The organism is uncultured Paraglaciecola sp. (genome assembly GCF_913020055.1).
In the GTDB taxonomy this organism is placed as follows: domain Bacteria; phylum Pseudomonadota; class Gammaproteobacteria; order Enterobacterales; family Alteromonadaceae; genus Paraglaciecola.
Map to the genome: position 1 here is coordinate 1 of NZ_CAJWCF010000020.1, position 47914 is coordinate 47914.

Sequence of the window (47914 nt, forward strand, 5' to 3'; positions counted from 1 at the left end):
TAGGTTTACATATTGCACAACAAAAATGTGTATTAGATGACGAACTCAACTCTGATTATTTACTTAATCGATTGAATTACCCTACTCCAAGACTATTGGTTGGCACTAGCCTAAGGCGAATAGCGAGTGCGTGTATTGATATTTCAGATGGATTGGTATCTGATATAAAACATATTCTTAAGGCCTCGCAATGTGGTGCAACAATACATGTTGATAAGTTGCCAATGTCACAAGCTTTAAAAGAATCAGTTAGTAACAGTCAAGCGATTGGTTATGCCTTGAGTGCAGGTGATGATTACGAGTTATTATTCACTGTAAGCGAAGAACAAAAAGGCTCTCTAGAGACGGCGTTAGCCAGTGCGAATGTTCATGCTACCTACATTGGTCAATTGAACGGTGCTGTAGGTAAGTTAGAATTGCGTCAAGACGAAAAACCTTACGAATATACTATAAATGGTTACCAACACTTCTAAATATTCTCAGTTGGGATGAATACGATCAAAAGGGCAAATTGTGGATAAGCAAATACGTAGTCGACTTAGCTTACTTAACCCTGTGCATTTTTTGGCTCTAGGGTTTGGCAGTGGTTTAGCTGCAAAAATGCCGGGTACATTTGGTACTTTGGCCGCTTTGCCTTTAGTGGTGCTGTTGTCGCATTTTTGCTAGTTTTTCTGTTTATTTAATTGTCACAATATTGGTTAGCTTGGTGGGCATATGGATCTGTGGCAAAACAGCTGAAGACATGGGCGTACATGACGACTCATCAATCGTTTGGGATGAGGTGGCTGGTATGCTTATAACTATGCTCGCAGTGCCGTTAAGCTGGCAAACCTTACTAATGGGTTTTGTGTTATTTCGTTTTTTTGATATTCTGAAACCTTGGCCAATTAGTTATCTAGACAAGCATGTGCATGGTGGCTTTGGCATTATGATTGATGATGTGTTGGCTGGGCTATTCGCTTTATTCATAATACATTTAGGATTAGCCTTAATTTAGTTTTGTATTACTGTCCTTTTATTGCTATCCCGTTTTACCCTTTAATTATCTAATGTTGTATGCTGGCATTGATAGAAAACTTTTCGTAGAAAGGGAAATCGATGTTGGATAAATTTCAAATTTTTATTTTGGTTATAGCATTTGTAGGCTGTAGCGATGGGGTGAGTGAAAAACAAAAACTCGCTGCAATTGAACAAGACAAAACTATTTTAGCTTTTTCTTGTGAAGGTTATGGAAGTCGCAGTACTCCATATGGTGATTTACAAAACAATATTTGGAATGCCCATTCAGCAGAAGATTTTAAATGGACCCAGTGTTTAGCCATGCGAACACTTGATGCCAAAACTCAGTATGGTTGGTACTAGCAATGGCCAAAAGAGGGCAGCAAAGTTTATGCGCAGCCACAAATCTCCCTAGGCAATAGCCCTTGGTTACAGCACAATCAGATTAAGACGGGTTATCCTATTTCTGTTAATCAATTAGCAAGGTTAGACATTGACTAAAGTGTGGATATCTTGACTGATGGCGAACTAAACCTTGCGACAACTTTATGGTTAACCCAGTCCGATACTATTCAGACACAGATCAATAAATCCAGTATTGCCGCCGAAGTCATGATTTGGACTTATGCCAGCGACGATTTTTATGCCGATCCAGCGGGTGAAAATGTAGGTGAGATTGTAATAAATGGCATCGAATGGGAAGTGTGGTTAGATCAAAACTGGCAGGATACCTCAGGTAAGAATGACAACAACTGGGTCTATTTGGCGTTTCGTACAAACCAACCACTGATGCTAATTAAATTTGATGCTGCACAAATGTTACGCCACGGCATTGCACAAAAGTTTATTCCATCCGATCTCTATATCGCTGATATTCAGCTAGGAACAGAAATCATGAGCGGTACAGGTCAAGTGTGGCTGAATCATTATAGTGTGGATGTGATTTCGGTTAACGATAGTTTATAGGTTACTAAGAGCATGCGCTGACGCTTACCGACTTCCGTAGCAGTTTTCACACAGAATCCTTTCTGTGCGACTTAGTCTTTGCCTACAGCAAAAAAAGTAAGCAAAATATGCCGCTCGCTCCTAAAGTTTTTAACCGCAAAAATGATTTTTTTTTGGGGCGTTTCGAATGTATCACTTCAAGCTCCACTCAAATGGCGTCCTTGCCATTTGGCCCAAGAATAAGCTACTTTTAGCTGAAACTTTAAAGTCGAAAGAGCAGTGGCGAAGCCACCAAAGGGGTATCGGCGATGCCGATGTTTTTGCTTTACCTCTCGCATGGATGTTGGAAGGTAGAATAACGCAGGAGCAATTATCGAGAGGGCACTTAGCGCAGCGCATGCTTTAACCTGCTGTAATATATCAAAAGCACACTTTGTGCCAATGGACTACACCGCTCTCGCGGTAGGGCTTCCCCTTTGATCTCGTAAATCTCCCCATCATTTGAGACCCACTTCTATGCTGAGTAAAGGGCATTTTCGTCCTTAATTCACTTGGGAGTATTATTATGACTCAGGTTAATGAAACCGTTAATCCATTACGTCAACGCATGATAGACGATATGAACATGCGTAAACTCAGCCCTAAAACCCAGATTGGCTATATTCGTGCGGTGGCAAGATTTGCCAAGTACCTCAAATACTCGCCTGCACAGGCTGCATCAGAAGAGTTGCGGCAATTTCAGATAGCATTAGCCGAGCAAGGTACGTCGAAAATCACCATTAATGCCACATTATCAGGATTGCAGTTTCTGTACTGTAAAACCCTCAATCGCCCCGATATTGTTGATAAATTAAGTGCGGTCCCTACGCCGCGTAAATTACCGCAGATATTGAGCTTGGAAGAAGTGGAACGTCCTGTGCGGAGCCGTATGCGGGGTGTTGTGGGGCTGGAGGTTAGAGACATCCGGCTACCCGATTAAGAGGCCCCCTCTGCCCCCTTATAGAAAAGGGACTCGGCCGGACCACGAACTAGCTAAACAAAACCAGCCCACCAAAACAGTGTAGCACGTGACGAAAACCCGCGACGGCGCATGATAATATAGAAATTGGGTAAACCAATGTGTTACGAAAGAACCATCGTAGACGTTTTTTCTTGCCTTCGTTCGTATATTCATTTCTCAGATCGCAAGCGGGCAAATAACGCCAAACCAAGAATGCAAAACGACAACTCCAATTCCGGCTAGATGCGCAATACGAAACCAAGGATTTCTCACCCACTGCCAGGATAGAAGCAAACCCACTTAAACAATTATCAATCCGACTACGACGAAGGCTACGCACAATACATGCGTCACAAGTATTGCATCAGCGGCAAGAGAATACTGCTCACTGGAGTCGATAGTGCCTCCTAGACATAACGCCTAAAGCAGCGGATTATCCGCTGCCTTTGTTTGTTAAGTTAACCAGCAACATAGTGGTTCCGGAATTTTTTATGTCACTACTATATATGGGTGATTAAGAGGAAATTCACAATAGTTCCAAGTATATCCACGTAATTACGCGAATAACTAAAGATTCCTTCATTGTATGGAACAGTAATTTTTACCACCAAGTTAAGCATGTTATACGGTAACTAACGTTCTTTTTTAGTCTGTCCGCTTGGGGTATTTGCAAATTGCAATGCATAAAGCAAATCACAATCTAAACAGCAAAAAAGGGGGATGCTTAAGTACTTGATAAGTCAGGGTTTTATTTATTCTTACATGTTGGCGCAAATATTGATGTGTATCATTGGAGTAAATCTTTTTTTTGTAATTAGGAGTTATTATGAATGTGAAACGAATCTTATGCGGTAGCCTTTTTTTGCCAATGGCATTAAACGTAAACGCTGGGCTTATTGATTTTGAGACAACAGCATCAGGTGGTGTACCTACAGATAATGGAACAATAGAATTTACGGATGCTTTTATCGCTGATGGAGTAACCGTACGTTTTGGTTTTGATAGTAATTTCGATGGCGTTTTAGACACTAAAGCTGTTTTTGAGGGCGCTGGGAATAGTGATGCTGGCAATGATACTGGTTTCTGGGGCGCTGGTGCCGCTAAGGATACTGCAGCTCCTGGTTATACTTCGTTGTTAGGTGATTTTTTCCTAAGGCAAAGTACTCCTTACGAACCTTTTGGTGTCTTTACCATTTTATATGAAGCAGATAACCCTGTTACTGCAGCGTCTGGTGAGATTTGGGACATTGATGGAGGTAGGGCAACTGAGAGATTCTTAGTTCAAGCCTTCAATGGGTCTAACTTGCTTGACTCAATTCAATCACCACTGGGCATCGACCACACTTTAGATGGTTCGCCATGGGCGTTCGGTTTTAATGGCCTAAGCGATATCACACAAATTAATATCACGTTTACTGGTAGTAAAACAGAAGGTATAGGCCTTGCTTTTAACAACTTTTCTCCCGTGGAAGACATCAGCCCACCAGTAAGTGTGCCGGAACCCTCTTCACTTGCCATTCTTGCCTTGGGAATGATTTGTTTAGCATCAGGTCGATTAAATTTGTAAATGAATTACTATTTTTACGATTACCAATCAAAAAGTGATGAAAGGTAATCATTTTGGAAATAAAATAAACTGAAATATTTAAAACTATCTTTAGTTAGCATATTCTTTACTGTCAACTGCATTATTAATGTAGCAAGTGCGGGGTTAATTTCAGTAGAAGATTCCACTAGTACAGTAGATAGCAATGGTTTTACCCAAGTAGCATTTAATGGTAATGGTGGTAAGGGACTCGGCGGAAATATCCAAGGTGATTATGGCGTTTCATTCGAACTAACTAATAATTTCAACTTCAGTGGTGGAGGGCTAATGATGGTTATTGGAGCTTGCGTAGGTAATGAGCTTAGTTTCCGTCTTGCTCCCGAGTATTAATATGTCGCAAAAACCGCACAAGGAAATAGTGTTGGCCAAAAGATAGCTGATTCAACTTTAGGAGAAGGTAAGTACCGGTCTGGATTTACTCCGAATCCTTTTGAGGTGAGTAATTTCGCGATTCAATTGGAGCAACCCGATACTCTGAGCTGCAGATAAGTGAATATCAATCACGAATCGGCAAAACTATTCCGAAGCTTTATTGAAAACTGAGTTAGCACTCCCTAAGCAAACTTTATTTCAGGTATCGATGCAGAGGCGTTAAAAGGTTCTCAAATTTATTCAATTGACACTACCAATGGCAATTCAAAACTAAAGCAACTGCCCTTACCTAACTTGCTGTTTACTGTCAAATTAGAATCTATGAGGGCCAGTAACTTTTGACTGATAGACAGCCCAAGACCAACATGCACGCCATTCTAATGTTCAGGCTTAGTAGCTTTGGGCGGCGTCCTTTTGTTGTAGACTACTGCAATAACTCAGAGAAGTTTGAATTAACTACTTAATGTCAAATAATAAGCTTCTACTTATCCTAGTATCAGGGGCATCACAATTTTATACTGTAAACCTTGTCCTGATTTACTTTTAACTGAAACATTACCTTTCAACGCTGCAGTAACAAGATTAAAGATGAGATGTGCGCCCAGTCCGCTGCCACCATTGTTACGTTTAGTCGTATAGAAAGGCTCGAATAACTTACTCAATTGATCTTCAGACATACCAGCTCCATCATCGGAATAGGTCAAAATCAACGTATCTTTAACTTCAATTTCCAGATACATATTACCCGGCGCAACATCCGAAAAAGCATGCAGTAATGAGTTGTGTATCAAATTGGTGATAATTTGCGAAAGTGCGCCTGGGTTAGATGTCATTTTTATGTTTTGTGGGCACACAACATTCAGTTTATGAATTGATTTTTTAAGCATCGGTGCAAGTGATAGGCAGACTTCATCTAAGTAGCCTTTTACGTCAAATTCCCGCACTGCATCTGAGCTTTGATCTACTGCGATTTGCTTAAAACTATTGATGAGTTCTGCTGCTTTATGCGTATTGGATTCAATGATTTGACAGGCATCCCCCACATCTTCTAGCAAGTTTTCCAAATCCCGTTTTTTGACATTATCGCTCTCCATTTTGCGTACGAAGGATTTATATTCATGTGCCAGACTAGTGATCCCTGTGACACAGATGCCAATCGGCGTATTGATTTCGTGAGCTATACCTGCCACAAGGCCTCCCAATGAAGCCATCTTCTCTTTTTGAACTAATTCGTTTTGAGCATTATCCAAGTCATCCATCGCTTTTTTGAGATCATTATGTTGCCTTTTGATAGTAGCTAAACTCATTTCTAATTCACTCTGAGACAGGCGCTGGGTAATAACGGTAGAAATCTGGGTCGCAACAAAACAAAGAATATCCAAATCTTTGTCTTCATATTCATAGTCTTTACTGTATTGTTGGATAATAACCAAGCCAGTAACTTCGCCAGCGTGAAACAATGGTGCCCCCATCCAACTTTCAGGAAGTGTTCCTTTAATAGCGGATATTTCACCCTTCTCGTGGAGTTGTATAATTTCATCACTTGACAACAAACATGGCTTTTTCTGTTTAATCACATAAGATGATATTCCCTGTCCAAGGGGCATTGTCTTGTTTTGAAGAAAACTACCATCCTTTTCATCAACAAAATAATCAAAAGTAATAGTTTGCATATCGGAGTCATACAAAAAAATGGCGACGTTTTCCGCGAATAAAATATCACGCATAATATCGTGTATTTTTGGATACAACTTTGCGAGTTTGGTGGAAGACGTTACCAACGAAGAAAGCGCTAACAGCGCGTGAATGACATTTTCTGCATGAGCTATATTTCGCATTAGATTATCGCTTTTTGTTACTAAAGTTCATCAGGCAATGTTAAGGCGCTATTTATGTCAATAAATTGATCAAGATTATTGATTAAAATATCAACTAACGTCGGATCGAAATGTTTGCCTTTTTCACTTTCAATGAGACTAATTACATCGTCTATTGGCCAAGCGCCTTTGTAGCAGCGTCTATGTAAAAGTGCGTCAAAAACATCAGCCAATGCAACAATTCTCGCGTATACATGAATCTCTTCACCAACCATTTTCCTCGGGTAACCCGACCCGTCATATTTCTCGTGGTGTTGTTGAGAAATAATAGCCGCCGCTTTCAATATCGGCCTCTCTGATCCTTTCAGAATGTCATACCCAATTTGTGTGTGCTGGCGCATGATTTCCATTTCTTGGTCCGTCAATTTCCCTGGCTTAAGCAGTATTTGGTCTGGCGTGGCAATTTTTCCAACGTCATGCATTGGTGATGCTTGTTTTAGAACTTCACATTCGACTTCATCTAATCCAAATTTCTTCGCAAGTAATTCGCTAAACTCAGCAATTCTACGAATATGATTGCCAGACTCTTTTGAACGAGACTCAACAGCATCCCCTAATCGAGAAATCAATTCTTCCTGAGTTTGAATAATCTCTCTGTTCAACAATAGATTGTCAAACGCAATTCCGATGCTATTGGAAAACACATTGAGCAGCTGAATATTGATATCTGTTAACGATTTAACGCCTTTTAAGTAAAGTAAACTGTCTTCTTTACTCTCGGAGGGAAAATATGCGATGTATGTATCTTGCTCGAATAAGCTTTTTCTCTCTCTCCTCGCTCTGTCTAGCAGTTTTAAGATATGTTCATCGATACTCCCTTCTCCAACACCACCATAGTGAGCAATGATTTTGTAATCATCTTTACTACATATTGTACCTGCACCTTTGTAAGCGCGAACAAATAACCCTTCTTCCTGGATATGCATTAGAGAAACAACTTGCTGCAGTATCCCATCAAAAAACTGTTTCAGGGTTTTCTTTTCCATGATGTCTGCAGTGGACCTGATCACCGATTGCAACCCTGTTCGATAGAGTTTTTCGTATTTATGTGAATCTTCTATTTTTACCAAGTCACGGTAGGCTCGCAATGCCGTAACTACGCTCGTAAACAGTTTTGTGCGGTCTAATTCTGTTTTTTGTTTATAGTCGTTAATGTCATAGCGCATTATTACTTCTTCTTCGGGTGCCTGACCCGGCTGCCCAGTGCGCAAGACAATGCGTACAAATTGATTATCAAGCTCATTACGTATCCAGTGAGCCAAGTTTAAGCCGGCATCGTCGGTTTCCATGACTACATCCAAAAACACAAGGGCAATGTCTTCAGTTTCGGATAATATGTTTTTAGCTTCTTGTGAGTTATATGCATTAAAGAAGACGAGCCGTCGGCCTTCTAATTCAAATCGTTTGAGGGCCATCTTTGTTATGGTATGAATATCCTCCTCATCATCAACTATCAATACCTTCCATGGCTTTAGCTCTTCATTGACGGACTGCGTTTTTAAAAGCGAAAATGGCATAGTGCGTTACCTCTCAGATACATTCCGAGACTATACGTAACGCCAACACTTATTAAAATTATCAATAAGTCTAATATTAGTAGTGAATAAAAAAACAAAGAAGAGACAGGGTTTAGTGTATAAGAAAAACAAACCGATCTAAGGGGTCACGATCTAACGATCTAAGGGGTCAGGTTCGTTGAAAGAATTTGACCCGCGGATCTTGATGGCTAAGGCCCCTTTCTCTAAACCGTAAATACTCTACAAATGCTAGGTTGATGAGGATCCCAGACCAAATTAGCAAACCTATGACCCTATCCGTAACCACCTCTTCACCAAAAATCACAACTACCGGGATAATAATCAGCCGTTGTGTGGCTGGACCTAATGCTGCAGCCATAGCGCGCATCATCCACAATCGGTGGTTTTGAATGTCTTTACGCATGACATATTTAATCGCTAAAAATAACGAGCCCAGTAAAACAATGCAGTAAGCAATAATGCCTGTGTATTTTAAGGTGCCACCGTAACTAGGAAAATATTGATTCATCCATAAGGCGCTAAAAACCACCGGTATTGCCGAAACAACCAATAATCGGCCTGAATATCGGTGAAACTTAGGGTAATTTGTACGAATGCTTGGCGCAAATTGAAAGGGGGACAATAAATTAAATATGATCCCAAAAACGATATGCACTACCACGGGCAATGGCATGGTTGAGTAGCTGCCTTGGGCATTTCCTTGGCTAATTTCACTCAATTGAAGGCTGCCTAAAGCGATGGATATCATGCCTAATAACAATAACAATAACAAAATACATGTTCGCCATGCTCTTAAGGTTGAAATCTTATTCATCTGCTTTCCTTTGTGTTGCAATTAATGCTAAATAAACCAAGAGTTTTTTAGGTTCGTCATTCTCTGAGCAAATATTGCATTATCTTTAGGTTGTATGTCGTCCATGCCTACGTTCTAGGACGAAAATTATTTTTTTAAGCTTTATAATCAGATGGTAGTAAACGAATAATAAAGAAAGTTATGAGTTGAGTATTCAACAAACGCACACCATAAGAGAGCGGCATGTCACCCATCACTGAGTCATTTAACCTTGTCACCTTTGCTTTGCTGATTGCGGCGCTGGGTCAAATAGTGTTTGTGTTATCCATGTTATTAACGCGGTTAAAAGTCGCGGCGGTTTATACGCCTTTAGTGATCTTTTTTATCGCCAGTGGTTGTTCTTATACCTTGCCAGCTCTGAATAACATTTGGCCTGAATTTACCATTTACGCCATATTTATTTCTTTACCCTGCTTTTCATTGCAGCCCGTTGCACTTTGGCTGTATGTGGTAGGTTTAACCTCACCCACCCGCTGGCAATTTTCATGGCGATATTGGCGACACTTTATTCCTGCATTTTTAGGCTTGTTGTTGTCTCTTTTTATTGTTGTTTTACCCGAATCAATCATAAAACCCATTTTCATTGATGGCCAAGATCCAACCAGCTCTATGGGCATATTTGTGGTCGTCGCTTTTTTTGTTTTATTACTCTTATTCTTAGTTCAGTCATCACTCTATTTGGTGTTTGTGGTTAAACGCTTACTGCGTTATCAACAGCAACTTAAATTGCTGTTTTCTTCTAACGAACAACGAGAATTATTCTGGGTGTTATGGTTAGTTTTGATTATTGCTGGCACATGGATAACCACCTTAGCCTATATCTTGCCAGTTATGATTAACGAGCATGCCCTATTTGGTGATGAAGTTATCGCAGCCTGTTACTTAGCTTTGGTATGGACGATTGGCCTATGGGGATTGCGCCAAAAACCTGGTTTTCATGGCCGCTATTTAACCGCAGATAATAATCAGCAACTTGAGCAATCTCTTGAAGAAGTTTTATTGCCCAGCAAGAAAAAATATCAAAAATCAGCGTTAGATTTAGCCCAGTCTGAACGAATAGCCAAAAAGTTAGAAGCGGCTATGCAAAACCAACAATTGTATTTACAGCCCGATTTATCTCTACCGTCACTTGCAAAGCAAATTCAGGTACCCGCTAATTATTTATCCCAAACATTAAATGAAAATCTCAAAGTGTCGTTTTTTGATTATGTTAATCACTGGCGAGTGGAACATGCAAAGGGGATATTAATGCAAGGAACACAGACTATTTTAGATATTGCCATGGACTCCGGCTTTAATGCTAAATCGTCATTTTATAAGGCGTTTAAACAAATGACTGGGCAAACACCTGGGCAATATGGAAAATAATTGATTAACCTTATGCGTCTTTCCCTGCTTTAAACGTTAGTCGTTTATTCCTTATCTACCTCTACCAAACATGCTAGAACAGCACTGCAATTATGCTTGTTTAAATAAAAAAAAGCAGCCACCTTCAGAGAGTGGTTGCATTAGAGGTGTATACCGACTACTCAATAAAACACAACAAAAGTGATAAAGCGCCTGACATTACTAATGCTATTAATTTAACTATGGAAAATATTTTTCACATAGTTTTTAATAAAAAGCATAAAGTCATATTCGTAGTATCGAAAAGGTTAATAAGATGAAAGAAAAACAATTTGATAAATGGCAAAAAATGAGAATGAAAGGAAAAAGGAGATTCATTTTAATCAATGGGCTTCTTTCATGGGGTGTACCAATGTTTGTGGTAATGACTTTTGTAGTAAATATGCCTAAAAATGGGGATCTGACATTTGGGCTGATTGCTATAAATGCACTTATTTGGACTTTGGGTGGTTTAGCTTTTGGGTATTTAACATGGACACTATCAGAGAAGAATTACCAAAAAGAACTAAAAAAAAGAGAAAGTGCATAACAAAGTTATCAACATCACCTCGTCAGCTACAGTAGTTAGTTACTTGCATTTTGAAGTGGAACCGCGCACTACCAACTCAGGTGTAAAGTTTTCATGTCTGGGTTCGTTGGTTTGAGTACGTAGTCGATTTTGAGTGATGTTACTAATCAGTAAGGCTGCAGCCGATGACCCGATTTGTTGGGTGGGTTGCGCGGCCGTGGTTAATTGCGGAATTGTTTGCCGAGAGAATGGGCTATCTTCAAAGCCTACAATTGATAGCTGATTAGGCACATCAAAACCTGCTAAGCGAGCACTTAAAAATACACCTGCAGCAATTTCATCATTACAGGCAAAAATGGCAGTGGGTTTATTTTCTAAGCCTAATAATTTTTCTGCACCACTTACACCAGAATCAAATGAATACCGACCCTCAACAATCCACTCTTTGTTGATTTCAAGTCCATGTAATTGCATTGCTTGAACATATCCTTCTTGGCGTTCAAGAGTAGATTTATGGTCTTTCTCACCACTGATAAAAGCTATTTTTTTATGCCCAAGAGAAATCAGATACTCAACGATAGAATGGGCGGCCTCGCGGTCATGTATGAATACACAAGACGTATTCTCAATTTGACTGTTATCTCCCGATACCAAACGCACAAATTGAATATCTAATCTGGCCAATTCTTCGATAAAAGTAGGGTTTTCAGAAAGAGGTGGGCTGACAATTAATCCGGATAACTGTGTGCGTTTCACCATATCTTGAATTTTAGTAATAATATCAAACTGATCTGACTCACATGGGTGAATTATGAGTTCATACCCCTTTCGACCGCACTCTTCTAAAATCCCTCTTTGCATATCAATAACGTAATAGGCGTTAGGGTTATCGTAAATAAAACCCAAGGCGAAAGATTTTGAACCGGCAAGGTTTCTGGCTGCGGTATTTGGCTGATAGTTTAACTCTGCAATTGCAGTATTTACTTTTTCTAATGTGTCAGGTTTAACAGTACCTTCGTGATTAATTACTCGGGAAACAGTTTTGAATGATACGCCTGCGTGTATAGCAACGTCTTTAATGGTGACTTTCATATCCCTGACTTTTTCCTTTTGTAAAAAAATAAATATTCAATCCGTTGGTATTATATACGAATAATTTTCAGACTAGGCAGAATATTGCTGAACACCAATAAAATAGCGCACTTAATCAATTGAAATGAATTTTAGGCCAAGCTCAAAAGCGCGCTTATTTGTTAAACCTTTGTGAATCTCACTTGCTTACAAGCAAATTGTATAGTAATTTTAACCAAACTGACAACGCTGTCATTGAGATTAAAAACAAAATAAAACAGCGTTATCACCAGAACATTTAGGTTACTAAACTGGATTAACGAACAAACAAGAAACTTGTGCCAACAAATCAATATTTACGCCGAGTTTATAAAAATAGGGCACAACCATGAAAAGTAGTCGCATAACTGCACTAACAAATAACATCTTTACACGAAGGTCTCTTGCTAGTTTGGCCTTATCCGCTGGCATGTTGATGGTTGGTTGTGATCAAATTACTGATGCTCCCTCAGCAACTGAATCCAACCTTTCAGTAGACAGCGCGGCAGAGCAAATTCAGATTAGTGTAGGCATTGAGAATAACTATGCAACTGAAGCATGCCCTAACGAAGCAGGTAGTTGTTATGTGGCCAACATAACCTTAACATTTCCTGAGCGTATGCCTAAAAATTGGCGCATTATGTTCAGTAATCTATCGCCTATAAACCAAGCCATAAGCAATGAACTTAGCCTTACGCACGTTAACGGTGATATGCATGAAATCAAACCCAAAATATCTAAACTTGATGCTAACACCCCGTATGAAATAAAGTTTTACGGCAATACGCCTTTGGTGTCTGAATCAGTTTTTTTCCCCAATTATTTACTGGTTACCGGTAACGGTGAAAATAGCGTCATTGCCTCAACAACTGAACGCCTAACAAAGGGCCATCAATTACCTAGGCCTCAGCACATAAAACCTTTCACAACCCCTGAACAAATGCTCAGAAGTGCGAATGATAAGGTTGCCATTGCAGATGTTTATGAACGTTACACTCGCTTTTCGTCAAGAATTCCACATTACTCACCAGCGGCTAAGTTGCGTATTATTCCCAAATTACATTCTGCCAACTGGTCGAAAAATCGCATTGAGTTAACCCAAGGTGTTCGACTTCCAGAATTAGCTGACTCACTCGATGGCGTGAACGCGGCTTTAATAAATGCAATAACCAAACGGTTTAGTCAAAATTCACTGCTAATAGACGCTCAAGGGTTAGCGATAGAAGTCAGTCTCCAGTCAAACTTGCCTGCTGAAGGTTATACTTTATTAATAAATAGCCAAGATATACAAATCACTTATGCTGACTCAGCAGGTTTGTATTATGCGATGATGTCAATTGCTCAACTGTACGATGCGAAAAGCAACTCATTGCCACAAGGCTTAGTGCAAGATCAACCGAGCATGAGCTTTCGTGGGTTACACATCGATGTATCGAGAAACTTTCGCAGTAAAGAATTTATTCTACAAACCTTAGATCAAATGTCGTATTACAAACTTAACAAACTACATTTGCATTTAGCCGATGATGAAGGCTGGCGCCTACAAATTGCATCGTTGCCTGAGTTAACCGACGTAGGTGCATTTAGGTGCTTCGATGAGTCTGAAAAAAACTGCCTGTTACCTCAACTTGCTGGCGGTGATGGTAAGTTAGCAGCCACACAACAAAACAGCGGCTTTTATAGCGTAGATGACTACATCGAAATATTGCATTATGCCCATGCTCGACAAATCGAAGTATTACCATCGTTAGATATGCCTGGGCACTCACGTGCTGCAATTGTGTCAATGAATGCAAGATATCAACGCCTAATGCTTGAGGAAAACCCAACAGCAGCAGAAAAATACTTCTTAACCGAGTCAGAAGATACAAGCGAGTACCGTTCAATACAGCATTATAACGACAACACTTTAAATCCTTGTTTAGACTCCACTTATACATTTGTAACAGAAGTGCTTAAACAGTTAAAAGAGATGCATATTGCAGCTGGCGTTCCACTTAAGCGATACCACATTGGTGGTGATGAAACCGCTGGCGCATGGACTAATTCACCAGCCTGTGAAACGCTTATTGCAGCCAACGACGAATTGACAGAAGCGAAACAACTAGGTTCTTATTTTATTGAAAAGGTTGCACATCAGGTCAGTGACTTAGGCATTATTCCAGCCAGCTGGAGTGATGGGTTGTCGCACGCAAATTTAGCTAACTTGCCTGCTAAGGTACAAGCAAACGCTTGGGAAACCCTGTATTCTGGTGGGCATAACAAAGTACATCAAATGATCAACGATAATTGGGATGTTGTTTTGTCGACTCCCGATGTGCTGTATTTTGATTTTCCCTATGAAGCAGATCCAATAGAGCCCGGGTATTACTGGGGTTCAAGAAATACCGATAGCTATCAAGTATTTCAATTTATGCCAAACAACTTACCGGTACATGCAGAAATTTGGACCGATAATTTTGGCAATAATTATGCAGCCACCGCCACTATCAATATTCAAAATGAACAACAAGTGCTGGGCATTCAAGCACAATTATGGGGTGAAACTGTACGTTCTGATGCTCAGGCAAATTATATGCTTTTCCCCCGTTTATTAGCTGTAGCTGAGCGTGCTTGGCACACACCAACATGGGCAGAGGATTACAAAACGGGTGTCAGTTACTCTGCCGAAACTGAGCATTTTGATAAAACACAAACCAAGGCAATGCATATTGATTGGCTTAACTTCAGCCATCTATTAAGCACAAAAGCTATGCCGCAATTGATAGCAGATGGAATAGTTCCAAGAGTGCCATTACCAGGCGCAATGGTGGAAGGAGGCAAGTTATTTATGCACACAACATTTAGTGGGTTACAGTTAGAATTTCAAATAAATGGTCAAGATTGGCAAGTGTTTACTACGCCAGTAAAGCTGCCAGAAGAGGCGATTACTCGTGTCAGGGCAACCGTTCCAAATGCATCAGTAAGCAGTCGCGATCAACCCGTAATCATGAGAGGACAATAGTTTGGAAAAAACCTACTTTTTAGGTATCGATGGCGGCGGAAGCAAATGCAAAGCGCGACTAGAAGATGCAGATGGAAATTTTTTAGGCGAATACGTTAGTGGCCCCGCTAATCCCATGCGTGATTACGAACTTGCTATGACATCTTTAAAAGACGTTATCGCGGGCGTTTTTGCTACGGCTAATTTAAATATCGATAATGCCGCAAACACTCATGCTGTGATGGGCCTAGCAGGCTTAAATATTCCCTGCTGTTTAACTAAGATGAGTCAGTGGCAACATCCATTTGCTACATTACAACTCACCACCGACTTACATATTGCTTGTGTGGGTGCCCATGAACGCACTTCTGGTGCAATTGTTATTATTGGAACCGGCTCATCTGGACTTGTGTGCGAAGAAGGTAGGCAACTGGAATATGGCGGACATGGCTTTTCGCTCGGTGACAAAGGCAGTGGTGCTTGGTTTGGCGCAGAGTCTATACGTTATGCACTTGAAACCATCGACAAGCTGCAGCCATCGAGTAGATTCACTGTCAAATTAATTGAATCCTTAGACTGCCAATCGGCACAAAATATTGTAGAGGTGTTTGCTCAAGCAAGCCCCGCTCAGTTTGCGCAATATGCACCGTTATTATTTGATTATGCAGATTTAAAAGATCCGGTTGCGGTGAAAATTGTAAAAGAAGGCTCTTTATACATTAATCAACTTTGCCAACAACTGTTACAGAAAAAGCCACAGGGTCTGAGTCTTATTGGTGGTTTATCTGACAAGGTAGCGCCTTGGTTAACGCCAGAGATACAAGCACAAATCACCCCAGCGTTAAATTCACCAGAAGTCGGCGCTGTATTAATTGCCCGTCAGCAACAAGCATTAGAAAAAAACAATCAGCACTCACACTTAAATAGCCAGCAGAAAACAGGCACCCCCATTCCGGATAATAAATAAGGCAACTTTATGCAAACGACAGCAGCAGGAAACAAGCAAAACAGTAGCTTTTTGCCGATGATGATCATTGGCGGATTGTTTTTTATTTTTGGTTTTATTACATGGCTAAACGGTGCGCTTGTTCCTTTTTTGCAAATTGTATGTGATCTAAACGAAATTCAGGCGATTTTAATTGCCTCAACCTTTTATTTTGCTTACGTAGTGATGGCTTTACCCATGGCCAAAGTAGTAGATGTAATAGGTTATCGAAAATCAATGTCGGTGGGGCTTGGCTTTATCTCATTGGGCTGTTTAGTGTATATCCCTGCTGCCCAAGCACAGTCTTTTGCTTTGTTTCTTGTGGCACAGTTCATTTTAGGTACAGGGTTAACTCTGCTACAAACCGCCTCTAATCCTTATATTGTTAAAATTGGCCCTGAAGAAACGGCAGCCGTTAGAATTTCAATTATGGGCATTCTTAATAAATTAGCGGGCGTGGTAGCGCCGATGATTTTTACTGCACTTGTATTAGGTGACTTTGGAGACGTTACGGCTAAATCTATCGCTGATTTAGCCGAAGCAGAGCGTGTTCTAAAAATCACCGCATTGGCTGATGGCCTGATTTACCCATACTTGTTTATGGCGTTAGCCCTAGCTATTCTTGCAGCGGCCATTTTGAAGTCGGGTTTGCCTGAGCTGAATTTAAACCAAGTAGACCAAAACAATGACCCGCAAGCAACATCTCAAAAGTCACTTATGGCCTTTCCGCATCTAATATTGGGCGCTGCGACTTTATTTGTCTATGTAGGTGTAGAGGTCATTGCCGGAGATACCATTGGTTTATTTGGCTCAAACTTAGGCGTTGCCAATGCCACTACCCTAACGTCTTTCACCATGGCATTTATGGTGATTGGTTATGTATTAGGGCTGATATTAATTCCAAGAGTGATGACTGAACGACATGCTTTGTTAGGTTCAGCCGTGCTTGGCATGATGTTATCTATAGCCGTGGTATTTTCATCTAGTACCGATACCTTCTTTTCTGAAATTTTATGGGGCTGGACAGGATTAGGGCTTGTACCCAATACCATCACCTTCATTGCCTTGTTAGGCTTTGCTAATGCCATTGTATGGCCAGCTATTTGGCCATTAGCATTAAAAGGTTTAGGCGAGCTTACAGCTAAAGGTTCTGCGTTGTTAATAATGGGTATAGCAGGTGGCGCGATTTTACCCCTGGTTTACGGTGCTTTATCTACCACCTTTGGAAGCCAGTCTGCTTATTGGATGATGTCGCCATGTTATTTGTTTATTCTTTATTACGCGCTTTTTGGTTGCAAAATCCCACCCAGATTAAACAACTAAGGAGTAGCCATTATGCAACAAGCAGCTCAACCACGAATAGATGCCATTGATATTTTACGAGGCTTGGCCTTGGCTTTGATGTTATTGGTAAATAACCCCGGCTCTTGGTCAGCGGTATATGCGCCTTTTTTACATGCCAGTTGGCATGGATTAACACCTACCGATTTGGTTTTTCCGTTCTTTTTATTCGTGGTGGGTGCTTCTATGGCCTGCTCACTCAAAGGCCAAATACAAAATTCAGGCATGCCATGGCTTTCGGTTTTCAAACGTGGGGCTTTATTATTTTTGATCGGTTTTGTGTTACAAATAGCTCCCTTCGACCAAGCCCCTGACACTTGGAGAATCATGGGCGTACTGCAGCGTATAGGCCTTTGTTTTGTGCTGGTTGCGACTATCATCGCAATAGTCAAAGAACGCTATTTGTTGCTTACCTGTGCACTAGTGTTACTCGCTTACTGGTTGTTATTTGCCACATCAGGAGAGCTACCCTACTCCATTGAAAATACTGTTGTTCGTCACTTTGATATGGCCATGCTCGGCAGTAACCATATGTGGCATGTTAGTGGACTACCTTTCGACCCTGAGGGTTTACTCAGCACCATTGGGGCAAGTGTAACGGTGTTAAGTGGTTATTTGATTTGCTCAAGTACATTACAAAATAAAAGTCATAAAAAACAAATAATAGACCTTATTTTGATTGGCTGTGCCTTGTTGGGGTTAGGTTTGCTTTGGTCAATTTGGCAGCCAATTAACAAAAGCTTATGGACTGGATCATTTGTATTGGTTTGCAGCGCAGCAGCTTGTTTATGCCTAGCGATAATCATCTGGTTATGGTCTGTATTACAAATAAAAACGGGGCTAAATGCCCTAAAGATATATGGCAGTAATCCTATTGTTATTTATGTGGCAGCTTGGTTATTTGCAGTATTTTTGCGTAGAGTTAACCTCACTTTTAACGAGCAGTCGAACTCAATTCAAGGTTGGGTATACGCCAGTTTTCAAACTGTGATGCCCGATAAACTTGCCTCGCTTGTGTATGCGTTGATATTTACTCTGATCTTCTATTTTATTGCTTTGATACTGTATAAAAAGCGCATATTTATTAAGCTTTAATAAACGACGAGGACTGATTTGCAACACATACAAACGATGGCGTCGACTAAGTTTGACGCCATTTTATTCGATAAAGACGGCACTATTTTTGATAGCGAACAAGTGTGTTGTGATGCATGGGTAACTACTGCAAAAGTTTTTGATGTCGATTTTACTGCCGATATGTTTAAAAAATTTATTGGTATCCCTACCCACGAATGTATAAAAATAGCCCATCAAAATTTTGGCTCTGCATTCCCCATGGAAACGTTCACCCAAGAAATAAGTCGTTACATAAGCGCACAAAAGAAACAAGGGTTACCTATCAAAAAAGGATTTGATCGTTTCTTTCGTTATATTCTTAAAAAAAACATACCTGTTGGCGTGGTGACATCTTCTGGTTATGACTCTGTTATTGAAAGCTTTCAGCAAACAAATTACATGCAATCCCTTGATGTATTGGTGACTTTTGACGACATCATTCATCCCAAACCGGCGCCAGATTGTTACTTGTTAGCGTGCCAAAAACTGTCGGTAGCACCAGAACGCGTGCTCGTATTTGAAGACTCTAACGCTGGCATCAAAGCCTCATTAGCGGCTGGCTGCCAAACAGTTGCCATTCCAGACATTGTCGATATTGAAACTGAATTGTTAGCGCGTTGCCATTACACTTTTTCCAGTTTTGATGAGGCATACCCAATACTTGGATAAATTCACTTTCTAATTAACTTCAATTCTGGTCAATAATGAAATCGCTATCTGTCGATTTGGTATTGCTCTCAAAAGTAGGCTATTGCCAACTAAACATACTAGAAACGTTCAATATCAAGTTCCTGAAAATATCCGCATTGACGCACTGTGTTAGTAACGTGTAAATTCAAGCATGAGCCAACACGAGCTCTACTGTCGACACACAGATTATAAAAATGGAGTGTATAAATTATTACTGATACTTCCTCTTCATTGAGACAGCGTTCCCAGCGCGATGCGCTTAACTTACTTTACGGTAATAATTCCGGCAGCCTTGTTGTTACCTTAAGCATTTGTTTAGCTTTAGTGTTTGGCTTTTCTGACAATCCAAATCAAACCCTTAAAATTTATTGGTTTATTTTCATGTGTGCGCTTTTTGCTTGGCGCTTTTGGGATATGCGGCATTGGCAAAAAAGTCTCAATGGGCATAAATATGATGCCGCTAGACCAATGTTGCGTTTTACCATTACTAGGTATTTAACCGCTATTGCATTGAGTGCTTATTCGGTAATGTTTTTTGATTCCATGGATGTAATTGAACTGGCCTGCACCATTGTAATTATGTCGTCTATGGCCGGCGGAGCTGCAACTGTGTTGGCGGCCGATAAGGGGCTTTCTCTTAGTTATGCATTTATTTTACTCACTCCAATATCCGTACTTTGTTTAATTTCGGATGTGGATTATCAAATTATTTTTGGTGTATTGGGGCTTATTTTTGTAGCTGTAATGTTTTCTTCCGCCAAACGTTCTTCTGAGTTTACTGCAGAATCTATATTGATAAAAAACCAACATGCGGATCTGTTAGAGCAAATGAAACTAAAAAATCTAGAAGTTTCAGAAGTAAATGCAAACCTTGAAGCAAAAGTAAAAAAACGAACCGAGCAAATACTTGAACTATCTAGTATCGACCCTCTGACTAAACTGTTTAATCGCAATGCGTTTTCTGAAAACCTTAAATTATTGATTGATTCGAGCAAACTGCGGGATACCAAATTGGCAGTGTTGTTTATTGATCTTGACGGCTTCAAAAGTATCAATGATTCCCATGGTCATGCCATAGGAGACAAAGTATTAGTAGAAACGGCAAAAAGGTTAAGTTCTCAAGCCGAAAAGCAGCACTGTTTATGCCGTTGGGGAGGGGATGAGTTTTTAATTGCCCTACAAGATAGTGAAGTTGAAAGTGCGCGAGAGTTTGCTAAGCAACTCATTATGGTGCTGTCTCAACCCATAGAGATTGAGCATCATATGCTGACAGTTGGTGCGACAATAGGTATTGCTATGTACCCCGAACATGGCACCAATGAAGTACAGCTGATCACTCTTGCCGATACCGCTATGTATGTACAAAAACAAACGACTAAGTCTGATGTATGTGTATTTACCGAGCAAATGCGCGATACATTACACAGACAAATAAAGTTAAAGGAAGGATTAGCCCAAGCTCTCAAGAATGAAGAGTTCTATATGGTGTTTCAACCTGTCATTGATAGTAAATCCGCTGAGGTGGGGTTTTGCGAGGCACTGTTGCGCTGGGATCTAAATGGCGAACCCATTTCACCCACTGAGTTTATCCCTGTTGCAGAACAACACGGTCTCATTCACTCAATTGGCGCATGGGTATTACACCAATCATGCCAGCTAGCAGCGAATTGGTCTTTTGACAAAACAGTTGATTTATCAGTCAATGTATCCGTTGCACAATTGATGCATGGTGATTTAGTTTCAGTGGTAGAAAGTGCATTACACAGCTCTGGTTTCGCTGCTAAAAATTTACATATTGAGATCACAGAGTCGATTTTCGCTGAAGATATCGACTATGTACTTGAACAAATGAATGCCTTACAAGAACTGGATATTAAAGTATCTGTTGACGATTTTGGCACAGGTTTTTCTTCTCTCGCCTTGTTGCAATCACTATCTGCGGATGTCGTGAAAATTGATAGAAGCTTTATTCACACTATCGATAAAGGTGGAAAAGCGATTATTCAGGCAACCCAATATATGGCCAACGAATTGGGCTACAGCGTGGTGGCAGAAGGAGTAGAAACCAAAGTACAAGCAGATACGTTATCTGCAATGGGGATTGAAAGCTTACAGGGTTTCTATTTTAGCAAACCCATGAAGGTTGATGAATTGGCCGCTTGGCATAAGGCATTTAAAAATAAGGAGATATCCCCTAAGGACGACCTCGCGGCAGATTAACTAGCAAATGTAGCTTGAGCAGTTAGTTTCTTCTTAATAGACACTGAAAATACTAGATATGTGAACTAGTGATAAAGATTTCAGTTGTTTGTAGCGTAAGATCAGCTTTTAGATTAATAAGGGATTTATTGTGAGCTGGGTTTTCTTTACGCTGGGTGCTGTGGTGATGCAAACGTTTCGTAACGCTTTGCAGAGTAAGTTAAGTGCACATATGAGCACTTCTGGTGTGACCTTATCGCGCTTTTTATTTGCGCCTCCTATTGCATTGATATACCTATTGTTGCTTTACACTTTTTCAAACCAGGTTATTCCGGAGTTCTCTTCTCAATTTATATTCTATGTTTTGCTCGCCTCTGTGATGCAAATTTTTGCGACTTCGTTAATGGTGATTTTGTTTAAACAAAAGAACTTTGCAATAGGCGCAGGACTGGCTAAAAGTGAAGCATTAGTAGCGGGCGTGTTAGGGACTTTATTCTTTGGGAGCCAACTTAATCTATTTGGTTGGGTAGGTATTTTGATTGGTGCAGCGGCGATATTTGTGTTGTCCGGTGGCGGCAGAAAAGGGCAACTTAGTCTTACAACGGTGATTATAGGTTTGGCCTGTGGCAGCTGTTTTGCGCTTACGTCTTTATACGTAAGAGAGGCGAGTCACTTGCTGAATGTGCCTTTTCCGCACAGTGCAGCTTGGGTATTGCTTTGGGTGTTGTGTATTCAAACAAGCTTACTGGTGAGTTATATCGCGGTAAAAGACAGAAGTACTTTTACCTCACTTAAAAACAACGCAAAGATGACCTTTGCAACCAGTGCAACCAGTTGTTTCGGTTCTATTTGTTGGTTTAGTGCAATGGCTTTACAGCATGTTGCTTATGTCAAAACGTTAGGCCAAATAGAGGTATTGTTTACCATATTAATCGCTACTTTCTGGCTTAAAAATAAGGTCAAACAACACGAAATCATTGGCCTACTACTTATCGCCGCTGCGGCTATTTTGGTGATGTGGGCATAATGGTCAAAGCCAAATGAGTACCGCAAGTTATCAAGTGCCTGCTCAGGCACATCAAGTAGAGTTAGAAATTAAACGCAGCAAATTTTTAACTTTTGCTGCACCAGCGGTTAATCGGCAAGAGGCAGACGATTTTATCCGCTCTTTGCGCGGGCAACACCCTCAAGCGAATCATGTATGTTGTGCCTATATTGCTGGCGCGCCTAATACTACCATTCGTTCAATGAGTGACGACGGAGAGCCCAGCGGAACCGCAGGTATGCCGATGTTAAAAGTACTCGAATATAGTGGGTATGGTGACATAGTGGTGGCAGTAGTGCGCTACTTTGGTGGCACTAAGCTTGGCACAGGCGGATTACAACGCGCATATTCAGATGCCGTGTCTTTGGTGCTCACAGATTTACCAATCAAGCTTAAAGTGGCACGCACCACCTTACAATTAACCTACGACTATTCCTATGACGGCAGTATTTCACGATTGTTAGAACGTTATGATGTTGAGGGAATAGTCCCGAATTATGCTCAGCAAGTCACTCTGATGCTTGCAATAGCGAGTAACGAACTGAGCACATTTAAGACTGAAGCCACCAATATTACTGCGGGTAATATTCAGGTTTTATTACCAGACGCAGATTGATTTTTTTACATTTCGACAATTAATCCGGCTTCAGGATCCACCTTGCCTTCGCACACATCTTGATAAACGTCGGCCAACCCATTCAGCCCGTTAAGCTGGGTCAACCTCAACCAGCTAGCACTTCTTTGGATTGTAGATTGCATAAACGCAGTGGTTTTTTGCTCAAATACTTCAGGCCCCCAATCTTTAAGACGTTTTTGAATATGGCTAGGCGCAAAAAACATTTCGCTTCGCTGCTGAATAAAGTCAGGACCCATACCGCCTTCTTCCCAGTTAGTAAAACCCACATTTGAACAAAACTTCATGTTGTCGCCAAGGTGTTTATGTAGTCGACCTAACACATCACCATTGCCTGACATATCCACTATAACCGTTGGCTTAGATGCGTCGATTTCTGTCAGGTTGTCATAGGTCACTGTACTGTTGTATACACCTAACCTGTTGACCATTTCTAGATTTCGGCTCGATGTCACACCTATACTTGTAGGTGCATTTTTGTCATCCGCCAAAGCGTAAGCTAGACCAATACTGGTTTTACTTGATGCACTGATCACCACAACTTGCTCAGCGCCAAACCAGTTTCTGTCTTGCAAGTTGTCATACAAACAATAGGAAGTAAGGTGTAACGGAAACAACAACATCCGAAAATCGTCCATGGCCTTATTGTAATGTGGCTCTGCCAAAACTCTACGATAGGCGTTATACCCTGAAGGCAAAGGGGCGCGATGCTCAGCGCCATCAATCCAGCGTAATGTATTGATATGAGTAGGGGTCATTTTAAGATAGCTAGCTGGCGAAAAATAACCAAATAACCGCTCGCCTACCAGCACGCCTTCGGCATTAGACGCCACCACATCGGCAAAACCCCATACGGGTAACACCCCCCAATTATTAACGTCATCACCTGTGGGCGGAAAAAACTGCCAGTAACCAAACTGATCACCCACCACTGCATAAGTAATGTTGTTAGCGGTAAACGCAAACCTGTCAATTTTAACTAATACTTCGCCTTCAGCAATGTCACTCTCAGATAAACTGGTTGCCACTACACGATTGGTTAGGTAGTTGTCTTTACGGATTTGAAATTCGCTCATCATCTTCTCCTTACTTGGCAGTGGCTTGTGTTTGCGCTAAATATTGCTGAAGTTTGTCCATGGCTGGTTGCGCATTTGCCCGTAAGCGTTTCACTATGGCTTGTTTTTCGGCGTCGTCTTCTTTAACACTGCGCATCAACTGGCTAAATCCATCTAGCCTATTGTCTAATAGCCATTTACGTAGATTTTCATCTTGCGACCAAATATATTGGTTCATCATAAAAGCCGCAGTTAAACGTAACCAATCAATTAACGTGTTGGGTAAAGGCACCACGTTACATATTTGATTTTTAGCGGCTTCTGGGTAAGCCAATTCAATATGCGCGATAAAGGCAGCGCTGAAAACAGGTTGATATGAACGTACAGTTTGTGGCGTGATGATATCGCCTTCAAACACAGGTTTAATCGTTAAGTTGGTTAATGCACTGGCTGAACAGTCAATATGTAAGTGTCCGGTACTGGTAGGGATAGAACCTTGCTCTAATACAATTTGATGACTCTCAATGTTGGTGACTCGACCCATTCTCACGATATTTTTTACTTTGCGTAATTCAGTCAACTCCATTTGGCTAATGGTTGCCCCATGAAACATTGTTGGTTGAACATCAGTATCAATTCTTAAGAACACTCCGGCTTTTTCTAACCGGTCAAACATGTCTTCAATTGATTCAGAGTCGGCTATGGCTTCCATTTGTGAAGCTTGAGCACCAATTGCATCTACAAAAAATTCTTCTGTCGGTTGGGTGTTTTTACGATCAATTAACCACGCATCTCGGGGCATAATCCATTGAATGTCGTCAGGGTTTACATTGTTTTCCAGTAACCACAAAATGGCATCGATGCCGGTTTTTCCTCCGCCTACAATCACATAACCAGCAGGCGGTTTTGTCACTTTAGGCAGATCATTTAGCGGCATAAATTGAATATCAGTAGCAACAGTAAAATTTGGTGTATGGGTAGAAGGCACATTGGTATTTAAATAGGTAGCATCAACGGTTTTTTTGTTCACTTTGACTTGATGAGACTCACCCGTAAGAGACGAAACAAACTTTCCATCACCTTTGTAATCACACATTGGAAAGTATTTCACTCGCCCGCTAGGTAAAAATTGTTCGTGCATCACATCGTCAAAATAGGCGCTAACTTCAGCACCCGAAGCCAATTCATTCAGCCCTTTATTTAAACCAACCTGATCGATACTGCCTTTACTTAACTCACGAGAACTCACACCATAAAAAGAAGAGGGTTGATGAAGTGTGACAAAAGGATAAGCCACATTCCAATGCCCACCAGGCTTATGAAAACGGTCAACAATAACAATATTCGCGTCACTTTCTGTTAATAAAATATCGGCAAATGCCATACCCACTGCACCGCTACCAACAATTAAATAATCTGTTTCATGAGTATGTGTCGTCATTTTTTTAATCCTCGTTATGAATGAATTGTTATGCCGTACAAACGAAAAACGAAAAAGCACGTTGAACATAACAGCGTTATAGTTAATCATAACACTGTTATGCTGGTCAACTATTAATCCTTAAGCATTGGTTAAATAATCATCATTATGAACGACGCTAAAAGTAAGATTTTACAAGCTGCATCTGAATTATTCCTCGAAGGAGGCACGCCAGCGCTTAGCGTTAGAGCGATATCCAAACGTGCTGGTGTATCGACTATTGGCATATACAGTCATTTCAACGGCAAACAAGGCATTTTAGACGAACTCTATATAGAGGGGTTTGAGAAAGTGTTTAGTGAAATAGATATTATTGATACTAAACACTCTCCTCGCGAAGTCATTTTGCAAGGTGTAAAAGGTTACTTAAAAGTGGCAGATCAATATGAAGCACATTACAGGCTAATTTTTGGTGAAAGTGACTCGGGTTATGCTCCTTCTGAGGAAGCGCGTGTCATGGCTGAAAAGGCCTTTTCAAAGCTGGTTGATATCAGCTCTCTTATTCTTCCGGTAGAAACAGAAGCTGCGAAAAAACAACGTTTTGCATTAGAAATATGGGCGTTAGTGCATGGTTATGTCAGTTTAAAACATCACGCCATAGCCACTTTAATCAATCCTTTGGAATGGAACGAATTAGCATTAAGCGCGGTAGCAACACATATTGATGCCGTCATTTCCAAGTACGCTTTATCCATTCCCAGATAAACCTTTAGCTGGCGTCAAAGTCATTGAGTAAAATGTGTTACTTAGGCAATACTGTTAATCGGTTTACTGTAAAAAGAGTGGGTCTAATATAGAGAACAGTTAGGCTAGGCGCAATGCCGGTAAAAGAAGTGTCTGATGTTGCGGTTGAAAACGGGGACTAGACACATAAACGGTGAGCAAAGCTGATATCTCTATCAAGCTTAGCTCACGCTGTTTAGTTATCTGCATATTGCTGGCCTATAACCTAACCAATAATTCCTGATAATTAACGTTACTTTTTGCCGCCATGTATTGCGCTGTTTTTTCTGCATCATTGGCCAGAGCAAAATTCACTGGATTTTGACCATTACAAACTAAACTATTGGCTATTTTTTTAATACCGATGCCGCTGTCTTTTACTGCGTCATTCACTTTAGATAAGTTGTCACTTTTTATCGCTTCACATACTTCTACCAATTTACTTTCTACAACTGGGTCTATATTGCTTGCTTGTGCGCTGCCAGCTAAAAGAATGCCTGCTGTTAAGATAGTGCTAATAATTACTTTTTTCATGATAAGTCTCTCTATGTTTGTTCGTTGCGTTTAAATTTGAGTACACCCATAGAGTAGGGATAAAAGTGGATATTGAAGGGACGAAACCGGTAAATCACGGTGAAACTAGATGAAGCGTTGAAACAGATAATTAGCGCGATAGTCCGGCGCTAAACATCTGCTTTTCGTCGTATTTTGTGATTTTTTGTTACATTTACCGTAAATGCATAGACTAAAAAACATTCCTCCGACATTCAAAATCACCAAGATATTGAGTTCGCCAGTGGTAAAGTTGTTACTGGCGAACTGTGTTTTTGCCTTTACTCTTGCATATAATCTTGAGGAAGCTCTTTAATCGCAGCCACCCCAGAATCTATGGCTGCTTGGGCCACTGCCCTTGCCACACGCTTTAAAAGTCGTGGGTCCATGGGTTTAGGAATAATGTAATCTTTACCAAATTTAAGACTAGCAATATTACTCGCCGCTAAGACCTCTTTAGAAACAGGCTCTTTAGCGATACTGCGAATCGCATCAACCGCCGCTATTTTCATTTCATCGTTAATCTTTGAGGCACGAACATCCAAAGCGCCGCGAAAGATAAAGGGGAAACACAACACGTTATTAACTTGGTTAGGATAATCAGACCGCCCTGTAGCCATAATTAAATCATCACGTACTTTATGGGCTAACTCAGGTTTAATTTCTGGTTCAGGGTTTGAACAAGCAAAAACCACCGGATTGGGCGCCATTAATTTCAGCGCTTCTGGTGGTAATAAATTGGGTCCAGATACCCCAACAAATACATCGGCACAATCTAGAGCATCTTCTAAGGTGCGTTTGTCAGTGTTATTAGCAAATAACTTTTTGTGGATAGTAAGATCTTCACGGCGTGTATGGATCACGCCCTTTCTATCAAGCATGTAGATACGTTCACGTTTAGCGCCACATTTAACTAATAGCTCCATACAAGCAGTTGCCGCAGCTCCAGCACCTAAACACACAATAGTGGCGTCACTAATATTTTTGCCTTGAATTTCCAACGCGTTCAACATGCCAGCGGCGGTCACTATAGCAGTGCCATGTTGGTCATCATGAAAAACAGGGATGGAGCAGCGCTTAATAAGCTCTTGTTCAATTTCAAAACATTCAGGGGCTTTAATATCTTCTAGATTAATCCCGCCGAAAGTATCAGCAATACTCGCCACAGTATTAATAAATTCTTCGGTTGTTGTATGTTTCACTTCGATGTCAATAGAATCGATATTGGCAAAGCGTTTAAATAATAAAGCTTTGCCTTCCATCACGGGTTTAGATGCCAAAGGACCCAAATCACCCAATCCTAAAATGGCTGTACCGTTTGAAATAACCGCAACTAAGTTTCCTTTACCCGTATATTTATAAGCAGCGTCAGGATCGGCGGCAATTTCGCGAACTGGTTCAGCCACACCAGGGCTGTATGCCAGTGCTAAGTCGGTAACAGTTTCGGCAGGCTTAGTAAGCTCAATGCTAATTTTTCCGGGTACAGGTTTAGCATGGTAATCAAGAGCTTGTTGGCGAAAATCAGACATCTTGGTGTCAATCCTTAGTATAGGGTTAGTAAGATTAAAGGTGCAGTTCTATATCCCAAAAGAGAAAATATCTCTTATTGTCTATGCCTGTCTTGTGTATCCATATAGTGTTATTTAAAAGGCTTTAGGCACCTTTATGCATGAATGTAACATAGGCAGCAAAACGAACACATCAGATTTGAGTAGTTGTTTATTTATTTGATATAACTAAAACTGATACCACCTCTGAAACCATACAGACTAACTTACAGTTTGATAAAAATATTTGACTCTTTTTACTCGTATTTAGCTGTTTTGAAATCAGATCCGTCACTTTAGCCCAACACAACCCAATAAAGTTCGGCTCCCGCGCTGGCTTAACTACTACTTTAGTAAGAGATAATAATATTTTTCAAAGAAGATAACTAAATGATTAGTCACATCAGATAGGCGTATGAGGTGTTGATGAGTTTTGAATGTTTTTTAGTAGGCACAAAAAAAGGCGCTAAAATAGCGCCTTTTTGGTGTCTTTTCAGACAACAAACAGTTTTAGCTTTTCTTAAGACCAGCAAAACGTTTGTTGAATTTATCAACACGACCACCAGTATCAACGTTACGTTGCTTACCAGTATAAAACGGGTGACAAGCAGAACATACGTCTAAGTTGATGTCTTTTTTCAAAGTAGAACGTACTTTGATAATGTTTCCGCAAGAACAGTTTGCAGTCATTTCTTGATAATCAGGATGGATATCTTGTTTCATGGGTTACCTCTTCGTCAGGCCGCATCGCTATTCAACCCGAAGTTGAACACCATACGAAAATTAAATTAAAAAGCTTTGTGGCTTGCCGCAAAGTGGCGCGCATATTAATGTAACGGGCTTGGGCGATCAAGGCTTTTGTTGGATTTATCGCCATTAACTCTATTTCATTGAAGGTTTTGTAGTATCTAAATGGTCATAATCCGTGTTGCTCTGTCTATTCCTAAACGCCAGCTATTTGATTATCTATATGAAGGCCCAGCGTTAGCCCCTGGTGTACGTGTGGCTGTCTCTTTTGGCCCTCGTAAGCTCATAGGTGTAGTGTGGGAAACCAGCGACAAATCAGAATGGGATGTCAGTAAACTAAAATCGATTGAAGCGGTCTTGGATGACGAGCCAATATTCAACCCTACCTTATTAAAACTATGCGGCTGGTTGGCACAATATTACAAACATCCTATCGGTGACGTAGTGCAAACTGCTATGCCAGTAGCGCTACGCAAGGGTGAATCAAGCCAAGCAAAACCAATTGAATATTGGACGTTAAGTAATGTCGGCCAGTCTACAGACTTAAGCAGTTTGTCCCGCGCACCTAAACAACGCGCTTTGTTGACATTACTCCAGGAAAAAGATTTACTTAAGTCAAAAGCTAAGTCCGACTTTGGCGCCGCTGCGGTTAAAGGGTTAACCGAAAAAGAATTGATTACGTCGATAGAAAAGCGCCCTTCCAAAGAATCAACATGGCAACAAGATTTACTGATCCAAGACAAACCCATCGCCAATGTTGAACAAGCCATCGCCATAAGTTGCATCGAAGCCAAGCTCAATCAATACAGCTGTTTTTTGTTAGATGGCATTACTGGCAGTGGTAAAACAGAGGTGTATCTACAAGCCATTGAGCAGGTACTCAATCAAGGTAAACAGGTACTAATATTAGTGCCCGAAATTGGTCTGACACCACAAACGGTGCACAGATTTAAATATCGCTTTGGTATTGATGTAGGCATATTGCATTCTGGGCTAAATAACAATGAACGCCTACAAGTATGGCAACAAAGCGCCAGTGGTCAGTTGGGCATCATTATTGGCACCCGTTCCGCCATTTTTACCCCCATGCTTAAACCCGGTTTACTGATTGTTGATGAAGAACATGACGCTTCGTATAAACAACAAGACGGTTTACGTTATCACGCCCGAGATTTAGCTGTGATGCGCGCCCACGAAGAAAACATTCCTTTGGTGCTGGGTTCTGCCACCCCTGCCCTTGAAACCCTGAACAATGCACTGAACGGAAAATATCAACACCTTAAGTTACATGAACGAGCAGGCAATGCCTCACTTGCCACTCAGCATGTATTTGATATTCGTCAGCAACAACTGAAGTTTGGTGTGGCTCAGGGCATGTTGGATCGCATGAGCCAACATTTACAGCAAGGCAGTCAGGTGATGCTGTTTATTAACCGCCGAGGGTATGCGCCAGCTCTGATGTGTCATCAATGTGGTTTTGTTGAACACTGTAAGCGATGTGACAACCCTTATACCGTTCACAAACAACTATTTAAATTGCAGTGCCACCATTGTGGTAGTGCTAAGACTATCCCTAAAAACTGTCAGCAATGTCAATCCAATGAACTGACCTCTATGGGTGTCGGCACAGAACAACTAGAACAAGGACTCGCCAGCCATTTTCCGCAGTACAGTAGCATTCGCATTGATAGTGATAGCGCAAGAGGCAAAAACAAGCTGGATAAGATGCTCAGCAGCATTAACAACAATGAACATCAGATCTTAATTGGTACACAGATTTTGTCTAAAGGTCACCATTTTCCAAATGTCACTTTGGTACTGATTCTAGACCTAGACGGCGCATTGTTTAGTGCCGACTACCGAGCAGCAGAACATTTAGCGCAACTTATCACGCAACTTGCTGGGCGTGCTGGGCGCGCAGAAAAACCCGGTGAAATGTGGTTACAAACCCACGATCCTGGTCATCCGTTGTTACAGGACTTGATCAATAATGGTTATGCCCATTTTGCACAATATGCTTTGCTGGAAAGACAACACGCCAATCTTCCCCCCTATAGTTTTCAAGCACTGTTTAAAGCACAAGCCCTCAGTGCCCGCGATGCGTTTGATTTTTTACAACAAATTGGCCAACTGTTCAGTACTGCTGACAATGTATATTGTTTGGGTCCTATTCCTGCTTTAATGGAAAAACGTCAAGGCCAATATCGCATGCAATTGTTATTGCAAAGCCCACAACGCAGCGCATTACAAAAAGCCATTGGCCAACAAATCAACAAAATCGAAACATTAAACTTGGCGAATAAAGTCCGCTGGTCGTTAGATATCGATCCACAGGATTTCAGTTGAAGACTAAATAATGAAAATTCTGATTGAGGATCCTGTGATCCAAGGTAACATCATGCCTCTTATTTTTAAGCAGTACTTTCTATAAATGGCACACAAAGATTATGTGGCTCGTGGCCGCAGTAAAAAACAAGCTCCTCCCCCCCCTAAACCATCACTGCCTTGGTTACGGATTATTATCACCCTGACTTTAGTCGCAGGTTTTGGCTATTTTTTATGGAGCATTAAAGGTACCGCACCTGAAAAAGCGGCTAGTAAAAACGCAGCTACGGAACAAGTCGAAAACCAAAAAGACAACATGCCGGATATCCCAGAAGAAGAATGGGAATTCATTAAAAGCTTGCCAGAATTCACTGTAGAAATTGAACAAATAGAGCAAGACCAACCCACAGTGCGCCGCCTAATGCAGTGCGGATCATTTAGAAAAAATGAACAAGCTCAAGAGCTCAAAGCCAAAATTGCTTTTCAAGGATTAATCGCACAAGTAAGGTCAAGTGAAGATTCGACGGGGGTGTGGTATCGCGTCATTCTTGGCCCTTATGACAACAAACGTTTAGCCGAAAAAGATCGCCATACATTACAGCGCTCAAAAATCAACGGCTGTAAGATTTGGAACTGGAACCTTTAAAAAATTGTCACTTCGAATATTTCAAGCCGTGAGCTACTTTTCGCGGCTTGAAAAAAATAGAATCCTCCCCACATCTAAACCACTCGGCAGTGCTTTCTCAAATAGGGAATGCGCTAGCCCACTCTTAGCGCTGACAACTTGTATGTAATCTCATCTGGTTGTCATAGGACACTAAAGGAATTTTCGTGACTACAATTGTATCTGTACGCCGCAATAACCAAGTAGTAATTGCCGGTGATGGCCAGGTTTCACTTGGCAACACCGTAATGAAAGGCAACGCTAAAAAAGTCCGTCGCTTATACAACAACAAAGTGCTCGCTGGATTTGCTGGCGGTACAGCTGATGCTTTCACCTTGTTTGAGCGTTTTGAATCTAAGCTTGAAATTCATCAAGGCAACTTAACCCGTGCAGCAGTTGAGCTGGCAAAAGACTGGCGTAGCGACCGAGCCTTACGCAAGCTTGAAGCATTACTGGCGGTAGCTGACGAAACAGCCTCATTTATTATTACCGGTAATGGTGATGTCGTTCAGCCAGAAAATGACTTAATCGCCATAGGTTCTGGTGGCAATTTTGCCCAGTCAGCGGCCATGGCGTTATTAGAAAACACCGAATTATCAGCCAAAGAAATAGCCGAAAAAAGTTTGACCATTGCAGGTAATATTTGTGTATTTACCAACCATAGCCAAACTGTTGAAACGATTGACTACTAATCAAGTTGGCTAAGTAACTTTCCTGATAGGCGCCGTGATATTTATCGCCTGTCTAATACCCAGATTATAAGGTTTTATTTATGTCAGAGATGACCCCAAGAGAAATCGTCCACGAACTGGACAGTCACATTATCGGCCAACAAGATGCGAAACGAGCGGTGTCTATTGCCCTTAGAAATCGCTGGCGCAGAATGCAGCTTGGTGCAGAGTTGCGCCAAGAAGTCACGCCTAAGAATATATTGATGATTGGTCCAACGGGTGTAGGTAAAACTGAGATTGCTCGTCGTCTGGCCAAATTAGCCAACGCACCTTTTATTAAAGTTGAAGCCACTAAATTTACCGAAGTAGGTTATGTCGGTAAAGAAGTAGAAACCATCATACGTGACTTGGCTGATATCGCGGTCAAAATGACCAAAGAACAAGCCACCAGCAAAGTGAAGTTTCGCGCTGAAGAAGCGGCAGAAGAGCGCATTTTGGATGCTTTATTGCCACCACCAGAAAATGCTTTTGGTGACAAAGAAGAGCCTCAAGACAAAGGCACAAGACAAGTTTTTCGTAAAAAGTTACGTGAGGGTCAATTAGACGATAAAGAAATTGAGCTAGACGTGGCAGCCCCTCAAGTGGGTGTTGAAATTATGGCGCCTCCGGGCATGGAAGAGATGACCAATCAATTACAAGGTATGTTTCAAAACCTATCGGGTAAAGAAAAGAAAAAGAAAAAACTTAAGGTTAAAGATGCCCTTAAGTTGCTCATTGACGAAGAAGCCAGCAAGTTAGTCAATCAAGAAGACTTAAAACAAACGGCCATCGATTCACTTGAACAAAACGGCATAGTGTTCATTGATGAAATTGACAAAATTTGTAAGCGCGAAGGCACTACCAGTGGCGGAGATGTATCCCGTGAGGGCGTACAACGTGACTTATTACCTTTAGTCGAAGGCTCAACAGTTTCAACTAAACACGGCACAGTAAAAACCGACCATATATTGTTTATAGCATCTGGCGCATTTCAAATGTGTAAGCCTTCTGATTTGATCCCAGAGTTACAAGGTCGTTTGCCAATCAGAGTTGAACTGTCAGCATTAACTGCCCACGACTTTGTGCGCATTTTGACAGAGCCAAATGCATCGCTCACCGAGCAACAAGTCGCTTTACTTAAAACCGAAGGGGTGGACGTGAAATTTACTGAAGATGGCATTGAGCGTATTGCAAATGCTGCATGGCAGGTAAATGAACGTACAGAAAACATTGGCGCAAGACGCCTGCATACAGTGATGGAAAAATTGATGGAAGAAATTTCTTACGATGCATCTGAAAAGAGCGGCGAGTCAATTTTGATCGATGCTAATTATGTCAACGAACATTTAGAAGCGCTAGTTGAAGATGAAGATCTAAGTCGCTTTATTCTGTAACAAGCTCACATACAAACACGCAATGTCATAACAACGCTAGTGGTAGTGCCTTATAAAAATAGGTACTACCATCTTTTTCAGCCCCAATCAGTAATTCCCCCTCCAAATACAATTGTCACTGAAAATCAATAACTAAACTGATATTCTCAGGGTTTTGTTAGGCGAAATTATAGTGAAAATACTGTTTATTGGCGGCTCAGGAAATATCAGCTTATCCAGCAGCCAACGACTACTCGAGCAAGGCCACGAATTATGGCTACTTAACCGCAGCGGGCAGTGTGCAGAGTTAGTTGGCGCTCATTATATTAAAGCTGACATTAACCATGAAGCTCAGGTTAAATCTCAATTACAGAGTCACGAGTGGGACGTTGTAGTCAATTGGATCGCCTTTACAAAAAGTGATGTGGCGCGAGATGTGGCCTTGTTTACCTCTAAGACTAAACAATACGTATTTATTAGTTCGGCATCTTGTTATCAAAACCCTGGCCCTACCCCCATCATTACAGAAAACACTCCTTTGGCTAACCCATTTTGGCAATATTCAAGGGATAAAATTGCCGCCGAAGAATTTTTATTGGCAGCATATCAACAAACTGACTTTCCCGTGACCATTGTGCGTCCCTCACATACCTATTCTCGCGTTATCCCCCTGACTATTGGTGGATGGACAGAATACACCGCGGTGGCGCGTATGAAAGCTGGCAAGCCCATTGTGGTGCAAGGTGATGGTAATGCTTTGTGGACACTGACCCATGCCGATGATTTTGCCGTGGGGTTTTGCGGATTATTAGGTAATCCGTTAACCCTTGGCGAAGATTATCATATCACTTCAGATCTGTTTTTAAGTTGGAATGAAATTTATCAACAAACCGCGGCTGCCGTTGGGGTAGAAGCTAAAATAGTACATGTGACCTCTGACAAAATATGCGCCCTAAACAGCGACTATACAGGTACGCTTTTAGGCGATAAATCAGTCACTGCGATTTTTGACAACAGTAAGATAAGGTCAATCGTGCCCCAGTTTAACCCCAAAATCACATACGCCGAAGGCATTCAGCGGGTAATCAGCTGGTTTGAGGCAGACAGGGCACGGCAGATTATCAACCCAAAAACTGACGCCTTTATCGATTTATTAATCGCCAAAGCGTAGTTAATGTCATTTCGCATAATGAATTGATAAAACTTGAAGACTCAGTCAAAGCCGCAGTTAAAAAAGCAATTGCCGCCCAACTAAAGCGGCATTTTTGCATTAGTTTTTGATTTACAGCTTGCCGTTAGCCACATCAATAATGGTGTTCATCTGGACCAAATGTTTATTGCCTAATATGCCAATAAAGCGCGGCTGACCTTTAACATTTATTGCGTTTAATAACGCAGTAAAATCAGTGGTGAAAAAATCATCTTCCAACACCTTATCTGCAATGGTTACTCGACCTTTGTTGAGTACTTTCATAGGTAACTCTATGCCCTCTGCAACCACAGTTTTTGCTGTAGGGTGAGGTGTTAAGGCATAGCCAAATTGGACCAATGTAGACTCATCTAAAACCAGTTCAGATGCCCCGTATCAATCAATAATCTTACGTATTTATCGCCCAACTTAGCATCAACAAAGCTAAATCCCATTGCTGATTTGTGTAAATCAATAGCGGTGAAAGCATTGTTAAATGTATCACTTAGCCAGGCTTGTACATCACCTTGTTTTTCAGGGATGAGCAATTGTAGGTTTTTCACATCTAACAAAGCCCTCGACTCGGCTAAAGCATCATAACCAATAAGCCCCATCACATCTTTTTCAAATTGCCCAGATGAGTCGTTTGCATAAATAGAGCTAATATTGAGCTGTGTGTTACCGATGGAAAATTGTTTTATCTGCACTGGAAAGATGTCGATTCTGCCGGTTTGTTCATCACCAATGCGCACACCATTTATTTTTTCTTGGCCTATTTCAATACCAAAAACACTCAGTTTATTACTATCGATTAGGCTTCCGGTTGCCCCGGTATCAAGTAAAAACTTAGCGTTAACGCCATTAATTGAGGCGTGTATTTCAAGGTGACCCTCTTCGGTCTTAATCAGAGGCACCACCTCTATTTTTGCATAGGATAAAGATGGTGAGCTTAATAAAACAGCCAAAACAAACAGAGAGAATTTTTTCAACGAAATATCCTTTTACGTAATGTGAAGTATCTCTGACTGAGTTTGCCAACGTAAGTTCACACAATATTCAACATCACCCAACCTTTGTCATATTTACTCTCTTTCCTAAACTAATGACGTTTCTTTTTTACCCACTTTAGCCAAGATAAAGGCACCAATAACCGCTGATAATAGCGATCCCACCAAGACCCCCACTTTTACACTGACCTGATAATCCAGTGGCTGCTCTTCAAACGCTAACGAACCAATAAATAGGCTCATGGTAAAACCAATACCACACAATAAGGTCACACCATATAACTGAGGCCAAGTCGCATCTTTAGGTAATTTGGCGAAACCAGCTTTGACGGTTAACCAACAAATTCCAAAAATACCCACCTGTTTACCGATAAACAAACCAGCGGCTATACCGAGGGTAATAGGATTAAAAATATTGTCTAAGCTGGCACCAATAAAGGATACGCCGGCATTGGCAAAAGCAAATACTGGCAACACAAAAAAGCCAACCCATGGATGTAGCTTATGCTCCATGTGTTCAAGCATTGGGTGACCATCTTCGTTTTTGACTGTCATCGGGATAAACCAAGCTAAAGCAAAACCGGCTAAAGTAGCATGTACCCCAGATTTTAATACCGCGGCCCACACCACAACACCCACCAAAATGTAAGCGGCTTGAGTACGTACTTGGAACCTGTTTAAAAGAAATAACACCACTAAGCCGGTTATCGCCACAACGAGTGATGTGGTAGATAAATCTTGCGAATAAAACAATGCAATAATTACAATGGCACCGATATCATCAAAAATTGCCACGCTAAGTAAAAACAACTTCAAACTCAAAGGTAATGACTTACCAAAAATAGTGAATACACCCACCGCAAAAGCAATATCAGTAGCAGACGGGATTGCCCAGCCACGCATGGCCACTGGGTCATGGGCGTTAAACCAAACGTAGATCAAAGCAGGAAAAGCAATACCCGCTATAGCTGCCACTGCTGGCAAGGTAATTTGCGCTGGTGAGGATAAGTTCCCCCCCAAAATTTCTCGCTTGATTTCTAAACCAACCAAAAAGAAGAAAATAGCCATCAGGCCATCGTTCACCCATAGAATAAGAGGTTTAGCAATTTCAAAACCACCAAAACGCACACTGACAGGTATTTCCAACAACCCATTATAGAGAGTGTTAAGAGGGCTGTTAGCCATAATCATGGCAATCAAAGCAGCGAACACCAGAATAAAGCCACTGGCGGCTTCATGCTGGAAAAAATTCTTTATAGTTTGGGGCATTTAGAGCTCCTAATGTTGCGACAACCTGCCTTTATACGGATCACACCAAGGCAAGTAAAGTCGATTAAAACTTGCATATCATCAGTTTTAAACTGATATTAATGCCAGGCATCTGAAAAGATAGGATTTTTATTTTGGCACAGTTAAATTATCACCATTTGTATTATTTCTATGTCACTGCAACCGAAGGCAGTATTGCCAGCGCATCGAAGCAGTTGAATTTAACCCCACAAACCATAAGCGGACAGATTGGCCTGTTAGAAAATGCCTTTGGATTTTTGCTTTTCGACCGTGTTGGGAAAAAACTAATTTTGAACGAGCGTGGTGAGCTTACATACAATTATGCACGTGACATCTTTGGGTTAGGCGATGAATTACAACAAACAATAAAAGGCCAATATCAAGGGGCACAGCAAGTATTTACGGTAGGCATTACCGATGCTCTACCAAAAGTATTGGCTTTTGATTTATTCCGCTCTTGTTTTGACGGACAAGAAAATATTCGGTTGGTGTGTAAAGAAAGCGACCTAGACAGCTTAACTGCAGAATTGGCCGTGAATAAATTGGATGTCATTCTATCTGACCGCCCATTACAACCAGGGTCACATGTTAAAGCCTATAGTCATATTATTGGTGAAGGCGGCGTATCCTTTTTTGCCCAAAAAGAGATTGCCGAATCTCTCCAACCCCACTTTCCTCATTCGCTTCATCATCAAGATTTTTTAATATCTGGCGAAAAATCAGTGCAGCGGCAAAATTTAATGACCTGGTTTGATTCATTGAATATTCAACCGAATATAAAGGCGGAGTTTGAAGACAGCGCCTTAACTAAACTTTTTGGTCAGGCAGGGTACGGTGTATTTTGCACACCTTCATCCATTGAGAAACACGTGACCGAGCAATATGACGTAGAACTTGTAGGACGCACTACAGACATAAAAGAACATTTATATCTGCTGTCTCCCGAACGTAAATTAAAACACCCTGCTGTTGTGCCTCTTTTTGAACATGCCAAAAGTTTAGTCGCTAAAGCACTGTGATTAATTGGATAGAAGTGTTTCTGCACCACTATTTTAAACTAGGAGTAAAGAACGTGGCATATAAGAGAAGCTGACCTTCACCGAGAAAGTTAACTTCACTCCGTGTCAGGTGTTTTGTTTAAAAAATCTATCGCAACATGAATAAATACAAACAACATCCGACGACAATATATTTAGATCAGTCAACTTTAGCGATTAGTTAGCACCTAACCATGATTTCTAAGTGAAACAGAATATTTTTTGTGGTCTATAAAGGCACAAGTTCCGTAGACAGGACTTGTATAGCTATTAATGGCATCACTGCAGACAATTCGAGAAAAATATATGACGGTAACCAAAAGAAAAAAACCAATAATCGGTGTTCTCCAAGTTTTGGGTGTCATTGTTCTGATGGTTTTAGCGTTTGTCTATTCGAGGGCACCTGATCAAACAGATTCAGCACCACCACAAAATTTTTCATCCGACTCCAGTAAACCGATTCCACTAGTTTCAGTGGTAAAACCGTCTGTTTCATCTGAGCAACTAACGGTTGCGTCAACCGGTTCTGTTTCCGTTCGCAGCTATGTAACACTCACCTCGCAGGTTTCTGGAAGAGTGGTTGCCACTTCTGATTCATTACGAAATGGTGGTAAGTTCTCTGCAGGTGAGACATTAGTCACCCTTGAGCAACGAGACTTTACCCTTGCTTTAGCCCAAGTTCAGGCCGACGTTACCTCTGCACAAGCATCACTTCAGTTGAGTCAAGCTGAAGCTTCAGTTGATATCACCAGTTACCAACGTCTGAATCCAGGAAAAGACGTGCCACCGCTTATCGCAAAAGAACCTCAAATCACCCGAGCCAAGGCACAACTGCAAGCCGCCGTTGCCCGCCGTGACATTGCTCAAGTAAACCTTGAACGCAGTGTGTACTCGCTACCATTTTCAGGAAGAGTGGTTGAAAGTTCAGCCGATGAAGGTCAAATATTAAATGCGGGTCAATCGTTTGGTCGAGTTTATGCCCTAGACGCAATTGAAATTGTCATTTCCCTTGCACCACAAGAACTGGCAAAAATAACCCCGGCAAAAAACCGCACTGCGATGATCACGGTCGATGGAGTCACCTTTGAGGGTCGCATAGACAGAATAGCCGCTGAACGAAATTCACGTACTCAGTTCTCCCAAGTTTTCCTAACAGTAACTGATAACCAATCATTAACACCTGGAACCTTCGCATCTGTCAGTTTGAGTGGACCAGTAATCGATAGTACCTTTAGGCTGCCAGAAAGCGCGCTGCAAGTAGGACAAGCTTTTTGGATAGTAAAAAATGGCGTTATCGAGAGTATCTCAGCAACAATCTTAGGCCGCAGCAATGGCCAATATCTGGTTGAAGCATTCGAATATGCAGACGGAATCGTTACTGGCACTGTTCCTGGTGCCCGTGATGGAATGGCTGTTCGCTCGGTAGAGGCTAACTGATGACTGACCATAAAGAAATACAACCCGAAACACCTTCCAAAGACACCCATAAAGGTTTGATTGCATATTTTGCTAACAATCCAGTAGCTGGCAATCTTCTTATGGTGATTTTGCTCGTAGGCGGTTTGTTGTCGGCAATTGGGCTAACGGCCCAGGTCTTTCCAACGATTGATCCGGGTACTGTGAGCATTTCAGTGGTTTATCCCGGAGCAACACCCACTGAGGTTGAGGAAGGTATTACTAGGCGAGTCGAAGAAGCGGTTTTTGGTATCGATGGGGTTGACCGTGTAATTTCTCGAGCGTCAGAAAACCTCGGTTCGGTTACGCTTGAATTAAAAGATTTTGTCGACGCCGACAAGGTCCGCGACGACGCAGAAGCCGCAGTTGAGCAACTTATCGATTTTCCACCAGAGGACGCAGAGCAACCTAAAGTAGTTCGCGCTGAAACCTTGTCAGATGTATTGACCATAGTCGTCAGCTCAGAAATGGGCGAACGTGAACTCAGGCGCGGCGCTGAGAGAGTTGAGCAAGAACTATTGGCACTGCCTGGTGTATCACTGGTGTCACTCATCGGCGCGAAGGATTACGAAATAGCGATTGAAATAAGTGAAGATACGCTGCGCCGCTACGACCTCACCATGTCAGAAGTCGCCAACACCATCCGTCGTTCTTCTATCAACTTATCTTCAGGACAGATTCAAACCCAAGGGGGCGATTTATTACTTCGTACCAACACTAAGGGCACGACTGGTGGTGCCTTTGAAAATATTGTACTTCGCGCCGATCCAGATGGCAGTGTACTAAGAGTATCTGATGTAGCGACCGTCAGGGATGGGTTTGTCGACGTAGACCTTATCAATCAATTTAATGGTCGCGAGAGTGTACTGGTAAAAATTCAAAAATCAGAAGCCGAAGATGTACTTGTCATAGCCGATGAGATCAAGACATTTCTAGCGGATTATACTCCGCCACCCGGTATCGACGTATCTGTTTGGAATGATCAAACCAAGACCCTCGAGGAACGTATTGGTTTGTTACTGAGAAACGGATTGCTTGGCTTTGCCTTGGTTTTCCTTTTCCTTGTGATCATGCTTGATTTAAGGCTTGCCCTTTGGGTTGCCATGGGTGTGCCCATCTCATTTTTGGGTGCATTTTTATTTTTTGATGCCTTTGCTATCAACATCAATATGATTTCCCTGTTTGCCTTGATTATTGTACTGGGGATCGTCGTTGACGATGCAGTGGTGGTGGGCGAAAGTATTATTAGCGAACAAGAAAATGGCAAAACTGGCATGCAAGCCGCAATGGATGGAGTTAATGCCGTAATTGGACCTGTGATGGTTGGCGTATTTACCACAATGGCGGCTTTTGCACCTTTGTTGTTTGTCACCGGAACATTTGGACAAATTCTTGGGGTGGTGCCGGTAGTAGTTATTCTGGTGCTGGCAATGTCACTGATTGAAGCATTCCTTATCTTACCGTCGCACTTAGCTAACGGTGGAAATTGGAGTCGTTGGCCTCTAGATAAAATACAAAATGCGGTATCAGCCAAGGTTGATCAGTTCCGCACTAATGTATTGGCACCAGCGGTAGCGCGCGCTGTGCGCTTTCGTTACCTCACATTAATGGGTGGTATCGGATTGCTAGTCCTCGCTGGGTTATTAGTGGGCAGTGGTGCTGTGCGGTTCTTATTCTTTCCATCATTGGAAGCAAATTCCATTCGGGCCACAGTTGAATTCCCTATCGGTACGCCATTTGAATCAACCCAAAACGCCGCTAATCAAATGGTCGAAGCTGCGAATACGGTAAATGCACGCCTCGATGGTGCTGCTTTCGAATCAATTAGCGTCACTATAGGTGGACAAACAAGATCAGGCGGCGGACCCGGCGGTGGCAGTGGCATGACAATAGCGAGCCATCTTGCGTCAGTACAAATAACACTAGGGCCTGAGCCGCCAAGAACCCGCAACGCAAAAGAATTAGAGCGTTTATGGCGATCCGAAGTAGGTGATATTCCCGGTGTCGAACGACTCTCTTATATCGCTGACTTTTTTGGTGGTCAAGCTGATCTAGAGTTTGAACTAGCTCATCAAGATGGTGAAATTCTTGAACAAGCTGTTTCTAACTTGAGGGCTAGTTACGAAACCATTGATGGCGTCTACGAAGTTCAAGATTCAAACAGTATTGGTAAAAGGCAACTTGATATAACGTTAACTCCCACAGGTGAAGCTGCTGGACTCACCCCAACCGATATTGCTAGGCAACTTCGCCGAAACTTTTTTGGTGAAGAAGTGCAACGTATTCAACGCGGTCGCGAAGAGCTCAAAGTGATGGTGCGTTATCCTAAGACTAACCGCAGCTCTACCACAGATTTGTTTGATGCACGTATTCGGCTTGCCGACGGTAGCGAAGCACCTCTATTAAGTGTTGCTCAAGTCACAGAATCCAGAAGTTTGTCTGCCATTAACCGTATTGATGGTCTAAGAATTGTCTCGGTTTCAGGTCAGGTAGACGATGCGGTGAACACCCCAAGCTTAGCTAATACAGAAATATTAGAACAATTTTTACCTGCGCTTAAACAACAATTTCCAGGTCTACAAGTGCGCCAATCTGGATCAGGCCGTGAACAATCAAATGATCTGTCTTCATTGGGCAGGTTGACCCTAGTCGCACTATTGATAATTTTTGCAATGATGGCATCTCAATTAAAAAGCTACTCACAACCGCTCATCATATTAGCTGGGGTACCTTTTGGAGCCGCAGGAGCTTTGGTTGGGCACTATCTGTTGGGTTACAACCTATCCTTTATTTCTATCTTCGGAATAGTCGCACTCAGTGGTGTGGTCGTTAACGATTCACTGGTGTTGCTAGATCGTTACAACAAACTTGTTGATGAAGGATGGGAAAACGCCAAAGCAGTCGTCGAAGCATCTCGGCGCAGGTTTCGTGCAATATTTCTGACAACAGCCACCACTGCACTTGGCCTAACACCTATGCTGTTCGAAACCAGTACACAGGCGCAGTTTCTGATCCCAATGGCGGTCAGCTTAGCCACCGGAATTGTGTTCGCCAGTGTGATAATCCTATTTCTTATTCCAGCACTAGTGATGATAAGGGAAGACATGCGTTCAAAAAGAAAGGACGTTGAGCCTGAGTTAGCTAAATCAAGTGGCTAACTTGTCGCTCTGGTTCACAGCCTAAAACAGATGGGCATGGCTATTTAGGCTTCTGGCGCTTTATGCCAGGAGCACTCGCTGAACTTTTGATCAATCAACGTCTCTGCCCCTGTCGATTTCAACGAACCTGACCCCGCGGGTCGGAATTTGGTAGCAAACAAGCGTTGGCAATCTCTGCCCACAGATTTAAAAAACAGTCCGATTGTTGATGGCAGTGGCGCTGTTAACGGGTTTTTCGGCGCACTCTACGCCTTTTGACGGTAGTTATATCAACTTAAACCCATAGTTCGTCCTATTAATTTTCATAGGGTGAAAAGTTTATATCCCTTAAATAATTAGTGATTGGTTAATTACCTAACTAGTCCTAGAATTTCATCACCCTGAAAACCAACACTTAATTGATTACAGCTTTTTGACGTTATTAGAACATCAACAAATGTGTCTACAGTGGCACTGTACATTTTTGCATCCCAAGAAGACGTCGTTGAACTGAGTTTAATACTCTTTAAAACCACTAAACCAATTGATTTAGGGTTTAAGTCGTGGGAATGAACTGATATTTCACCTTTAGTTAAATCAATAAAAAGTGTCGCAGGTTTAGCCGAATGCTCCCAAACACCTGCAATATTACATTCTTCACTTTTAACCCCAACTGAAAAAATACAGGCTATTATTATTGAACTTAATACTGCCAGTTTGTGCATGACTATCCTTTAGATATAACGCTTCGAATAATGCCCAAACACTCGCGTTTGGGCAGCAAATCAGCGAGTATTTGCACTTCTATAACTATGCTTAATAAACCAATAACAGCCACCTAAAGCTATGATAATAAACCCTAAGCCTATGATAGATAAGGGGTCATATTTTTCTAAATCGAGTAAAATCACTTTTCTAGAAACAGCGATAACTGCCACTAATAAAACGACCTCTGCATGTATAACATTATCTTTGAAATACATTTCAACTGTCTCTACTAGTTCGAACCCGATGAGAATAATGAAAAAGAAACCAAAAATTTTAAACAATTCATCAATTTCTAGAAAAAGCACATCATCTGTTGGGTCAAACAAATCTAAATAAAGAATGATACCCAGCTCTACTATCGCGATAGCAACAATTATTGTCATCAATATAAGCACAACAAACGACATCCATTTCTTGACTGCATGAATGGAAGAAACAGCTTTATCGATATTTTTACCCACTAATTTTATGCTCCAATTTTTATATAACATGCGACTGCATCAGTATGATCGAGCATGGCTAGTGCGACGCATAATGCGTCATAGCCTGTTTAAACGCCAATTAATATGCTTCTCTGGGTGCCCTATTGCTTTAACAGGCACCACAAATCTTATTTAGACACCCAATATATTGGCATAGAATGTTTCGTAGTTTGCCAAAGCCAAAACAATGCAACATTGTCGAAGTTAAGGCTTTTGTTATATAAAGATTACTCGTGGTATTTACGAATTACAGCAACCTTATCTCCTTCCATTTCTAGAATTTCCATCATGATCTGAGAATACTCTATAGCTTGACTATTTTGTGGATGAATACCTTTAGCGTAATTCTTATAACGAATAGCAATGGCCGATTGATTAAAAACAAATACATTCAGCAGTGTGGCGTTGTATTCAGAATGGGCCCCTAAATAAAAAGTCATGCCTTTTCTCATGGACTCTTTTCCATCAGGTAAGCGGGAATCATCAACAACATATGGCAAGTGAGAATGACCCACATCCTCGGTAAGCAAAGCAAGATAAGCTTCTAACTGCTCTGGTTTAGCATTTGGGGCTTGGGTTGCAATCATAGTTTCGAAATAATGCTTAGCAAATTTGTGCAGGTCGAATTCTTTGGTATGTGCAGAAAACGAACAACAAATGAGAAGTACTGCGCAAATGAGTGTTTTCATTAAAACTCCATTTTTCAAATGTATATAGCGTGCAATTAAGGGAACGAGTTAGCGCCTTGTTATGTGCTCATGCGTTTAATAAAACGATTAACGCATGAAAAAAACACTTAATTATTTATCGTGTAACTACATGCCATATGACATAAAACCAAGATAAGAAACCGTGCAAGATTGCCCATAATACAGATTTGTTGGCACTCCATGAAATGGCGATAGATAATGCAGTTCCAAAAGTTATTCCGTATTTAGCTATTTCATTCCTTGAATCTTTCATTGTTCAAACTCCCAACTTTTTTTGTTTTATTAACTATAAAATTAAAATGCTACGCGATAGTGATATGACATCTAACGTCGCGTTAATTGGTGCAGTGATGTTGGCGGCTTTGCTGCCTTTCTTTGCAGCAAAGGTGACAATATTACTGAACCTATTTGAACGCCTTGTTAAATTTATTTATGCCGCTTGAAAGTTGTATGGCAATACGTGTAGCGACTCTTTTTGTTGTCTTGTTTGCCAAAGGTCATAAGCATTTTGAAGTCTCAACCAATGATCAGCAGACGGTTTACCAAAAGCCAACTCTAGCCGTAATGCCATTTCAGGAGTAACTGAGCCACGAGCATTTAAAACTTTAGATAGCGTTTTACGGCTAACATCTAGGTGACTTGCAACGTCTGTAATGGTTAAACCTAAAGACTCAATTACTAGCTCTTTGATAATTTCACCGGGGTGTGCAGGGTTAAACATTGCCATTAGTGATAATCCTCGTAATTTACAATTTCAGCATCCTTACCAACGAAGCGATAAGTAACTCTCCAGTTACCACTTACGCGCACAGACCATATACCTTTTCTGTTACCTTTAAGCTCATGCATAAATAAACCAGGTAAATCCATATCGTCTGGAGTTTCTGCTTGATCCAAGTTAGTTAGAATCAGGCGCAACTTTTTCTCATGCTTCTTCTGGATTCCAGAAGTGCTACCTGATGAATAGAACTTTTGAAGACCTTTATGGATAAAGCTTTTAATCATGAAACAAAGTGTAACCTAAAGGGTTTCGAAATACCACGGGGCGATTTTAAATTAACGACGCCATAAACGGCTAAATAAGAATTTTCTTTAGAGAATTTTCTTTAGACACCCAAGATAATAAAGTACCCAATAACAGCAGAATCAACAAGCTCAAACTGATGTAGGTATTCCCATTTTTTGGTTTTAAAATTAGGGAATTAGAAATAATTAGCGAGGGGACGCGATGAAAACAGTTTAATTTAAGGGCGAGCTCAATTTACAGGCAGCATGTTTGGAGCACGCAGTGCTGGGAGGTTTGATGATGTGCAATGTTTAACTTTTCAGGCGTGTTGTAATAAAATCCTGGCCTTTTCCATCCCTCGTATACGTTTATGGTCTGTGTGTTGTTTGAATTGTTGTAGCATGTGTTCACTGCCTACTGCTATGTTGAAATGTTTCTCGAACTCTGTAGTCAGCGTTAACCATTGCTCTGAGTTTAGGCCAAGGCGCTCCAGTATGGGGCTGTTGTGATGCTCGATGTGCCCTGCTTTATCCTCTCGAATACATTTACCGGTGCAATCCACTAATTCACAGTAATCAATCAGGTTATAGGCAATACCTTTGGACATGTCTTGTCTGTGATTGCCCACAAATCGCATGAGTTTTCTGGGTTGTTCTCCTTTGATGAGTGAGTGAATTCGTTGCTGGATACTTGTGTATTTTGACGTTTCAGGTGTTCTGTTCATCTTGGCGCGAATTGGGTTTAAATCAACATAAGCCATACAAGCTAACACCGCACTTTCATCTAACAACGCTTGAGATTTGAATCGCCCTTCCCAAAATCTTCCCGTACAACCATCCTCTTTATTCGCTTCACGGGCTATGTATTCATTAAGGTTGCGCATGAGCCAACTGATGTCGAACAAACGTTGACGGTAAATCGTCACTGTTTCTTCTAGGCTAATAATTTCGCTTTTGCTGAGAGTGCCGCCTCTTCGATACTTTTGACTCAAAAGCGTACCTTGGTACAGTAGATGCCAGCGTTTTATCACTTCTTTCATCGACCAACTATCAGCCATATCTTTATCCACACACAGCACTACATGGGTATGATTACTCATTACCGCATAAGCACAAATATCGATAGCAAACACCGACCCTAGAAACAACAACCGCTCTTCTACCCACCCTCTGCGATGTTCGTAACTTTGGCCGGTAAACTTATCTTCACCGCACAAAAAGGAACGACGAACACAGCGAGAAACACAATGGTAATAAGGGGTATCAATTAGACTAATTTGAGTTTTACGTGGCTGAGGCATAACAGACCATCCTTGGTTTTTTAAGTACCTTAAAGCTTAGAACAAAACAGCTGTTTTGCTACTTTTTAAAGATGGGTGATGAGATGGACGCTCCCTAATACGGCGTCAATGCGCCAAAATAGTAGTGTTAACCAGACTATTTACATAGG

At 41.3% G+C, this 47914-nt stretch carries 44 protein-coding genes and 1 pseudogene; 26 read left to right on the forward strand and 19 right to left on the reverse strand.

Annotation, left to right across the window (positions count from 1 at the left end; translation table 11 throughout):
- The 6 genes and pseudogenes from QZ488_RS06180 to QZ488_RS06210 form a co-directional block, all read left to right on the forward strand.
- The coding region (locus QZ488_RS06180) for an AIR synthase-related protein (protein WP_293746952.1) at positions 1 to 473 on the forward strand (473 nt) is incomplete at its 5' end.
- Between the two features lie 40 nt (positions 474 to 513).
- Positions 514 to 997 (forward strand): annotated as a pseudogene (locus tag QZ488_RS06185) (phosphatidylglycerophosphatase A).
- 101 nt (positions 998 to 1098) lie between these two features.
- Positions 1099 to 1362: a hypothetical protein gene (locus tag QZ488_RS06190; protein WP_293746953.1), complete on the forward strand. Its 264-nt coding sequence runs from the start codon at positions 1099 to 1101 to the stop codon at positions 1360 to 1362.
- 141 nt (positions 1363 to 1503) lie between these two features.
- Positions 1504 to 1965, forward strand: coding sequence for a hypothetical protein (locus QZ488_RS06195; protein WP_293746955.1), 462 nt, complete (start codon positions 1504 to 1506; stop codon positions 1963 to 1965).
- A gap of 544 nt (positions 1966 to 2509) precedes the next feature.
- Positions 2510 to 2923: a site-specific integrase gene (locus QZ488_RS06200; RefSeq protein ID WP_293746956.1), complete on the forward strand. Its 414-nt coding sequence runs from the start codon at positions 2510 to 2512 to the stop codon at positions 2921 to 2923.
- A gap of 847 nt (positions 2924 to 3770) precedes the next feature.
- The gene (locus QZ488_RS06210; RefSeq protein WP_293746957.1) at positions 3771 to 4511 is read left to right on the forward strand and encodes a PEP-CTERM sorting domain-containing protein; all 741 of its coding nucleotides are present in this window, start codon (positions 3771 to 3773) and stop codon (positions 4509 to 4511) included.
- Between the two features lie 647 nt (positions 4512 to 5158).
- Here the strand turns inward: QZ488_RS06210 and QZ488_RS06215 are convergent.
- The 4 genes from QZ488_RS06215 to QZ488_RS06230 all read right to left on the reverse strand — a co-directional run bounded on the left by QZ488_RS06215 (position 5159) and on the right by QZ488_RS06230 (position 9151).
- Positions 5159 to 5293 (reverse strand): ATP-binding protein, encoded by a 135-nt coding sequence (locus tag QZ488_RS06215; RefSeq protein ID WP_293746958.1) that lies wholly within the window; start codon positions 5291 to 5293, stop codon positions 5159 to 5161.
- A gap of 114 nt (positions 5294 to 5407) precedes the next feature.
- Positions 5408 to 6760, reverse strand: coding sequence for a GAF domain-containing sensor histidine kinase (locus QZ488_RS06220; protein WP_293746959.1), 1353 nt, complete (start codon positions 6758 to 6760; stop codon positions 5408 to 5410).
- A 20-nt stretch (positions 6761 to 6780) separates the two neighbouring features.
- Positions 6781 to 8316, reverse strand: coding sequence for a DUF3369 domain-containing protein (locus tag QZ488_RS06225; protein WP_293746960.1), 1536 nt, complete (start codon positions 8314 to 8316; stop codon positions 6781 to 6783).
- A gap of 169 nt (positions 8317 to 8485) precedes the next feature.
- A complete protein-coding gene (locus tag QZ488_RS06230; protein ID WP_293746961.1) occupies positions 8486 to 9151 on the reverse strand; it encodes a DUF2306 domain-containing protein in 666 nt (221 codons plus the stop codon).
- A gap of 222 nt (positions 9152 to 9373) precedes the next feature.
- On the opposite strand from QZ488_RS06230, the gene QZ488_RS06235 reads away from it, so the two are divergent.
- On the forward strand, positions 9374 to 10558 hold the full coding sequence (locus QZ488_RS06235; RefSeq protein ID WP_293746963.1) for a response regulator transcription factor: 1185 nt from the start codon (positions 9374 to 9376) through the stop codon (positions 10556 to 10558).
- A gap of 295 nt (positions 10559 to 10853) precedes the next feature.
- Positions 10854 to 11126: a hypothetical protein gene (locus QZ488_RS06240; RefSeq protein WP_293746964.1), complete on the forward strand. Its 273-nt coding sequence runs from the start codon at positions 10854 to 10856 to the stop codon at positions 11124 to 11126.
- 39 nt (positions 11127 to 11165) lie between these two features.
- On the opposite strand, the gene QZ488_RS06245 is transcribed toward QZ488_RS06240, so the two are convergent.
- Positions 11166 to 12197: a LacI family DNA-binding transcriptional regulator gene (locus tag QZ488_RS06245; RefSeq protein ID WP_293746965.1), complete on the reverse strand. Its 1032-nt coding sequence runs from the start codon at positions 12195 to 12197 to the stop codon at positions 11166 to 11168.
- Between the two features lie 367 nt (positions 12198 to 12564).
- Here QZ488_RS06245 and QZ488_RS06250 point away from each other — a divergent pair, with 367 nt between their 5' ends.
- The 8 genes from QZ488_RS06250 to QZ488_RS06285 all read left to right on the forward strand — a co-directional run bounded on the left by QZ488_RS06250 (position 12565) and on the right by QZ488_RS06285 (position 23190).
- A complete protein-coding gene (locus QZ488_RS06250; RefSeq protein WP_293746966.1) occupies positions 12565 to 15219 on the forward strand; it encodes a family 20 glycosylhydrolase in 2655 nt (884 codons plus the stop codon).
- Position 15220: 1 nt separating this feature from the next.
- Positions 15221 to 16165 carry a BadF/BadG/BcrA/BcrD ATPase family protein gene (locus QZ488_RS06255; RefSeq protein WP_293746968.1) on the forward strand — a complete coding sequence of 315 codons (945 nt, stop codon included), beginning with the start codon at positions 15221 to 15223 and terminating at the stop codon, positions 16163 to 16165.
- A 9-nt stretch (positions 16166 to 16174) separates the two neighbouring features.
- The gene (locus QZ488_RS06260) at positions 16175 to 17506 is read left to right on the forward strand and encodes a sugar MFS transporter (protein ID WP_293746969.1); all 1332 of its coding nucleotides are present in this window, start codon (positions 16175 to 16177) and stop codon (positions 17504 to 17506) included.
- A gap of 12 nt (positions 17507 to 17518) precedes the next feature.
- The gene (locus tag QZ488_RS06265; protein WP_293746971.1) at positions 17519 to 18619 is read left to right on the forward strand and encodes a heparan-alpha-glucosaminide N-acetyltransferase domain-containing protein; all 1101 of its coding nucleotides are present in this window, start codon (positions 17519 to 17521) and stop codon (positions 18617 to 18619) included.
- Positions 18620 to 18637: 18 nt separating this feature from the next.
- A complete protein-coding gene (locus QZ488_RS06270) occupies positions 18638 to 19309 on the forward strand; it encodes an HAD family phosphatase (RefSeq protein ID WP_293746973.1) in 672 nt (223 codons plus the stop codon).
- A 252-nt stretch (positions 19310 to 19561) separates the two neighbouring features.
- Complete coding sequence (locus QZ488_RS06275; RefSeq protein ID WP_293746974.1) at positions 19562 to 21550, forward strand: EAL domain-containing protein; 1989 nt, start codon at positions 19562 to 19564, stop codon at positions 21548 to 21550.
- Positions 21551 to 21680: 130 nt separating this feature from the next.
- Positions 21681 to 22556: an EamA family transporter gene (locus QZ488_RS06280; RefSeq protein ID WP_293746975.1), complete on the forward strand. Its 876-nt coding sequence runs from the start codon at positions 21681 to 21683 to the stop codon at positions 22554 to 22556.
- A 13-nt stretch (positions 22557 to 22569) separates the two neighbouring features.
- A complete protein-coding gene (locus QZ488_RS06285) occupies positions 22570 to 23190 on the forward strand; it encodes a YigZ family protein (RefSeq protein ID WP_293746976.1) in 621 nt (206 codons plus the stop codon).
- A 5-nt stretch (positions 23191 to 23195) separates the two neighbouring features.
- On the opposite strand, the gene QZ488_RS06290 is transcribed toward QZ488_RS06285, so the two are convergent.
- Entirely contained in the window at positions 23196 to 24284 is a 1089-nt protein-coding gene (locus QZ488_RS06290; protein WP_293746977.1) for a DUF2855 family protein, read from the reverse strand.
- Between the two features lie 10 nt (positions 24285 to 24294).
- A complete protein-coding gene (locus tag QZ488_RS06295) occupies positions 24295 to 25704 on the reverse strand; it encodes an NAD(P)/FAD-dependent oxidoreductase (RefSeq protein WP_293746978.1) in 1410 nt (469 codons plus the stop codon).
- Positions 25705 to 25851: 147 nt separating this feature from the next.
- Between QZ488_RS06295 and QZ488_RS06300 the strand changes: the two genes are divergently transcribed.
- Positions 25852 to 26448: a TetR/AcrR family transcriptional regulator gene (locus QZ488_RS06300; protein ID WP_293746979.1), complete on the forward strand. Its 597-nt coding sequence runs from the start codon at positions 25852 to 25854 to the stop codon at positions 26446 to 26448.
- A gap of 237 nt (positions 26449 to 26685) precedes the next feature.
- Here QZ488_RS06300 and QZ488_RS06305 read toward each other — a convergent pair whose 3' ends face one another.
- The 3 genes from QZ488_RS06305 to rpmE form a co-directional block, all read right to left on the reverse strand.
- Positions 26686 to 27000, reverse strand: a complete 315-nt coding sequence (locus QZ488_RS06305) for a DUF3718 domain-containing protein (protein ID WP_293746981.1) — start codon at positions 26998 to 27000, stop codon at positions 26686 to 26688.
- Positions 27001 to 27299: 299 nt separating this feature from the next.
- The gene (locus tag QZ488_RS06310) at positions 27300 to 28547 is read right to left on the reverse strand and encodes a malic enzyme-like NAD(P)-binding protein (RefSeq protein ID WP_293746982.1); all 1248 of its coding nucleotides are present in this window, start codon (positions 28545 to 28547) and stop codon (positions 27300 to 27302) included.
- A 528-nt stretch (positions 28548 to 29075) separates the two neighbouring features.
- On the reverse strand, positions 29076 to 29288 hold the full coding sequence (gene rpmE, locus QZ488_RS06315) for a 50S ribosomal protein L31 (RefSeq protein WP_293746983.1): 213 nt from the start codon (positions 29286 to 29288) through the stop codon (positions 29076 to 29078).
- 189 nt (positions 29289 to 29477) lie between these two features.
- Here rpmE and priA point away from each other — a divergent pair, with 189 nt between their 5' ends.
- The 5 genes from priA (at position 29478) to QZ488_RS06340 (ending at position 35555) form a co-directional block, all read left to right on the forward strand.
- Positions 29478 to 31658 carry a primosomal protein N' gene (gene priA, locus QZ488_RS06320; protein WP_293746984.1) on the forward strand — a complete coding sequence of 727 codons (2181 nt, stop codon included), beginning with the start codon at positions 29478 to 29480 and terminating at the stop codon, positions 31656 to 31658.
- Positions 31659 to 31743: 85 nt separating this feature from the next.
- The gene (locus QZ488_RS06325; RefSeq protein WP_293746986.1) at positions 31744 to 32283 is read left to right on the forward strand and encodes an SPOR domain-containing protein; all 540 of its coding nucleotides are present in this window, start codon (positions 31744 to 31746) and stop codon (positions 32281 to 32283) included.
- A 185-nt stretch (positions 32284 to 32468) separates the two neighbouring features.
- On the forward strand, positions 32469 to 32993 hold the full coding sequence (gene hslV / locus QZ488_RS06330) for an ATP-dependent protease subunit HslV (RefSeq protein ID WP_293746987.1): 525 nt from the start codon (positions 32469 to 32471) through the stop codon (positions 32991 to 32993).
- Positions 32994 to 33073: 80 nt separating this feature from the next.
- Positions 33074 to 34405: an HslU--HslV peptidase ATPase subunit gene (gene hslU / locus QZ488_RS06335; RefSeq protein WP_293746988.1), complete on the forward strand. Its 1332-nt coding sequence runs from the start codon at positions 33074 to 33076 to the stop codon at positions 34403 to 34405.
- A 172-nt stretch (positions 34406 to 34577) separates the two neighbouring features.
- Positions 34578 to 35555 carry an NAD-dependent epimerase/dehydratase family protein gene (locus QZ488_RS06340; RefSeq protein WP_293746989.1) on the forward strand — a complete coding sequence of 326 codons (978 nt, stop codon included), beginning with the start codon at positions 34578 to 34580 and terminating at the stop codon, positions 35553 to 35555.
- A 111-nt stretch (positions 35556 to 35666) separates the two neighbouring features.
- Here the strand turns inward: QZ488_RS06340 and QZ488_RS06345 are convergent, their stop codons facing one another.
- From QZ488_RS06345 to nhaA, 3 genes are all read right to left on the reverse strand, one after another.
- A complete protein-coding gene (locus tag QZ488_RS06345) occupies positions 35667 to 35933 on the reverse strand; it encodes a hypothetical protein (protein WP_293746990.1) in 267 nt (88 codons plus the stop codon).
- Positions 35934 to 35944: 11 nt separating this feature from the next.
- Complete coding sequence (locus QZ488_RS06350; protein WP_293746991.1) at positions 35945 to 36562, reverse strand: retropepsin-like aspartic protease; 618 nt, start codon at positions 36560 to 36562, stop codon at positions 35945 to 35947.
- Between the two features lie 105 nt (positions 36563 to 36667).
- Complete coding sequence (nhaA, locus tag QZ488_RS06355; protein ID WP_293746992.1) at positions 36668 to 37849, reverse strand: Na+/H+ antiporter NhaA; 1182 nt, start codon at positions 37847 to 37849, stop codon at positions 36668 to 36670.
- Positions 37850 to 37983: 134 nt separating this feature from the next.
- Between nhaA and nhaR the strand changes: the two genes are divergently transcribed.
- The 3 genes from nhaR to QZ488_RS06370 all read left to right on the forward strand — a co-directional run bounded on the left by nhaR (position 37984) and on the right by QZ488_RS06370 (position 43520).
- Entirely contained in the window at positions 37984 to 38889 is a 906-nt protein-coding gene (nhaR, locus tag QZ488_RS06360) for a transcriptional activator NhaR (protein ID WP_293746994.1), read from the forward strand.
- Between the two features lie 324 nt (positions 38890 to 39213).
- Positions 39214 to 40344 carry an efflux RND transporter periplasmic adaptor subunit gene (locus QZ488_RS06365; protein WP_293746995.1) on the forward strand — a complete coding sequence of 377 codons (1131 nt, stop codon included), beginning with the start codon at positions 39214 to 39216 and terminating at the stop codon, positions 40342 to 40344.
- Positions 40344 to 43520 carry an efflux RND transporter permease subunit gene (locus QZ488_RS06370; protein WP_293746997.1) on the forward strand — a complete coding sequence of 1059 codons (3177 nt, stop codon included), beginning with the start codon at positions 40344 to 40346 and terminating at the stop codon, positions 43518 to 43520. The genes QZ488_RS06365 and QZ488_RS06370 overlap by 1 nt, the downstream gene beginning before the upstream one ends.
- Positions 43521 to 43870: 350 nt before the next feature.
- On the opposite strand, the gene QZ488_RS06375 is transcribed toward QZ488_RS06370, so the two are convergent.
- The 3 genes from QZ488_RS06375 to QZ488_RS06385 form a co-directional block, all read right to left on the reverse strand.
- Complete coding sequence (locus QZ488_RS06375; protein WP_293746998.1) at positions 43871 to 44224, reverse strand: hypothetical protein; 354 nt, start codon at positions 44222 to 44224, stop codon at positions 43871 to 43873.
- Between the two features lie 60 nt (positions 44225 to 44284).
- The gene (locus QZ488_RS06380; RefSeq protein WP_293746999.1) at positions 44285 to 44728 is read right to left on the reverse strand and encodes a phosphate-starvation-inducible PsiE family protein; all 444 of its coding nucleotides are present in this window, start codon (positions 44726 to 44728) and stop codon (positions 44285 to 44287) included.
- 248 nt (positions 44729 to 44976) lie between these two features.
- Positions 44977 to 45438 (reverse strand): nuclear transport factor 2 family protein, encoded by a 462-nt coding sequence (locus tag QZ488_RS06385; RefSeq protein WP_293747001.1) that lies wholly within the window; start codon positions 45436 to 45438, stop codon positions 44977 to 44979.
- A gap of 338 nt (positions 45439 to 45776) precedes the next feature.
- On the opposite strand from QZ488_RS06385, the gene QZ488_RS06390 reads away from it, so the two are divergent.
- A complete protein-coding gene (locus QZ488_RS06390; RefSeq protein ID WP_293747002.1) occupies positions 45777 to 45902 on the forward strand; it encodes a hypothetical protein in 126 nt (41 codons plus the stop codon).
- Here the strand turns inward: QZ488_RS06390 and QZ488_RS06395 are convergent.
- From QZ488_RS06395 to QZ488_RS06405, 3 genes are all read right to left on the reverse strand, one after another.
- Complete coding sequence (locus QZ488_RS06395; RefSeq protein WP_293747004.1) at positions 45890 to 46186, reverse strand: HigA family addiction module antitoxin; 297 nt, start codon at positions 46184 to 46186, stop codon at positions 45890 to 45892. The two genes, QZ488_RS06390 and QZ488_RS06395, sit on opposite strands and share 13 nt — an antisense overlap.
- Positions 46186 to 46464, reverse strand: a complete 279-nt coding sequence (locus tag QZ488_RS06400) for a type II toxin-antitoxin system RelE/ParE family toxin (RefSeq protein WP_293747005.1) — start codon at positions 46462 to 46464, stop codon at positions 46186 to 46188. The genes QZ488_RS06395 and QZ488_RS06400 overlap by 1 nt, the downstream gene beginning before the upstream one ends.
- 320 nt (positions 46465 to 46784) lie before the next feature.
- Positions 46785 to 47765: a transposase gene (locus QZ488_RS06405; protein WP_293747006.1), complete on the reverse strand. Its 981-nt coding sequence runs from the start codon at positions 47763 to 47765 to the stop codon at positions 46785 to 46787.
- Positions 47766 to 47914: the final 149 nt, after the last annotated feature.

Coding starts and splice junctions, on each gene's coding strand:
- hslU (WP_293746988.1), top strand. CDS start 33,074: ATGTCAGAGATGACCCCAAGAGAAATCGTCCACGAACTGGACAGTCAC.
- QZ488_RS06365 (WP_293746995.1), top strand. CDS start 39,214: ATGACGGTAACCAAAAGAAAAAAACCAATAATCGGTGTTCTCCAAGTT.
- QZ488_RS06250 (WP_293746966.1), top strand. CDS start 12,565: ATGAAAAGTAGTCGCATAACTGCACTAACAAATAACATCTTTACACGA.
- QZ488_RS06395 (WP_293747004.1), bottom strand. CDS start 46,186: ATGGCAATGTTTAACCCTGCACACCCCGGTGAAATTATCAAAGAGCTA.
- QZ488_RS06225 (WP_293746960.1), bottom strand. CDS start 8,316: ATGCCATTTTCGCTTTTAAAAACGCAGTCCGTCAATGAAGAGCTAAAG.
- QZ488_RS06300 (WP_293746979.1), top strand. CDS start 25,852: ATGAACGACGCTAAAAGTAAGATTTTACAAGCTGCATCTGAATTATTC.
- QZ488_RS06260 (WP_293746969.1), top strand. CDS start 16,175: ATGCAAACGACAGCAGCAGGAAACAAGCAAAACAGTAGCTTTTTGCCG.
- QZ488_RS06325 (WP_293746986.1), top strand. CDS start 31,744: ATGGCACACAAAGATTATGTGGCTCGTGGCCGCAGTAAAAAACAAGCT.
- QZ488_RS06285 (WP_293746976.1), top strand. CDS start 22,570: ATGAGTACCGCAAGTTATCAAGTGCCTGCTCAGGCACATCAAGTAGAG.
- priA (WP_293746984.1), top strand. CDS start 29,478: ATGGTCATAATCCGTGTTGCTCTGTCTATTCCTAAACGCCAGCTATTT.
- QZ488_RS06190 (WP_293746953.1), top strand. CDS start 1,099: ATGTTGGATAAATTTCAAATTTTTATTTTGGTTATAGCATTTGTAGGC.
- QZ488_RS06200 (WP_293746956.1), top strand. CDS start 2,510: ATGACTCAGGTTAATGAAACCGTTAATCCATTACGTCAACGCATGATA.
- QZ488_RS06220 (WP_293746959.1), bottom strand. CDS start 6,760: ATGCGAAATATAGCTCATGCAGAAAATGTCATTCACGCGCTGTTAGCG.
- nhaA (WP_293746992.1), bottom strand. CDS start 37,849: ATGCCCCAAACTATAAAGAATTTTTTCCAGCATGAAGCCGCCAGTGGC.
- QZ488_RS06235 (WP_293746963.1), top strand. CDS start 9,374: ATGTCACCCATCACTGAGTCATTTAACCTTGTCACCTTTGCTTTGCTG.
- QZ488_RS06305 (WP_293746981.1), bottom strand. CDS start 27,000: ATGAAAAAAGTAATTATTAGCACTATCTTAACAGCAGGCATTCTTTTA.
- QZ488_RS06265 (WP_293746971.1), top strand. CDS start 17,519: ATGCAACAAGCAGCTCAACCACGAATAGATGCCATTGATATTTTACGA.
- QZ488_RS06375 (WP_293746998.1), bottom strand. CDS start 44,224: ATGCACAAACTGGCAGTATTAAGTTCAATAATAATAGCCTGTATTTTT.
- QZ488_RS06400 (WP_293747005.1), bottom strand. CDS start 46,464: ATGATTAAAAGCTTTATCCATAAAGGTCTTCAAAAGTTCTATTCATCA.
- QZ488_RS06210 (WP_293746957.1), top strand. CDS start 3,771: ATGAATGTGAAACGAATCTTATGCGGTAGCCTTTTTTTGCCAATGGCA.
- QZ488_RS06295 (WP_293746978.1), bottom strand. CDS start 25,704: ATGACGACACATACTCATGAAACAGATTATTTAATTGTTGGTAGCGGT.
- QZ488_RS06405 (WP_293747006.1), bottom strand. CDS start 47,765: ATGCCTCAGCCACGTAAAACTCAAATTAGTCTAATTGATACCCCTTAT.
- QZ488_RS06230 (WP_293746961.1), bottom strand. CDS start 9,151: ATGAATAAGATTTCAACCTTAAGAGCATGGCGAACATGTATTTTGTTA.
- QZ488_RS06290 (WP_293746977.1), bottom strand. CDS start 24,284: ATGAGCGAATTTCAAATCCGTAAAGACAACTACCTAACCAATCGTGTA.
- rpmE (WP_293746983.1), bottom strand. CDS start 29,288: ATGAAACAAGATATCCATCCTGATTATCAAGAAATGACTGCAAACTGT.
- QZ488_RS06245 (WP_293746965.1), bottom strand. CDS start 12,197: ATGAAAGTCACCATTAAAGACGTTGCTATACACGCAGGCGTATCATTC.
- QZ488_RS06385 (WP_293747001.1), bottom strand. CDS start 45,438: ATGAAAACACTCATTTGCGCAGTACTTCTCATTTGTTGTTCGTTTTCT.
- QZ488_RS06370 (WP_293746997.1), top strand. CDS start 40,344: ATGACTGACCATAAAGAAATACAACCCGAAACACCTTCCAAAGACACC.
- QZ488_RS06390 (WP_293747002.1), top strand. CDS start 45,777: ATGACATCTAACGTCGCGTTAATTGGTGCAGTGATGTTGGCGGCTTTG.
- QZ488_RS06310 (WP_293746982.1), bottom strand. CDS start 28,547: ATGTCTGATTTTCGCCAACAAGCTCTTGATTACCATGCTAAACCTGTA.
- QZ488_RS06240 (WP_293746964.1), top strand. CDS start 10,854: ATGAAAGAAAAACAATTTGATAAATGGCAAAAAATGAGAATGAAAGGA.